Raw genomic sequence first — 57,075 nt, forward strand, 5'->3', positions numbered from 1 at the left:
TCACCGCGATCACGGCGGTCGTCCTATCGGGCGCCCCGGAGCTCATCCTGCGCGTCACGTCGGGCAGCCTCTTCGCGCAGTAGCAGGAGCCCCGTCACCCGTGCGGAGCAGCGCACCCCGCGGCCCCGCCGCCCCTCCCGCAGGGGCGGCGGCGGGCGGCCGCTCCACCGTGCCCTGGGAACCTGACGCCCTCACCTCGCGTTGACCAGGGAGGGAGGGTCCACTGGACCGTAGACCCTCACATCCATGACGGGCTTCCCTGCCGCACCACCTGGAGGGCGTACCGTGCACCGCCGGCACAACGGGCTGAAGACCGCCGTACTCCTCGGCGGGCTGTCCGCACTCATCATCCTCATCGGCAGCTTCTTCGGACGGGGCGGCCTGATCATCGCCGTCCTCGTCGCCCTCGGGACGAACGCCTACGCGTACTGGAACAGCGACAAGCTGGCTCTACGCGCGATGCGCGCCCGCCCCGTGAGCGAATTCGAGGCTCCGCAGCTCTACCGCATGGTGCGGGAACTCTCCACATCCGCCCGCCAGCCCATGCCACGCCTCTACATCTCGCCCACCGAGGCACCCAACGCCTTCGCCACCGGCCGCAACCCGCGCAACGCGGCCGTCTGCTGCACCGAGGGCATCCTGCGCATCCTCGACGAGCGCGAGCTGCGCGGCGTCATCGGCCACGAGCTCAGCCACGTCTACAACCGCGACATCCTGATCTCCTCGGTCGCCGGCGCACTCGCCTCGGTGATCATGTTCCTGGTCAATTTCGCCTGGCTCATCCCGATCGGTCGGTCGAACGACGACGAGGGCCCCGGCCTGCTGGGCATGCTGCTCATCATGATCCTGGGCCCCCTGGCCGCCTCCGTGATCCAGCTGGCCATCAGCCGCTCGCGCGAGTACGAGGCCGACGCCTCCGGCGCCCAGCTCACCGGGGACCCGCTCGCCCTGGCCAGCGCCCTGCGCAAGCTCGACGCGGGCACCAAGCAGCTTCCGCTGCCGCCGGAGCCCCGCCTGGAAACGGCGAGTCATATGATGATCGCCAACCCGTTCCGGCCAGGTGCGGGCCTTACCAAGATGTTCTCCACCCACCCTCCGATGGCCGAGCGCATCGCCCGGCTCGAACAGATGGCAGGCCGCCGCCAGTGAAGACAATCCTCAACATCATTTGGCTCATCCTCAGCGGCATCTGGCTGTTCCTGGGCTACGTCCTCGCGGGTGCGATCCTCTGCATCACGATCATCGGCATCCCCTTCGGCATCGCCGCCTTCCGCATTGCCGTCTACGCCCTCTGGCCCTTCGGCTACACCACCGTCGAGCGCCACGACGCGGGCGCGGGCTCCGCCATCGGCAACGTCCTGTGGCTGGTCCTGGCGGGCTGGTGGCTGGCCCTGGGCCACATCTTCACGGGCATCGCGCTGTGCGTGACGCTCATCGGCATCCCCTTCGGCATCGCCAACTTCAAGATGGTCCCGCTCGCCCTGCTCCCGCTGGGCCGCGAGATCGTCCCGACGGACGCCCCGTTCGCCTCTCGGTGACACAGTCCGTCCGGACCGCCCTGCGGGCGTCGTGCGAGGCGGCGGAGACCTTTCTCCGCCACCGCGCCGGCGCCCGCAGGCGTCCGGCGCCGAGGTTGTCCACAGGCCGGGCGGGTTGTCGGTGGTGTGCGTCACCATGAACGCATGAACGAGACCGAGCAGTTGCTGGAGCAAGTCGCAGAGCGCGTACGCAACTCCGCGCAGGGGCACGGAAAGCCCCTGCCGGGGCCGCTGGCCTCCGGTGAGGCCGCCCGGGCCGAGGGCATAGTCGGCTTCGCCCTGCCCCCGCTGCTCACCCGTCTCTACACCCACGTCGGCGACGGCGGCTTCGGCCCCGAACACGGCCTGCTGCCCCTGCGCCAGGCCGTCGCCGCCTACGAGGCGCAGCGCGTCTCCGGATGGCGCTGGCCCGAGGGAGTGCTGCCCGTGGCCGACCTCGGTTGCGCCATGTACGCCTGCGTGGACTGCCGCTCCGACACCGCCCAGGTCCTGCTGTTCGACCCGAATCCGGGGGAGCCGGACCTGGCCTGGTCCCTCGACAGCCCGAGCCTGGCGGGCTGGCTGCGCGGCTGGCTCGACGGCACCGCCTGGTTCTGCGAGGAATCCGGCCTGGGGGAGGAGTACGACCTGGAGCTGGCGCCCTGGGCCGAGTTCAGATCCCGGATCTGAGCCGCCCCCGCAGCCCGTAGGCCAGTGCGCCCACCGCCAGCACCGCCGCCCCCGTGACCGCCGAATCCGGGGGCAGCGCACAAGCCAGCACCACACAGCCGGACAGCCCGACCGCTGCCACGGCCCGACCCTTGACAGCTGAATCGAGAGTCCACGCAGAGGCGTTCGCGATCGCGTAGTAGACGAGCACTCCGAAGGAGGAGAAACCGATCGCGCCCCGCAGATCGGCGGAGGCCGCCAGCACCGCCACGACCGCACCCACCGCGAGCTCCGCATGGTGCGGCACCCGGTGCCGGGGGTGTACGGCAGCCAGCGCGCGCGGGAGATGCCCGTCCCGCGCCATCGCCAGCACGGTCCGCGACACCCCGAGCACGAGCGCCAGCAACGAGCCCAGCGCGGCCAGGGCCGCGCCCACCCGGACGACCGGCGCCAGTTCCGGCGCGCCCGCCGCCCGGACCGCGTCGGCCAGCGGAGCCGCCGACCGGGCCAGCCCCTCGACGCCGAGCACCGACAGCGCCGCCACCGCCACCGCGGCGTACACCAGCAGTGCGATCCCCAGCGCGACCGGCACCGCCCGCGGGATCGTCCGTTCCGGGTCCCGCACCTCCTCGCCGAGGGTGGTGATCCGGGCGTAGCCCGCGAAGGCGAAGAACAGCAGGCCGGCGCCCTGCAACAGCCCGAAAGGGGTCCAGTGCGCCCCGGCGAGCCGCTCCGGTCCTGCCGGATCCGAGGACAGGCACACCACGACCACCCCTGCCAGCACCGCCAGGACCGCCGCCACGATCAGCCGGGCGATCCGGGCGGACTTCTGGACACCGCCGTAGCTCGCCGCGGTGATCGCCACCACCCCCGCCACGGCCACGGCGTGCTCGCGCCCCGGCCACACGTAGGCACCCACCGTCAGTGCCATCGCCGCACAGGACGCGGTCTTGCCGATCACGAAGCCCCAGCCGGCCAGATACCCCCAGAAGGGTCCGAGCCGCTCGCGCCCGTAGACGTACGTGCCGCCGGAAGCCGGATACCGGGCAGCAAGCCGAGCCGAGGAGTGCGCGTTGCAGTAGGCCACCAGGGCCGCCAGGGCGAGAGCGGCCAGCAGCGCGCCGCCCGCCGCCCGCGCCGCGGGCGCGAGAGCGGCGAAAATACCGGCGCCCACCATCGCGCCGAGCCCGATGACGACGGCGTCGAACACCCCGAGGGTGCGCTTCAGTTCGGCTTCCACGGGCGGAGGGTAACCCCGCTAGATGACGCCCTCCCGGCCGGGGAGCGGCGCCCGGGTGCGTTCCCAGCCCTCCAGGGCGGTCAGACAGGCGTGATCCAGGTGGCGCAGCCCGCTCAGGTCCAGCCGCACCGGCTGCCCGTGCGGCAGCGCGTCCAGGGCGTCGAGCAGCTTGGGCAGCCTCAGGAAGCTGGCGTTCCCCACGACCCGCACGCACAGCTCCTCGTCCTCCCACACCTCCTCGATGTGCACGTGGGAGGTCTCCCAGGCCGCCTTCGCGACGGCCAGGCCCAGCCCGATCAGCACCCCCTCGAAGAGATTGGTGACCAGGATCGCCGAGGCCGTCACCACGAGCACCACCGCCTCGCCCCGGTGCGTCCGCCACAGCGCCGCCACCGCCCTGGCCGGCAGCAGCTTCCAGCCCGCGTGCAGCAGCACCCCGGCCAGCGCGGCCAGCGGCACGCTCTCCAGAACCCGGGGGAACGCCACGGCGAAGAGCAGCAGCCAGCCGCCGTGCATCACCCGGGCCGCGCGGGTGCGCGCCCCGGCCTCCACATTGGCGGCGCTGCGCACGATGACCGCGGTCATCGGCAGTGCGCCGAGCAGCCCGCACACGCTGTTGCCCACACCCTGGGCGATGAGTTCCTTGTCGTACTCCGTCCTGGGCCCGTCGTGCATGCGGTCCACGGCGGCTGCGCTGAACAGCGTCTCGGCGGAGGCGATCAGCGCCAGCGCGACCACGGTCCCGGCCGCGCCGACCGAGGCCAGCACCTCGAAGTCGCCCCAGGCGGGCGGGGACACGGCCGCCAGTGCGCCGGTCACCCGTACCTTCTCGACGGGCAGCCGCAGCAAGGCGGCCGCGGCGGTCGCGGCGGCCACGCCGACGAGCGCCCCGGGCACGATCCGCAGCCTGGCGGGCATCCGGCGCCAGGCGACCATGAGGGCGATCGTCCCGACCCCCAGCAGGACGGCGGCCAAGTCGGCCTGCGCGCCGAGCTCGTGGACCCCGGCCAGCTTCGCGAGGGTCTGCCCCGGAGCCGGCACACCGCCCAGGGCGTACAACTGCCCGGAGATCAGGACCAGCCCGATCCCGGCCAGCATCCCGTGCACGACGGCGACGGAGATCGCCCGGAACCACCGCCCGAGCCGCAGCACCCCCATGCCCAGCTGCACCACCCCGGCGGCCAGCACCAGTACTCCGAGCGCGGGGAGACCGTAGGCCTGCACCGCCTCGTAGACGAGCACGGTGAGCCCGGCGGCGGGCCCGCTCACCTGCAGGGAGCTCCCGCGGAACCAGCCGGTGACCAGCCCGCCGATCACCCCGGTGACGATCCCCAGCTCGGCCGGCACCCCGGAGGCGACCGCCACCCCCACGCACAGGGGTAATGCGACCAGCGCGACGACGACGGACGCCCCGAAGTCATCACGAAACGAGCCGGCCCCAGGCATGCGAGAACCCCCTGCCACGCGGTGATGTGATGCCACCCAGCGTGCTGGGCGCACTCATCACCGCCCAAGTGCCCACAGGAGTCCGCGGTGGCGCGTGCGCCGCACACGCCCCGCTCACACCCCCCGCGCAACCGCCGCGGCCCAGCGGTCGGTGAGGACCGCCGGGCCGGCGTGGGGCAGAACCGCGCAAACGGGTCAGCGGTAGTTCACGAACTGGATCGCGAAGTCCAGGTCCTTGCCCTTGAGCAGCGCCTGGACCTCCTGGAGGTCGTCACGGCTCTTCGAGCTGACGCGCAGCTCCTCGCCCTGGACCTGGGCCTTGACGCCCTTGGGACCCTCGTCCCGGATGATCTTCGCGACCTTCTTGGCGTTCTCCTGGGAGATGCCCTCCTCGATGGTGGCGAAGATCTTGTACTCCTTGCCGGACAGCTGCGGCTCCCCGGCGTCCAGCGCCTTCAGCGAGATCCCGCGCTTGACCAGCTTGGTCTCGAAGACGTCGAGGACGGCCTTCACGCGCTCCTCGGAGTTCGCCTCCATCAGGATCTTCTCGCCGGACCAGGCGATCGTGGCGCCGGTGCCCTTGAAGTCGTAGCGCTGCGAGAGCTCCTTGGCGGACTGGTTGAGGGCGTTGTCGACCTCCTGCCGCTCGACCTTCGAGACGATGTCGAAACTGGAGTCGGCCATGTGCTGTGGCTCCTTGAAGTCGGTTGCGATCACCCCGGAGGGTGCGGCCGGACATGCCCGGACCGCTCGGCAAAGCCTAGCCACCGCGCCCACCCGCAGCGCTGATCAATCCGGTGGCGAAGCACCCCCGGTCATCGGGTATCGTTTACGTCGTTGCCAGGGAGCGCCGCCGCAAGGCGGAAAAAATGGCAGCGTCTCTTGGCGGTGTGCCCGAGTGGCCAAAGGGAGCAGACTGTAAATCTGCCGGCTCAGCCTACCCAGGTTCGAACCCTGGCGCCGCCACGCGAGTGGAACCCCCGTTCATCTGTGGAATCACAGTGAGCGGGGGTTCTTCCGTTATCGGCCTTCCGGAGCAACAAAAGGGTTGGGCGAGGACGGTGCGACTCCGGCATCCTGGTCCGGTGATCAGCATCAGCAGCCGAAAGGTCCATGCCGCGTAAGGCACCTTCGCAGGTCAGGACGGACCTGCCCGCCCGCACACCCGCACTCCCCGAGCGCGGGGTCGTCCCAGGGGTCTCCGCCGCCACCCTCGCCGCGATCGCCCGCGTCGAGCACCGCCGGTTCCGGCGCGGGGACACGTACCGGTCCCTGAGGCACTGGCACAGGACCGTGTACCAGCGGGGACCGTGGATCATCTACCCGGCGGCCGACGACGACCACGGCTGCTGCGACTCGGTGGGCTGGTGCCGCGGGACCCTGGAGAGCATCTGCCACCTCCTCCCGCCCCGGGCCCGGCGCCAGTTGCGCGCCGTCATCGACCCGCTCGACGAGCGCTTCCTCGCCCGCACCCTGAACGATCCGTACGCCGCCCCCGACGAACCCTGGTGGCGGCGGCGCCTGACCTACTGACCACGGCCGCAACGTCGGCGGCTCCGGTTCGTTCTCCGGGGGTGAAATGGACATCTGACACGCGCGGGAAGGTCGGCGGCGGGGTGCTCATGGCCCTGCTCGGAGCAGGGATTCCGGCTCTGGTGGGAGCAGCGCTCCACACGGACGTGGGAGCGCCCTACCAGGAGACCCGGCTGTACTTCGGAACCCAACGGACCGACGGAACGAATCCGGTCGAGGAACGCGAGTTCATGCGGTTCCTGGACCGGGAGATCACCCCCGCCTTCCCCGAGGGGCTGACCCTCCACGACGGGTACGGCCAGTGGCGCGGGCAGGACGGCAAGATCGTCCGGGAGACCTCGTACGAGGTGGTCCTGCTGTACCCGGAGAAGGAGGCGGGCGAGCGAAGCACACGCATCGAGCGGATCCGGCAGGCCTACGAGGACCGGTACCAGCAGGACTCGGTCGGCCGGTCCGACGACAAGGTGAACGCCGGCTTCTGAACCGCCGGACGGGCGACGCTGCGGACTCAGTTGCCCGCCACGTCCTTCACGGCCACCTGGACCGGAGTCGAACCGGAGACCAGCTCCAGGGTCAGACCCGCCGTCGCCGGGGTCTCGACCAACTCCGCCAGGACCGCCGCCACGTCGTCGCGCGGGACGGCTCCCCGGCCCGTCTGCACCTCCAGACGGACCAGGCCCGTCCCGGCGTCGTCGATCAGTGAACCGGGGCGCAGGACGGTCCACTCCAGGCCCAGCCGGGTCCGTACGTGGTCATCGGCCTCGCCCTTGGCCCGCAGGTACGCGTCGAAGACCTCGTCGCCCCCGTGGTGCGCGTCCGCGCCCATCGAAGAGACCATCAGGAAGCGCCCTACGCCGGCCCGTTCGGCGGCGTCGGCGAACAGCACGGCCGCGCCACGGTCCACTGTGTCCTTCCTCCCGATCCCGCTGCCGGGGCCCGCACCGGCAGCGAACACCGCCACGTCCGCGCCCTGCAGAATCCCCGCCACATGCTCCACCGAGGCCGATTCCAGATCGCAGAGCACCGGCTCGGCGCCGGCCTGCCTCAGGTCGTCGCCCTGCGCCGGATCGCGGACGATGCCCGCGACCTCGTACCCGCGCGCGGCGAGCAGGCGCTCCAGCCGCAGCGCGATCTGACCGTGTCCACCCGCGATGACGATGCGCATGACCCGACCGTACGACGAGCCGGGCGCCCACGCCCGCGAACGGACGGCGAACTTCAGGGGCCGGGCTCCGTACGGCCCTGCCGGGGCAGGTCCAGGGCCACCGCGACGGCGGAGTCGCAGTACTCGCGTACGGCACTCGTACGGGCTACGACGCGCCCGCGGTGGATGACGATCCGGCTGTAGGCGAGGGACAGCACACCCGCGATCCGGTCCCCGCGCACGGCGAGCAGCTCCGCCGGGAAACCGGCCTCCACCCGGACCTCCGGCAGGCCCATGGCCTCGCGGGCGCAGGCGCTGACGGAGTCGTAGGCCTCGCCCGCCCGGAGGCCGCCCTGAGAGGCCAGCAGGTACGCGGCCTCCAGCGGGTCCCCGCGGCCGACGGGGTTCCCGGCGTCCCGCAGCGCTCCGCTGCCGGCCGCGACGCGCACCCCGGAGGCCCGCAGCAGCCGTACGGGCGCGGTGCGCAGGCCGCGGCGCTCCAGGGCCGCGCAGTCGCCCTGGGGCAGGCAGGTCACCCGTACGCCGGCTGCGGCCAGCTGGTCGGCGGCGCGGGCCGCCGCGTCGAGCGGGAGCCGGGACAGGCCGCCGCAGGGGCCGATGGTCACCCCGGGGCGGAGCCCGCCGGCCATCGCCGCGAGGCGGGAGAGGCGGGCCGGGTCGTCACCGTCCGTGTGCAGATCGACGGGGCAGCCGTGCTCGGCGGCGAGTTCCAGAACGGCTTCGAGGAAGCCCGTCGGGTCCGGGTCCAGGTCCGGGCAGCCGCCGATCACGGAGGCGCCCATCTTGACCGCGTCCCGCAGCATGGCGAGCCCGTCCGCGCCCGCCACCCCGGTCAGCAGCCGGGGGACGGCCACGGCGGTGAGGTCGGCGAGCCCGCGCAGGGAGCGGCGGGCCTGGAGGACGGCCTCCATGGGGCCGAGGCCGTGCACGTCGCCGATGCGGACGTGGGAGCGGACCGCGGTGGCGCCGTGGCCGAGCTGGAGCAGGGCGGATTCGGTGGCCCGGCGCTGGACCTCGTCGGGCGTGTAGGAGACGGGCCCCTCGCCGTCGGCGGTCAGTGCGGTGTCCCCGTGGGCGTGCGGCTCGGCGGGGGCGGGCAGCAACAGGTAGCCGGTCAGGTCCACCCGGGACAGCGCGGGGGAGGTGAGGCTGCCCGCGGTGCCGACGGCCTGGATCCGACCGCCGCCGAGGCGCACGTCGACGGTGCGGCCGTCGGTGAGGCGGGCCCCGGCGAGCAGCAGGGTGGTGGCCTCGGCTGCGGCCGCGTTGCCATGGCCGCCACCGCTGCGGGGCGACTGGAACGGCTGCTGCGGCTGGCTGTCGGACATCGCGCTCCTGCGGTGGCTCGGGCGGTTCCTGGAGCCGTGGCCGTGGCCGTCCCTGCAGCCCGCGGCCCGCAGCCCAAGATCACGCAGCGTGCTCAGAGCCTAGGGCGCAGCGCCCGCCGCTTCGCGGAAGAGCGCAATAGTCGTACCGGTGTGGTGCCCGCGCGCCGAGCGCCCGCGCGTGCGCCCCACCGGCCGGCGCGGCTCCGTTCGGCGGGCGCCGGAGTGTGACCCCGCCCACAATCCGACCGAAAAGTGGGTCGGGAGTGATCCGTGGGCTGATCGGGAAGAGCCGGCGAACCCCCTCGGAGCCCTGTCCCCGCAAAGGATTTGGGCGATCGGCAGGCAACCGTGTAATGTCTTCATCGCTCGCCCCAATAGCTCAGTCGGTAGAGCGTCTCCATGGTAAGGAGAAGGTCTGCGGTTCGATTCCGCATTGGGGCTCTGGTGAGAGAGGTTCCCCACCCTCGGGTGGGGAGCTGATCACATCAAAGCGGCGTAGCTCAGTCGGTAGAGCAAGCGGCTCATAATCGCTGTGTCACCGGTTCAAGTCCGGTCGCCGCTACACACAGTAGCCGATTGCGGGGTCGGTCTCCCGGTCGGCTACTCTTGTATGCGTTCATCCGTCCCAATTTCCGTCAAGGAGCACTCACGTGGCTGCCACCGACGTCCGCCCGAAGATCACGCTGGCCTGCGTGGAGTGCAAGGAGCGGAACTACATCACCAAGAAGAACCGGCGTAACAACCCGGACCGTCTTGAGATGAAGAAGCACTGCCCGCGCTGCAACTCGCACACCGCGCACCGCGAGACCCGCTGACCCCAGCGAAGTCTCGAATAACAGGCACCGTCATGAGGTCGTCCCCTTCATTGGGGGGCGGCCTCGTGTCGTTTCCGTGCTCGTTCCTGTCTTTGTTCTTGTGTCATTCGTGTCCCTTCATCAGGAGGTAGTGAGTCATGGCTCTCGACCAGTCCTTCGTGGGGCGGAGCTACCCGCCCACCGATCCGTACGAGGTCGGCCGGGAGAAGATCCGCGAATTCGCGGTTGCGGTGGGTGACACCAATCCCGTCTACACCGATCCCGAAGCCGCGAAGTCGTACGGCTACCCCGATGTGATCGCTCCGCCGACTTTTGTGTTTGCGATCACTTTCAAGGCGGCCGGTCAGGTCGTAGAGGACCCGCAGCTGGGACTGGACTACAGCCGCGTCGTGCACGGTGACCAGAAGTTCGCGTACTCCCGCCCGGTGCGGGCCGGCGACCGGCTGTCGGTGGTCTCCACCATCGAGTCCGTGAAGTCGCTCGCGGGCAATGACGTCATCGACATCCGCGGCGAGGTCCACGACGAGAGCGGCGAACACGTGGTGACGGCGTGGACGAAGCTCGTCTCCCGCGCTCCCGAGGAGGCCTGACATGGCTGCACAGATCCAGTACGCCGACGTCGAGGTCGGCACCGAGCTGCCGGCGGCGTCCTTCCCCGTGACGCGCGCCACGCTCGTCCAGTACGCGGGCGCCTCGGGCGACTTCAACCCGATCCACTGGAACGAGAAGTTCGCCAAGGAGGTCGGACTGCCGGACGTCATCGCGCACGGCATGTTCACCATGGCCGAGGCGATCCGCGTGGTGACCGACTGGGTCGGCGACGCGGGTGCGGTGGTCGAGTACGGCGTGCGCTTCACCAAGCCGGTCGTGGTCCCGAACGACGACCGGGGCGGCCTGATCGAGGTCACCGCGAAGGTCGCCGCGAAGATGGACGACAACCGCGTCCGGGTCGACCTGACGGCCATGAGCGCGGGCCAGAAGGTCCTGGGCATGTCCCGCGCGGTGGTCGAACTCGCCTGAGATCGGATGACGGGTTGACGGGTTGAGAGGTTGTAGGGGCGGGGGCGGCCGGGTGGCGCCTCCGCCCTTTTGTGTGGGTGGGGGCGGGTCGGGGGCGGCTGAGTTTGGTCGGGCGGGGGATTGAGGGGCGCGGGGTGGCCGGGGCGGCGGGAGCCGCTCGGGCGGCGGTCAGGGATGTGTATGGGGGTTTCCCGTCAGTCTCATCGTCTCTCCGTGTCGGGCCGGCCCCTCAAGGGCGCTCCTTCGTCGCGTCGCTGCGCGATGGCCTGCGGCCACCCTTGACCGCCCGTCCCGCCCCGGACATACGAAGACTGTCGGGAAGCCCCCAAAAGAACGAGCCGGGCTATCAAGACAGGGACGGGGTGGTCGGAGAAGCCCTGCCCGGTCGGGCGCGAAAGGGCACCTTCCCGAGGCGGGGCCCATGCCGCACGCCGGCCGGGACGGGGGAAGCGCGTCCAATCGCTACGCGCTCCTGACGTCTCAGCGTCTCCAGCCCGTCCTGGGCCGGGCATAGGCCGCCCACGGTCCCGGCCCTTCTCGCGAGATGCGTCCGACGACCGCCTGTGGCCGGTCATAAGCTGCCTCGGATCGCTATGCGCTTCTCCTGGACCGCGACCGACGGCCGGCAGGGCCTGATGCCTCGGCTATTCCGTCGTGGATCCGGGTCAGTGCGCAAGTGACACCACAAACCCGCCCCCAAACAGGAGTAATTGGGGCAAACGGTCGGCGATTCGAGCGGTCCGCTCTCGCTGACCCGGCTCCACGACGATATGGCCGCTGTCAGGCGTTTTTCCACCCCGGACAGCCTTCAGGCGCCCTCCATGAGGGGCACTGGGGCGTCTTGGGCGGCTTATGACCAGCCGCAGACGGTCGCCGGACGCATCTAGTGAGACGAACCGAGGGCGTGGGCGGCCTATGTTCAGCCCCGGACGGTCGTCGGACGCTGAGGGATGAGGAGCGCGTAGCGATTGGACGCGCCCACCGACCCGGCCGGTGCGCGGCATGGGCCCCGCCTCGGGAAGGTGCCCTTTCACCCCCGACCGGGCAGGGCATCTCCGACCACCCCGTCCCTGTCTTGATAGCCCGGCTCGTTCTTTTGGGGGCTTCCCGACAGTCTTCGTATGTCCGGGGCGGGACGGGCGGTCAAGGGTGGAGCGCAGCGACATCGCGCAGCGACGCGACGACGAAGGAGGAGCGCCCTTGAGGGGCCGGCCCGACACGGAGAGACGATGAGACTGACGGGAAACCCCCATACACGTCACTGACTCCCGAGCGCTCGGCTCCCACCATCCCCCAGCCACCCCGCGCCGCTCAGGCCCCCGCCCCACCACCTCCGCCCCACCCCACCCCACCCCTTGACGTGGTTAGTGATTGCGCACTAACTTTGCCTCATGGTCAGGATGAGCGCAGATGAGCGACGTGAGAGCGTCATTCGGGCGGCGATGCACGAGTTTGCCCGGGGTGGCTACTACGGCACCTCCACCGAGGCGATCGCCAAGCGGGTGGGTGTCTCGCAGCCGTATCTGTTCCGCCTCTTCCCCAACAAGCAGGCGATCTTCCTGGCCGCCTCCGAGCGCTGCCTGAGTGACACGCGGGACGTCTTCATTGCCGCCGCCGAAGGATTGAGCGGCGAAGAGGCCCTGCAGGCCATGGCCAACGCGTACACCCGGCTGATCGCCGAGGACCCGGACAAGCTGCAGATGCAGCTCCAGGTGTACGTCACGGTGGCCGCGGCCGAGGCGGCCGGTGATCACGTCTTCGGTGAGACCGTCCGGGCCGGCTGGATGGACCTCTGGGACGCCGTCCACCTGCCGCTGGGGGGTGATGCGCACGAGACCACGACCTTCATGGCTCTCGGGATGCTGATCAACACCCTCGCCGCCATGGGCTTCCCGCCCGAGCACCGGGTCTGGGAGGGGCTCTACCCGTCGGCGCGCGCCACGGGTCGCCTGGAGGCGTGAGTGTCCGCGCGATCCGCTCGCGCGCATTTTCATGACCAAGAAAGTTAGTCAGCAATAACTAACAAACCGCAGGGGGAAGCGTGCACACGCAAGAGTCGGACACCAAGCTCCGCGGGCCCGCCGTCTGGGCCCTCATCCTCACCGGCGTGGCCAGCTTCATGGCCGCACTCGACAACCTGGTCGTCACCACCGCCCTCCCCGCCATCCGCGAGGACCTCGGCGGCAAACTGGAGGACCTGGAGTGGACGGTGAACGCGTACACGCTCACCTTCGCGGTCCTCCTCATGTTCGGCGCCGCCCTCGGGGACCGTTTCGGCCGCCGCCGGCTGTTCATCGTCGGCCTCGGCGTCTTCACCGCCGCCTCCGCCGCGGCCGCCCTCTCGCCCGGCATCGACTCGCTCATCGCCGCCCGCGCCGTGCAGGGCGTCGGCGCCGCGATCATGATGCCGCTCACCCTCACCCTGCTCACCGCCGCCGTTCCCGCCGCCCGCCGCGGTATGGCCCTCGGCATCTACGGCGCCGTCACCGGCCTCGCCGTCGCCAGCGGTCCCCTCATCGGCGGCAGCCTCACCGAGCACATCTCCTGGCAGTGGATCTTCTGGATCAACGTGCCGATAGGCCTCGCCCTGATCCCGCTCGCCCGCCTGCGCCTCGCCGAGTCCACCGCCCCCGGCGCGCGCCTCGACATCCCGGGCACCCTGCTCATCAGCGGCGGCCTCTTCGGCATCGTCTACGCCCTGGTCAACGCCAACGCCGAGGGCTGGACCAGCGCCCCCGTCCTGACCGGCCTGCTCGTCGGCTCCGCGCTCGTCGGCGGGTTCATCCACCACGGCTTCAACAACGCCAACCCCATGCTCCCCATGCGGCTCTTCCGTGACCGCGGCTTCCTCGGCATCAACCTCGCCAGCCTGCTGATGTTCCTCGGCATGTTCGGCTCGATCTTCCTGCTCAGCCAGTTCCTCCAGGGCGTCGTCGGCTACTCGCCCACCGAGGCGGGCCTGCGCATGCTCCCCTGGACCGGTATGCCGATGATCGTCGCCCCGCTGGCCGGGATCCTCTCCGACCGCATCGGCGGCCGCCCGGTCGTCGCCGCCGGGCTCGCGTTCCAGGCCCTCGGCCTCGGCTGGTTCGCCGCGATCCTGAGCGCGGACGTCTCGTACGCCGCCCAGCTCCCGCCGCTGATCCTCAGCGGGATCGGCATGGCCCTCTACTTCGCCCCCGCCGCCAACGTCCTGATGTCCACCGTCGCCCCGGCCGACCAGGGCAAGGCCTCCGGCACCAACAACGCCCTGCGCGAGGTCGGCGGCGCCCTCGGTGTGGCGGTCCTCGCCTCCGTCTTCTCCGCCCAGGGCGGCTACGAGTCCCCGCAGACCTTCGTCGACGGCACCGTCCCCGCCCTGTGGATCGGCGCCGCCGCGGTCGCCCTCGCCGCCGCGCTGGCCCTGCTGGTGCCCCGTAAGGCCAAGGCCGCGGCCCAGGTCCCCGCGGACCGGAGCGCCACCGTCCCCGAGAAGGTCCCGGCCGCGGGCTGACCCGCCGGCGCCACCGCCCCGTACACCCCGCCCGACAGCCGAGGAGCGCTCGCCATGCCCGACATTCCCTGGTCCACGCCCCACCGGGCCGCCCCCGACGCCGAGGTCTACGTCATGGCCTCGCGCTTCGAGACCGCCACCCTCGCCGGCGCCGTCAGGTTCTTCCTCAAGGCGCCCGGCATCATCCAGCAGATCCGCAAGGCCCCCGGCGCCCACGGCGTCGCCCTGCGCGCCCGGGTCCTCGGCCGCACCTTCCTGACCCTCTCCGCATGGGAGGACCGGGACGCCCTCTACCGCTTCGCCCGCAGCGAGCCCCACCGCTCCAGTTCCCGGGCCGCCTCCGCCTACATGAAGGAATCGGCCTTCACCTTCTGGACCGTGCCGGCCCGCGAGCTCCCCCTCGACTGGGCCGAGGCCGAGCGCCGCCTGGCCGAGCAGAAGACGGGCCACTGACCCCGCCGGTACGGGGGACGAGCGAGTACGGTCCGTGGCCCCGCAGGGATGCGAGGGGCACGGACCGTACTCTTGTCCACGTGCAGGAACTCCACGATGCCCCCCTCGCCCCGCTGACCACCTTCCGTCTCGGTGGTCCCGCCGCCCGCCTGGTCACCGCGACCACCGACGCCGAGGTCGTCGCCACCGTGCGCGCCGCGGACGAGAGCGGCACCCCACTCCTGGTCATCGGCGGCGGCAGCAATCTGGTCATCGGCGACGGCGGCTTCGACGGCACCGCCCTGCGCATCGCGACCACCGGCTTCACCCTGGACGGCACCACCCTGGAGCTCGCCGCGGGCGAGAACTGGAGCGATGCCGTCGCCCGCACCGTCGAGGCAGGCCTCGCCGGTGTCGAGTGCCTCGCCGGAATCCCCGGCTCGGCCGGCGCCACCCCGATCCAGAACGTCGGGGCGTACGGCCAGGAGGTCTGCGACACCATCACCGAGGTCGTGGCCTACGACCGCACCACCGGTGAGACGGTCACCCTCAGCGCCGCCGAGTGCGCCTTCCGGTACCGCAACAGCACCTTCAAGGACCAGCCCGACCGCTACGTCGTCCTGCGCGTGCGCTTCGCCCTGGAGGACGCCGGCAGTCTGTCGGCGCCGATCAAGTACCCCGAGACCGCCCGCGCCCTCGGCGTCGAGGCCGGCGACCGGGTCCCCGCCGCCACCGCCCGCGAGACCGTGCTGCGGCTGCGCGCAGGCAAGGGCATGGTCCTCGACCCCGCCGACCACGACACCTGGTCGGCCGGCTCCTTCTTCCACAACCCGATCCTGACCGACGAGGCCTACGCCGCCTTCCTCGCCCGCGTCCAGGACCGCCTCGGCCCCGACACCGCACCGCCCGCCTACCCCGCGGGCGACGGCCGTACGAAGACCAGCGCGGCCTGGCTGATCGACAGGGCCGGATTCACCAAGGGCTACGGCACCGGCCCCGCCCGCATCTCCACCAAGCACACCCTCGCCCTCACCAACCGCGGCGAGGCCACCACCGAGGACCTCCTCACCCTGGCCCGCGAGGTCGTCGCGGGCGTCCACGCGGCCTTCGGCGTCACCCTGGTCAACGAGCCGGTGACGGTCGGCGTCAGCATCTGAGGAGCCCCGGCCGCCCATGCTCTGTCCCCTTCACGGGGCCGGTACGGACCCCACCCGTCTCGTGGGGCGCACGCTCAGCCGAGTCGTCGCGTCCTGGCACGTCAGCGACGGCGAACGCTCCGAGGCGCCCCTCGACGTCTGGCTGATCGACAGCATCGGCGACACCATCCGGATCACCACCGGATCCGACCAGTGCCTCATCGTCGAGTCCGCCACGCCGCACGCCCCCTACGACATGGGGGAGTGGGGCCGCATCGAGGTCGGCGAGGACCTCGGGGACCACCCCTTCCTGCGGCACGTCGGCGAGACCGTCGCCTCGGTCGCCGAGTTCGCGCTGCCCGAGCAGGGCCGCACCCACCTGGAGATCGGCTTTCTGGACGGCGGCCGGGTGCGCGCCGACTGCTACGAGGGGGACCTGCGGCTCACCCGGTGAGCCAGTGGTCGATCCCCGCCAGCAGCTTGGCCTGTACGTCGTCGGGCGCCGCGCTCCCGCGCACGGACTGGCGGGCCAGCTCGGCGAGCTCCGCGTCCGTGAAGGCGTGGTGGCGGCGGGCGATCTCGTACTGGGCCGCGAGCCGGGACCCGAAGAGCAGCGGGTCGTCGGCGCCCAGCGCCATGGGGACCCCGGCCTCGAAGAGGGTGCGCAGCGGGACGTCCTCGGGCCGCTCGTAGACCCCGAGGGCGACGTTCGAGGCCGGGCACACCTCGCAGGTGATCTGCCGGTCGGCGAGCCGCTTGAGCAGCCGGGGATCCTCGGCGGCGCGGACTCCGTGCCCGATCCGGGAGGCGTGCAGGTCGTCGAGGCAGTCGCGGACGGAGGACGGGCCGGTGAGCTCGCCGCCGTGCGGGGCGGCGAGGAGCCCGCCCTCGCGGGCGATGGCGAAGGCGCGGTCGAAGTCGCGGGCCATGCCGCGGCGTTCGTCGTTGGAGAGGCCGAAGCCCACGATGCCGCGGTCGGCGTACCGGACGGCGAGGCGGGCGAGGGTGCGGGCGTCGAGGGGGTGCTTCATGCGGTTGGCGGCGATGAGGACCCGCATGCCGAGGCCGGTCTCGCGGGAGGCGGAGTCGACGGCGTCGAGGATGATCTCGACGGCCGGGATCATGCCGCCGAGGAGGGGGGCGTAGGAGGTGGGATCCACCTGGATCTCCAGCCAGCCGCTGCCGTCCCGTACGTCCTCCTCCGCGGCCTCGCGGACCAGGCGCCGGATGTCGTCGGGCTCGCGCAGGCAGGAGCGGGCGGCGTCGTAGAGCCGCTGGAAGCGGAACCAGCCGCGCTCGTCAGTGGCGCGGAGCTTGGGCGGCTCGCCGGCGGTGAGGGCGTCGGGCAGGCGCACGCCGTACTTGTCGGCGAGCTCCAGCAGGGTCGATGGCCTCATCGACCCGGTGAAGTGCAGGTGGAGGTGGGCCTTGGGCAGAAGCGTGAGATCGCGTGCGTGCTCCATCTGGTGATCCTGCCGTACCGCTGCGCTCGGCGGGAGGGGGTTTTACCGATCGGGGGCTTGCGCGAACGGGTGAACGGGGTGCGGATCCGCTGCGCGGGGGCCTTCCGGGCGCCGCCCGGACCCGCGCCTCAATCGCCGGCGGGGCTGGAAGTGGCCCGGCGGGGCTGGAAGTGGCCCGGCGGGGCCGAAACGCCTGGGCGGCGGCACCCTCAGGGGTGCCGCCGCCCAGGTCGTGCCGCCGGCCGCGTCAGGCCTAGGCCTTGGCCTCGGCCAGGAGCTTCTGGACGCGGGACACGCCCTCCACCAGGTCCTCGTCGCCCAGGGCGTAGGACAGGCGCAGGTAGCCGGGGGTGCCGAAGGCCTCGCCCGGGACGACCGCGACCTCGACCTCGTCCAGGATCAGGGCGGCGAGCTCGACGGAGGTCTGCGGGCGCTTGCCGCGGATCTCCTTGCCGAGCAGCTCCTTGACCGACGGGTACGCGTAGAACGCGCCCTCGGGGGTGGGGCAGAAGACGCCATCGATCTCGTTCAGCATCTTGACCATGGTCTGGCGGCGGCGGTCGAAGGCCTTCCGCATCTCCGCGACCGCGTCCAGGTTGCCGGAGACGGCGGCCAGTGCCGCGACCTGCGCCACGTTGGAGACGTTGGAGGTGGCGTGCGACTGGAGGTTGGTCGCGGCCTTGATGACGTCCTGCGGGGCGATGATCCAGCCCACGCGCCAGCCGGTCATGGCGTACGTCTTGGCGACGCCGTTGACGACGATGCACTTGTCGCGCAGGGCGGGGACGAGGACGGGCAGCGAGGTGAACTTCGCGTCGCCGTAGACCAGGTGCTCGTAGATCTCGTCGGTCATCACCCACAGGCCGTGCTCGGCGGCCCACTCGCCGATCGCGCGGGCGTCGGCCTCGCTGTAGACGGCGCCGGTCGGGTTGGACGGGGAGACGAACAGGACGACCTTGGTGCGCTCGGTGCGCGCGGCCTCCAGCTGCTCGACGGAGACCCGGTAGCCGGTGGTCTCGTCGGCGACGACCTCGACCGGGACACCGCCGGCGAGACGGATCGACTCCGGGTAGGTGGTCCAGTACGGAGCCGGGACGATGACCTCGTCACCCGGGTCCAGGATGGCCGCGAAGGCCTCGTAGATGGCCTGCTTGCCGCCGTTGGTCACCAGGATCTGCGAGGCCTCGACCTCGTAGCCGGAGTCGCGCAGCGTCTTGGCGGCGATCGCGGCCTTGAGCTCGGGCAGACCGCCGGCCGGGGTGTAGCGGTGGTACTTGGGGTTGCGGCAGGCCTCGACCGCGGCCTCGACGATGTAGTCCGGGGTCGGGAAGTCGGGCTCGCCGGCACCGAAGCCGATCACCGGGCGCCCGGCGGCCTTGAGGGCCTTGGCCTTGGCGTCCACGGCGAGGGTGGCGGACTCGGAAATGGCGCCGATACGGGCGGACACCCGGCGCTCGGAGGAAGGCGTTGCAGAGGTCATACGAGCAATCGTCCCAGACGGCAAAGAAGCCCCGCACACCGTTTCAGTCAACGGACGGCCGTATGTCAGGAAGGGCGCTGTTCGACGTCAGGGCCCGGTTCACGTACACTCACCTGTCGTTGGACCTCAGCAGCCGCTGCAGAGCGCGAGCACTCCGTGCACTCGCTCGGATGCGGTAGGTTGGGGGACGCAAAGGGTCGTAGCTCAATTGGTAGAGCACTGGTCTCCAAAACCAGCGGTTGGGGGTTCGAGTCCCTCCGGCCCTGCTCCACACTCCATCTCGGACGTGTGTGCGCAGGTACGTACTTAGATGCAACGCCGTGCGGCGCAACCGGGCGCGGTACGGCCACGACCCGGATTCAGGTGAGAGACGTGACGGACGCCCTGGGCTCCATCGACATGCCTGACGCCGAGGACGAGACGCGCGAGAAGAAGGCCCGCAAGGGCGGCAAGCGCGGCAAGAAGGGTCCTCTGGGCCGGCTCGCGCTTTTCTACCGCCAGATTGTCGCGGAACTCCGCAAGGTTGTCTGGCCGACTCGCAACCAGCTCACGACGTACACCACCGTGGTGATTGTCTTCGTGGTCATCATGATCGGTCTGGTGACCGTGATTGACTTTGGGTTCGAAAAAGCCATCAAGTTCGTCTTCGGCTGATCCCGCGGGGGGCGGCGCCTTGATGGTGTCGCCCGTTTTCGCATGTTCCACCACCTTTTGTATCCAGGAAGAAGCAGCCACCGTGTCTGACCCGAACCTGAACGCGAGCCCCGACTCCGTCGAGTCCGTCGAGGACGCGCTCGACATCGTCGAGGCGGCGGACGCGGACCGCGACGAAGTCGAGCTCGCCGACGAAGCCGAGGCGGGTGTCGCCGCCGAAGAGGCCGCGCTGCACGTCGAGTCCGACGAGGACGAGGCTGACGCCGAGATCGAGGACGACGCAGAGGTCGAAGAGGCTGCTGACGACGCCGAGGCCGACGAGGAAGAGGCCGAAGAGGCCGCCCCGGCCGAGCCCGTCGACCCCATCCAGGCCCTGCGCGAGGAGCTGCGCCTCCTCCCCGGCGAGTGGTACGTGATCCACACCTACGCTGGCTACGAGAAGCGCGTGAAGGCGAACCTGGAGCAGCGTGCCGTCTCGCTGAACGTCGAGGAGTTCATCTACCAGGCCGAGGTGCCCGAGGAAGAGATCGTCCAGATCAAGAACGGCGAGCGCAAGAACGTCCGGCAGAACAAGCTGCCCGGTTACGTTCTCGTCCGCATGGATCTGACGAACGAGTCCTGGGGCGTCGTCCGCAACACGCCCGGCGTCACCGGCTTCGTCGGCAACGCGTACGACCCGTACCCGCTGACCCTGGACGAGATCGTCAAGATGCTCGCCCCGGAGGCGCAGGAGAAGGCCGCCAAGGCTGCCGCGGAAGAGGCCGGTCTGCCCGCGCCCGCCGTCAAGCGCACCATCGAGGTCCTGGACTTCGAGGTCGGCGACTCGGTCACCGTCACCGACGGCCCGTTCGCGACGCTGCAGGCGACCATCAACGAGATCAACCCCGACTCGAAGAAGGTCAAGGGCCTCGTCGAGATCTTCGGCCGCGAGACCCCGGTCGAGCTCAGCTTCGACCAGATCCAGAAGAACTGAATCTTCTGAGCGACAGCTTCCGGACAGGTCAGATCGCCCAGTGAAGGGCGGTCTGACCTGCTCGGTTTTTGGCCCCGCACCGATACCCGTTATCGTGGTGCGGTATGCCTCCATCCGGATGACCGGATCGGCGGCTGAAAACTCTCACTAGGACCCGGAGAGAGCAATGCCTCCCAAGAAGAAGAAGATCACGGGGCTTATCAAGCTCCAGATCAAGGCCGGTGCGGCCAACCCGGCTCCGCCGGTCGGCCCCGCGCTCGGTCAGCACGGCGTCAACATCATGGAGTTCTGCAAGGCCTACAACGCCGCGACCGAGTCGCAGCGTGGCATGGTCGTGCCGGTGGAGATCACGGTCTACGACGACCGTTCCTTCACCTTCATCACCAAGACTCCGCCGGCCGCGCGCCTCATCCTGAAGCACGCGGGCATCGAGAAGGGCTCCGGCGAGCCCCACAAGACCAAGGTCGCCAAGCTCACGGCTGCCCAGGTCAAGGAGATCGCCGAGCTGAAGATGCCCGACCTGAACGCCAACGACATCGACGCCGCCGTCAAGATCATTGCCGGCACCGCGCGTTCGATGGGCGTCACCGTCGAAGGCTGATCCAGCCACCCCCAGCACCATCAGTGGTAGGACCAAGCGCTGGTCCGCACCACGACTCCATGCCTGAAGCCAAAACACAGGAGCAGAAGTGAAGCGCAGCAAGACTCTCCGCGCTGCGGACGCCAAGGTCGACCGGGAGAAGCTGTACGCCCCGCTCGAGGCCGTCCGTCTCGCCAAGGAGACCTCCACGACCAAGTTCGACAGCACCGTCGAGATCGCCTTCCGCCTGGGTGTCGACCCGCGCAAGGCCGACCAGATGGTCCGCGGCACCGTGAACCTCCCGCACGGCACCGGCAAGACCGCCCGGGTCCTGGTCTTCGCGACCGGTGACCGTGCTGCGGCCGCGGAAGCCGCCGGCGCCGACATCGTCGGCGATGACGAGCTGATCAACGAGATCGCCAAGGGCAACCGCCTGAACGAGTTCGACGCCGTTGTGGCCACCCCGGACCTCATGGGCAAGGTCGGCCGCCTCGGCCGCGTGCTCGGTCCCCGTGGCCTCATGCCGAACCCGAAGACCGGCACCGTCACGATGGACGTCGCGAAGGCTGTCACCGAGATCAAGGGTGGCAAGATCGAGTTCCGCGTCGACAAGCACTCGAACCTGCACTTCATCATCGGCAAGGTCTCCTTCTCCGATGAGCAGCTGGTCGAGAACTACGGCGCGGCGCTGGACGAGATCCTTCGTCTGAAGCCGTCCGCCGCGAAGGGCCGCTACATCAAGAAGGCCGCCCTGAGCACCACGATGGGCCCCGGCATCCAGCTGGACTCCAACCGCACCCGGAACCTCCTCGTCGAGGAAGACCCGGCTGCTGTCTGATCGGGGTGAGCCCGACGGCTCACTGATCGGCTGAACGGGCCCCTCGCCCCCTTCACAGGGTGGCGGGGGGCCCGTTTCCGTGTCGAGGGCCACATATCCCTTGACCGGGGCGATAAGGGCGCGCGTCGCGGCCGGTGGGGAACGTAGGGTCGCCCCTGGACCAAGTGATCTATCAAGGGGTGGGGATGCGCGTGTCCGCGTACCGGAGGAAGACCATCGGCGCCGCGCTGGCCGCCGTACTGCTCGTGGGCGGAGCCACGGCGTGCGAGAACGGCGGGAAGGACGGCGGGGGCAAGGCCGCGGCCCCGGGGGCGTCCGCGCAGCCGGAGCGGCCCGTGGCGGGCGGATCCGCCGCCGAGGCGCTCACGGCCGCGTACAAGAAGACCTCCGCGGCCAAGTCGGCCAAGATCCGCATGACCATGTCGATGCCCGCATCGGCGGGCGCCGGCGGAACCATGGAGATGACCGGCACCCAGGGCTGGAACCCGCAGGTCATGGACATCACCGTGAAGGGCGCGCCGACCCTGGGGGCCGGCAGCGAGTCCATGCGCATGATCATGTCGAACAACGTCATGTTCATGGAGGTGCCGAAGGACTCCCCGATGGCCGACGGCCTGGACGGCAAGCGCTGGATGAAGCTCGACATCACCGCCGCGGCGCAGGCTTCCGGCGACGCCGAGGCGATGAAGAAGCTCAGCGGCATGAACGCCATGGACGGCAACCAGGACCCGGCCAAGCAGCTCGCCCTGCTGCTCAGCTCGCCGAACGTGAAGCACCTCGGGGCCGAGAAGGTCGAGGGCACGGACGCCGAGCACTACAAGGGCACCTTGTCCTTCGAGGAGATGCTCGCTGCGAACGAGCCCTCCAAGGTGCTCTCGGAGGCCGAGCGCGCCGCGCTCGTGGAGGCCACGAAGAAGGCCGGCATCAAGGGCTACGACATGGACGTCTGGGTCAACAAGGACGGCTACCCGGTCCGGATGAAGGTCGCCATCGGGACGCCCCAGGGGACCATGAACATGGACGCCCACTACTCGGACTACGGCTCCGCGGCCACCGTCGCGACCCCGCCGGAGAACGAGACCTTCGACCTCTTCGCGATGCTCAAGGAGCTGGGCAAGACCGGCGCGGGGGCCTGACCGTCCCGCGCGCCCGGAGCCGTACGCAGTGCGGCACCCGCACGTCAGCAACACAGATCCACCCATGGGGGAGAACCGGATGCACAACGCTGTCCTGACCCGAGCCGGTATCGCGGCGGCGGGCACCGCACTGCTCGTGGGGGGCCTGACGGCCTGCGGCGGCGACAAGGCAGGCGAGGGCGCCGCACAGGCCGAGGGGGGCAGGACCGCGGACGCGAAGGCGCATTCCCCCGTGGAGGCGGTGAAGGCGGCCTACCTGAAGACGGTGGCCGCCAAGTTCGCCAAGGCGGAGCTGTCCATCGTCGGGTCCGACGGCAGGACCACGGGCCAGTCCGGCTCGAAGGGCTGGTACCCGGCCGGCCACGACCTGATCCTCAAGAGCGAGAAGCCCGACACCCGGTCGGTCATGATCGGCGACGTGATCTACAGCCAGCTGCGCGAGCCGGTCGAGGGCAAGAGCTGGATGAGCATGGACCTGGCCAAGGACGGCAAGCCGGGGGTCCGGCTCAACGACGACCCTGCCGAGTACCTCGCCATGCTGCTGGGCCAGGAGAAGCTCACGCACGTCGGCCCGGAGAAGACCGCCGACGGCATCGACGCCGAGCACTACAGGGGCAGCCTCACCAACGAGGACCTGATCAAGGCGGACGAGTCCACCAAGGCCATGTCGGAGGCGAACCGCCAGTACCTCCGCGAGGCCGTGAAGCACATCACGGCCTTCGAGGTGGACCTGTGGATCGGCAAGGACGGCTACCCCGTGCGCGCGGACACCGTGAGCACGGACGCCAAGGGCACGACGAGGACCACGGCGAAGTTCTCCGACTTCGGCGCGGTGGCCCCGGTCCAGGCCCCGCCGGCCGATCAGGTCATCTCCTTCGACGACCTGATGAAGGAGACCGACCGGAAGCTCAAGGAGGCCGACAAGACGCTCCGGGACGCCGGACTGGGCGGCCTGGACCTCGACTCCTGAGGCGATTTGCCTCGGCTGCACCCCTTCACGTAGTCTTCCCCAGAAGCCAAAGACCGCTGGTCGTTGCCGTGCCTGCAAGGGTGCGGTGGCCGAAGGATCCGCTGAATGCGGACGACCCGCGTAGGTGACTGTGGAAGGTTCCCGGAATTCGTTCCGGTTGAGCCACGCCCTGGCGCCTGCGCCGGGGCGTTTCTTATTTCAGCCCCTTCTGAGCGGTCCTCATCACCCGGAAGGAGGCGAACGCACCATGCCGACGCCCAACAAGGCTGCATCGGTAGCCGAGCTCAAGGACGCGTTCCAGAGCTCGAACGCCGCCGTGCTGACCGAGTACCGGGGTCTCACCGTCGCGCAGCTCAAGACGCTGCGTCGCTCCCTTGGTGAGAACGCCCAGTACGCCGTGGTGAAGAACACGCTGACCAAGATTGCGGCCAACCAGGCCGGGATCACCGCGCTGGACGAGCACTTCGCTGGTCCGACCGCGGTCGCCTTCATCACCGGTGACCCGGTGGAGTCGGCGAAGAGCCTGCGTGACTTCGCCAAGGAAAACCCCAACCTCATCATCAAGGCGGGTGTCCTTGATGGTAAGGCGCTCACCGCCGATGAGATCAAGAAGCTTGCGGACCTCGAGTCCCGCGAGGTTCTGCTCAGCAAGCTGGCCGGCGCGTTCAAGGGCAAGCAGTCTCAGGCTGCCTCGCTCTTCCAGGCGCTGCCGTCGAAGTTCGTCCGCACCGCGGAAGCGCTTCGCGTCAAGCTCGCCGAGCAGGGCGGTGCCGAGTAATTCGGCTCGCGCACTGATCCACGCCGCCTAGTGCGTGGGTCGTAGCGGGCCGTTACGCCCGCCTCTATATACATCCGGCACCTGCCGAATTAGTGGAAGGATCGCCCATCATGGCGAAGCTCTCTCAGGACGACCTCCTCGCCCAGTTCGAGGAGATGACCCTCATCGAGCTCTCCGAGTTCGTTAAGGCCTTCGAGGAGAAGTTCGACGTCACCGCCGCCGCGGCCGTCGCCGTTGCCGGCCCCGCCGCCGGTGGCGCTGCCCCCGAGGCCGCCGAGGAGCAGGACGAGTTCGACGTCATCCTCACCGGTGCCGGCGACAAGAAGATCCAGGTCATCAAGGTCGTGCGTGAGCTGACCTCCCTGGGCCTGAAGGAGGCCAAGGACCTCGTGGACGGCGCTCCGAAGCCGGTCCTCGAGAAGGTCGCCAAGGAGGCCGCCGAGAAGGCTGCCGAGTCCCTCAAGGCTGCCGGCGCGGCTGTCGAGGTCAAGTAACACCTCTGGGGCCTCTCTGAGGCCCCTTCCAAGGGCGATCACCCGTAAGGGTGGTCGCCCTTTGGCGTACCCGCAGTGCCTGACTTGCCCTGGTCTCGTTGGGGAGTAGGGTGATCATCGTTGCTTCGAAGCAGGGTCCCAAGATGATCCGCTCGGAGCAGGGGGCCTTGACGAACGGCACGCGGCGCGCAATTCTCAGACCCGTCGGGAGCTCGACCGCCTCGATCCGAGATCTGAGGCATGGATCGACTACGAAGAGGGCAGTACTGATACGCGCTCTGTGTACGAGGGCCGCAGCGTTGGACGCAGTGTTGAACGACATGGGGAAGGCCTGTTGCCGGTTTCCGGAGACCTGGTCTGGACATCAGTGAGCCGAGTGGCTACACTGACCCTTTGCGCTGCCTGTTAGCTGTCCCCTGCCCGTCGCCAGGGACATGCCCACGCTTGAGCACACTTGATTGATCCACCCTGACCTGGCCTTTTCGGTTGGATTTGGGGGGCTTGTCTTCTGTGTCTGCTGGGACCGGTACGCGCGTAGTGAGTCCGAGCCCTCGGAAGGACCCCCTCTTGGCCGCCTCGCGCAACGCCTCGACCAATACGAACAACGGTGCCAGCACCGCCCCGCTGCGCATCTCCTTTGCAAAGATCAAGGAGCCCCTCGAGGTTCCGAACCTCCTGGCGCTGCAGACCGAGAGCTTTGACTGGCTTCTCGGCAATGCCGCCTGGAAGTCTCGCGTCGAGTCGGCGCTTGAGAGTGGACAGGACGTCCCCACCAAGTCCGGTCTGGAAGAGATCTTCGAGGAGATCTCGCCGATCGAGGACTTCTCCGGGTCGATGTCGCTGACCTTCCGCGACCACCGTTTCGAGCCGGCGAAGAACTCTGTCGACGAGTGCAAGGAGCGCGACTTCACGTACGCGGCTCCGCTGTTCGTTACCGCCGAGTTCACGAACAACGAGACCGGAGAGATCAAGTCTCAGACGGTCTTCATGGGCGACTTCCCGCTCATGACCAACAAGGGCACCTTCGTCATCAACGGCACCGAGCGTGTCGTCGTGTCGCAGCTTGTCCGTTCCCCCGGTGTCTACTTCGACTCCTCCATCGACAAGACGTCCGACAAGGACATCTTCTCCGCCAAGATCATCCCTTCCCGGGGTGCCTGGCTGGAGATGGAGATCGACAAGCGCGACATGGTCGGCGTTCGCATCGACCGCAAGCGCAAGCAGTCCGTCACCGTCCTCCTGAAGGCTCTCGGCTGGACCACCGAGCAGATCCTCGAGGAGTTCGGCGAGTACGAGTCCATGCGCGCCACCCTGGAGAAGGACCACACCCAGGGCCAGGACGACGCGCTGCTCGACATCTACCGCAAGCTGCGCCCGGGCGAGCCGCCGACCCGCGAGGCCGCTCAGACGCTGCTCGAGAACCTCTACTTCAACCCGAAGCGCTACGACCTCGCCAAGGTCGGCCGCTACAAGGTGAACAAGAAGCTCGGCGCCGATGAGCCGCTCGACGCCGGTGTGCTCACCACCGACGACGTGATCGCGACCATCAAGTACCTGGTCAAGCTGCACGCCGGCGAGACCGAGACCACCGGTGAGTCCGGCCGTTCGATCGTCGTCGAGACCGACGACATCGACCACTTCGGCAACCGTCGTCTGCGCAACGTCGGCGAGCTCATCCAGAACCAGGTCCGCACGGGTCTGGCTCGTATGGAGCGCGTCGTCCGCGAGCGCATGACGACTCAGGACGTCGAGGCCATCACGCCGCAGACCCTGATCAACATCCGGCCGGTCGTCGCCTCCATCAAGGAGTTCTTCGGCACCAGCCAGCTGTCGCAGTTCATGGACCAGAACAACCCGCTCTCGGGCCTGACCCACAAGCGCCGCCTGTCGGCGCTGGGCCCCGGCGGTCTGTCCCGTGAGCGGGCCGGCTTCGAGGTCCGTGACGTTCACCCGTCGCACTACGGCCGCATGTGCCCGATCGAGACCCCTGAAGGCCCGAACATCGGTCTGATCGGCTCGCTCGCGTCCTACGGCCGCGTCAACGCGTTCGGTTTCGTCGAGACCCCGTACCGCAAGGTCATCGACGGTGTCGTCACCGACGAGGTCGACTACCTCACGGCCGACGAGGAAGACCGCTTCGTCATCGCCCAGGCCAACGCCGGCCTGTCCGACGACATGCGCTTCACCGAGAACCGCGTGCTGGTGCGCCGTCGTGGCGGCGAGATCGACTACATCGCCGGCGACGACGTCGACTACATGGACGTCTCCCCGCGCCAGATGGTGTCCGTCGCGACCGCGATGATCCCCTTCCTGGAGCACGACGACGCCAACCGTGCCCTCATGGGCGCGAACATGATGCGCCAGGCCGTTCCGCTCATCAAGGCGGAGGCCCCGCTGGTGGGCACCGGCATGGAGTACCGCTGTGCGGTCGACGCCGGTGACTCGATCCGTGCGGAGAAGGACGGTGTCGTCCAGGAGGTCTCGGCCGACTACATCACCGTCGCCAACGACGACGGCACGTACACCACGTACCGCGTCGCCAAGTTCTCCCGCTCGAACCAGGGCACCTCGGTCAACCAGAAGGTCATCGTCAACGAGGGTGACCGGATCATCGAGTCCCAGGTCCTCGCCGACGGTCCCGCGACCGAAGAGGGCGAAATGGCCCTCGGCAAGAACCTGCTCGTCGCGTTCATGCCCTGGGAAGGTCACAACTACGAGGACGCGATCATCCTGTCGCAGCGCCTCGTGCAGGACGACGTCCTCTCCTCGATCCACATCGAGGAGCACGAGGTCGACGCCCGTGACACCAAGCTGGGCCCCGAGGAGATCACCCGGGACATCCCGAACGTCTCCGAGGAGGTCCTGGCGGACCTCGACGAGCGCGGCATCATCCGCATCGGTGCGGACGTCGTCGCCGGCGACATCTTGGTCGGCAAGGTCACGCCCAAGGGTGAGACCGAGCTGACCCCGGAGGAGCGCCTGCTCCGCGCGATCTTCGGTGAGAAGGCCCGCGAGGTGCGTGACACCTCGCTCAAGGTCCCTCACGGTGAGATCGGCAAGGTCATCGGTGTCCGCGTCTTCGACCGCGAGGAGGGCGACGAGCTTCCTCCGGGCGTGAACCAGCTGGTCCGCGTCTACGTCGCCCAGAAGCGCAAGATCACCGACGGCGACAAGCTCGCCGGCCGCCACGGCAACAAGGGCGTCATCTCCAAGATCCTTCCGATCGAGGACATGCCCTTCCTGGAAGACGGCACGCCGGTCGACATCATCCTCAACCCGCTGGGTGTCCCGTCCCGAATGAACCCGGGACAGGTCCTGGAGATCCACCTCGGCTGGCTCGCCAGCCGCGGCTGGGACGTCTCCGGGCTCGGCGAGGAGTGGGCCGAGCGTCTGAAGGTCATCGGGGCCGACCGTGTCGAGCCCGGTACCAACGTCGCCACCCCCGTGTTCGACGGTGCCCGCGAGGATGAGCTCGCAGGCCTCTTCGAGCACACCATCCCGAACCGCGACGGTGACCGCCTGGTCCTCCCGTCCGGCAAGGCGCGTCTGTTCGACGGCCGCTCCGGCGAGCCGTTCCCGGACCCGATCTCGATCGGGTACATGTACATCCTCAAGCTCCACCACCTGGTCGACGACAAGCTCCACGCTCGGTCGACCGGTCCGTACTCGATGATCACGCAGCAGCCGCTGGGTGGTAAGGCGCAGTTCGGTGGCCAGCGCTTCGGTGAGATGGAGGTGTGGGCGCTCGAGGCTTATGGCGCCGCTTACGCCCTCCAGGAGCTGCTGACCATCAAGTCCGACGACGTCACCGGCCGCGTGAAGGTCTACGAGGCCATCGTCAAGGGCGAGAACATCCCCGAGCCGGGCATTCCCGAGTCCTTCAAGGTGCTCATCAAGGAAATGCAGTCGCTCTGCCTCAACGTGGAGGTGCTGTCCTCGGACGGCATGTCCATCGAGATGCGCGACACCGACGAGGACGTCTTCCGCGCGGCGGAGGAGCTCGGTATCGACCTGTCCCGGCGCGAGCCGAGCAGCGTCGAAGAGGTCTGACGGGCCTGACGGGGGGCTCGCTCAAGAGCCCCCCGTCATCCCCGGGACCGTTCAGACCATGATTGAGACTCGACCCCGAAAGAGGGATTGACGCACAGTGCTCGACGTCAACTTCTTCGACGAGCTGCGGATCGGCCTTGCCACCGCGGACGACATCCGAACCTGGTCGCACGGCGAGGTCAAGAAGCCGGAGACCATCAACTACCGCACCCTCAAGCCCGAGAAGGACGGACTCTTCTGCGAGAAGATCTTCGGTCCTACCCGGGACTGGGAGTGCTACTGCGGTAAGTACAAGCGTGTCCGCTTCAAGGGCATCATCTGTGAGCGTTGTGGCGTCGAGGTCACGCGCGCCAAGGTGCGCCGTGAGCGGATGGGCCACATCGAGCTTGCCGCTCCCGTCACCCACATCTGGTACTTCAAGGGCGTCCCGTCGCGCCTCGGATACCTGCTGGACCTCGCGCCGAAGGACCTCGAGAAGGTCATCTACTTCGCCGCGTACATGATCACGTTCGTCGACGACGAGCGCCGCACCCGCGACCTCCCGTCGCTGGAGGCGCACGTCTCCGTCGAGCGCCAGCAGATCGAGAACCGCCGTGACGCGGACCTCGAAGGCCGGGCCAAGAAGCTCGAGACCGACCTGGGCGAGCTCGAGGCCGAGGGCGCGAAGGCCGACGTACGCCGCAAGGTGCGCGAAGGTGCCGAGCGCGAGATGAAGCAGCTCCGTGACCGCGCCCAGCGCGAGATCGACCGCCTCGACGAGGTGTGGGCCCGCTTCAAGAACCTCAAGGTCCAGGACCTGGAGGGCGACGAGCTCCTGTACCGCGAGCTGCGTGACCGCTTCGGCACGTACTTCGACGGCTGCATGGGCGCCGCCGCGCTGCAGAAGCGCCTGGAGTCCTTCGACCTCGAGGAGGAGGCCGAGCGCCTCCGCGAGATCATCCGTACCGGCAAGGGCCAGAAGAAGACCCGTGCGCTCAAGCGCCTCAAGGTCGTCTCCGCGTTCCTGCAGACCAGCAACAAGCCCAAGGGCATGGTTCTGGACTGCGTGCCGGTGATCCCGCCGGACCTGCGTCCGATGGTGCAGCTGGACGGTGGCCGCTTCGCGACCTCCGACCTGAACGACCTGTACCGCCGCGTGATCAACCGCAACAACCGTCTGAAGCGTCTCCTCGACCTCGGTGCCCCCGAGATCATCGTGAACAACGAGAAGCGCATGCTTCAGGAGGCCGTGGACGCCCTCTTCGACAACGGTCGTCGTGGTCGTCCGGTGACCGGTCCCGGCAACCGTCCCCTGAAGTCCCTCAGCGACATGCTGAAGGGCAAGCAGGGTCGATTCCGCCAGAACCTTCTCGGTAAGCGTGTGGACTACTCCGCGCGTTCCGTGATCGTCGTCGGTCCGCAGCTGAAGCTGCACCAGTGCGGCCTGCCCAAGGCCATGGCACTGGAGCTCTTCAAGCCGTTCGTGATGAAGCGCCTGGTCGACCTGAACCACGCGCAGAACATCAAGAGCGCCAAGCGGATGGTCGAGCGCGGCCGCACGGTCGTCTACGACGTCCTCGAAGAGGTCATCGCCGAGCACCCGGTTCTGCTGAACCGTGCGCCCACGCTGCACCGCCTCGGCATCCAGGCCTTCGAGCCCCAGCTGGTCGAAGGCAAGGCCATCCAGATCCACCCGCTCGTCTGCACCGCGTTCAACGCGGACTTCGACGGTGACCAGATGGCCGTGCACCTGCCGCTCTCCGCGGAGGCGCAGGCCGAGGCCCGCATCCTGATGCTGTCCTCGAACAACATCCTCAAGCCGGCCGACGGCCGTCCGGTCACGATGCCGACCCAGGACATGGTCCTCGGTCTGTTCTTCCTGACCACCGACGGTGAGCTCCGTGACACCAAGGGCGAGGGCCGCGCGTTCGGCTCCACGGCCGAGGCGACCATGGCGTTCGACAACGGCGAGCTCGCGCTGCAGTCGTCCGTCGACATCCGCTTCCCGGTGGGCACCATCCCGCCGCGCGGCTGGGTGCCGCCGGTCGCCGAAGAGGGCGAGCAGGAGTTCCAGCCGGGCGACAGCTTCCGTCTGAAGACGACCCTGGGTCGCGCGCTCTTCAACGAGCTGCTGCCCGAGGACTACCCGTTCGTCGACTACTCGGTGGGCAAGAAGCAGCTCTCCGAGATCGTCAACGACCTGGCGGAGCGCTACCCCAAGGTCATCGTGGCGGCGACGCTCGACAACCTGAAGGCGGCCGGCTTCCACTGGGCGACCCGTTCGGGCGTCACCGTGGCCATCTCCGACGTCGTCGTGCCCGAGGCCAAGAAGGCCATCGTCGCGGGCTACGAGGCGATGGACGAGAAGGTCCAGAAGCAGTACGAGCGCGGTCTGATCACCAAGGACGAGCGCACGCAGGAGCTCATCGCGATCTGGACCAAGGCGACCAACGAGGTTGCCGAGGCGATGAACGCGAACTTCCCCAAGACGAACCCCATCTTCATGATGGTTGACTCGGGTGCCCGAGGAAACATGATGCAGATGCGACAGATCGCCGGTATGCGTGGTCTGGTGTCGAACGCGAAGAACGAGACCATCCCGCGTCCGATCAAGGCGTCCTTCCGTGAGGGCCTCACCGTTCTGGAGTACTTCATCTCCACGCACGGTGCCCGTAAGGGTCTGGCGGACACCGCCCTGCGTACCGCCGACTCGGGTTACCTGACCCGTCGTCTGGTGGACGTCTCGCAGGACGTGATCATCCGCGAGGAGGACTGTGGCACCGAGCGCGGTCTGAAGCTGAAGATCGCCGTTCGCGGCGAGGACGGCGTGCTGCGCAAGGCCGACGACGTCGAGACCTCGATCTACGCCCGCATGCTGGCCGAGGACGTCGTCATCGACGGCAAGGTCATCGCGCCGGCCAACGTCGACCTCGGTGACGTGCTCATCGACGCCCTGGTCGCCAACGGCGTCGAGGAGGTCAAGACCCGTTCGGTCCTGACCTGTGAGTCCGCGGTCGGCACCTGTGCCTTCTGCTACGGACGCTCGCTCGCCACCGGCAAGCTGGTCGACATCGGTGAGGCGGTCGGCATCATCGCCGCCCAGTCCATCGGTGAGCCCGGTACCCAGCTGACGATGCGTACCTTCCACACCGGTGGTGTGGCCGGTGACGACATCACGCAGGGTCTGCCGCGTGTCGTCGAGCTCTTCGAGGCCCGTACCCCGAAGGGTGTCGCCCCGATCTCCGAGGCCGCCGGCCGCGTGCGGATCGAGGAGACCGAGAAGACGAAGAAGATCGTCATCACGCCCGACGACGGCAGCGACGAGACGGCGTTCCCGATCTCGAAGCGCGCCAAGGTCATCGTGCACGAGGGCGACCACGTCGAGGTGGGCCAGAAGCTCACCATGGGTGCCACCAACCCGCACGACGTGCTGCGCATCCTCGGTCAGCGTGCCGTCCAGGTCCACCTGGTCGGCGAAGTCCAGAAGGTCTACAACTCGCAGGGCGTGTCGATCCACGACAAGCACATCGAGATCATCATCCGGCAGATGCTGCGCCGCGTGACGATCATCGAGTCCGGCGACGCGGAGCTCCTGCCGGGCGAGCTGGTCGAGCGGTCGAAGTTCGAGACCGAGAACCGTCGTGTGGTCACCGAGGGCGGTCACCCCGCCTCCGGCCGTCCGCAGCTGATGGGTATCACCAAGGCCTCGCTGGCGACGGAATCCTGGCTGTCGGCCGCCTCCTTCCAGGAGACGACCCGAGTCCTGACGGATGCGGCGATCAACGCCAAGTCCGACAGCCTCATCGGCCTCAAGGAGAACGTCATCATCGGTAAGCTCATCCCGGCCGGTACGGGCCTCGCCCGCTACCGCAACATCCGGGTGGAGCCCACCGAGGAAGCCAAGGCAGCGATGTACTCGGCCGTCGGTTACGACGACATCGACTACTCGCCCTTCGGCTCCGGCTCCGGCCAGGCGGTCCCGCTGGAGGACTACGACTACGGCCCGTACAACGGCTAAGAGCTCGTAAGAAGAAGCCCCCCGCTGCTCCGAGAGGAGCGGCGGGGGGCTTCTTCGTTCCTGCGGGGTCGCGGCGGGGGTTCAGACGCGGTGGCTGCGGCGGAGGGTTGTGGATTTGACGCCGATCAGGAGCATCAGGGCCAGGGTGGCGCCCGCGAGGCCCGGGGTGAGGCCCTTCGGGGTGAAGGTGCAGGAGAAGGCGTCCGTGCCCGCGGGGAGGTCCACGGCCAGGAGGCCGTGGAAGGGCTTCAGGGGGGCCGAGCAGTGCCAGCCCGGGATGGCGGTGGTCGCGATGACGGCCGTCCCGCCGGCGGGCGTGGGGAGGGTGGCTCCGATCGTGTGGCTGCCCGGGCGGACCGAGGTGGCGCCGGTGGTGGTGAGGTGGCGGACGACGGTGTCGAGCGCCGGGCGGTCCAGGCAGCCGAGCGGGTGCTCGCCCGCGTACGCGTCCTTCGTACGGGTCTGCACGGTGACGTCGACCCGGCCCGAGGCGGGGACCGGGCCCAGCGGGGTCACGCCGGTCGTCCGGGACTGCACCGGCTCCCGCGTACCGCCGGCGCGGACCGTGCCGTAGAGGGCGGGGGAGTACCAGTAGGCCTCGGAGCCGGGGGTGCACCGGGCGGCGTACGTCGGCCGGGTGGCGGTGCCGCCGCGGGTGACCGGCGGGACCTGGTAGACGGTGGCGCCCAGGACGTTCTCCTGGCGGGCGTAGACGCTGTCCGCCGGGTTGGGAGAGGTGTACGGGCCGGTGCGGACGGTGACCAGCGGGGGCGCGGGGAACTTCGAGGCCGTCCAGCTGCCCGGGGCGGTCCCGGGGCGGACCCGGGCGCCGATGGAGAAGATCGCGTCCAGTACCGGGTTGGCGGCGCCGAAGAAGGTCCGGCCGTCGTTCTTGAAGCCGTATCCGAGGGGCTCCAGGGCCCGGTAGGTGGCCTCGGGGAGGTAGCTGCTGTAGTACTGCGGGCCCTCCGCCCGCAGCGCCAGGGCGTCGTTGTGAGAGCTCTGGGGGGCGCCCGAGTCGGTCCGGTACGCGGGCCAGCCCGCCACCTTGCGGACGGCCTCGAAGTGGTTGCCGATCGACCGGCTGGAGGTGGTGACGGGCTTGGCCCAGCGCTCGCGGGCCCGGCGGGCGTCCGCGCCCGCCGCGGCGACCGTGGACTCGGCGAACACGACGCCGATCATCAGGGCGGCGGCCACCGGGATCAGGAACCGGCGCTTCTCGCCGAGCCGCAGCAGGACCAGGGCCAGCAGGGAGACCGAGCCGCCGCCGAGCACGGCCGGCCAGGTCCAGCCGCCGAAGTCGTCGGTGCGCCTCAGTACGCAGGTGGCCGCCACCAGCAGGGCCAGGGCCAGGGCCAGGTGCCGCGGGCGCGGCCGGTTGGCCAGCGCCAGCCAGGCCACGATCACCACCATCGCGCTGAAGACGAAGGTCTCGCGGTACGGGTTTCCGTTCGGCACCGCCAGCCCGTGCCAGACGAACTGCGTGGGCGGGAACTGGAACGAGGCGGCCACGAGCACGATCGCGGCCGCCCACACCAGTCGGGTCCGCCTCGCCACGCCGGTGTTGAGCACGAAGGCGCCGGCCAGGATCAGCCCCAGCGAGGCGACGTAGAGCCGCGGGCGGCCGCCCCACAGGTGCGTGGCCGGGAGCATGCCGGAGAGGAAGACCTCGATCCGTACGGGGTCGAAGGCGGCGGCCCTCGTCGGCTGCGCGGCCCCGCTGGACAGGAACGACGGCAGGAGGAGGGGCAGGGTGAGCAGGATCCCGGTGGCGGCGCCCGTCGCGGCACGCCACAGCGCGCGCAGCTTTCCCCGGACTCCGTCCGGGGGGACCCCCAGCCGGCCCGTCATGTCGCGGGTGATCATGCGGATGGCCAGCAGGATGCAGGCGGCCATCGTGGCCATCATTGCGGTGTAGAAGTTCCCGAGCCAGGCGAGCGCGACCAGCAGGGCCACGCCCGGCCAGCGGCGCTCCTGCAGGCACCACTCGACGGCGATGCCGAGCATCGGCAGCGCCACCAGGCCCCACAGCCACATGGGGACGTACGAGGCGTCGCTGAGCGCCCACCCGCACAGGCCGTACGTCGCTCCGAGCACGCCCCGCTGCCACCACGGGCCGGGATTCAGCATTCCGAGGTACACGGTCATCACGGCGGCGGCGGTGCCCATGGTGACCGGGGTGATCGCGAACACGGCGAGGTCCACGTGCTCGCGCGGGACGAGGACGGCCGTCCAGGAGAAGGGATTGCCGAGGTAGGTGTGGTAGTCGGACAGGAACTGCTGGCCGAAGCCGCCCCGCCAGGTGAAGAGCAGGTCCCCGGCGGCCCGCCCGTGGACGAGGTCCCACAGCGCCCGGTGGAAGGGCACGTACTGGTTGGCCTGGTCGTTCAGGGCCCGGCCGGTGTCGCCGAAGGGGTAGGTGCCACGTGCCACCCAGGCCGCGCACAAGGCGCCCGAGGTGAGAAGGAAGGCCAGCAGGGGACCGCGGGAACGGGCGGCCCGGCGGGTGGCCGGGCGGCGCGGGACCGGCCGGCCGGGGGCCGGAGGGCGGGCGTCGACTGTGGTCGGCTCGGGTGCCACGGTCCCCAATGTCCTGCTCCCTGCTGATCGACTGGCGAGCGTCCCGCGAGCGGGCAATGCGTCAGCTTAGGGCGCCGGGCCTGGGGGGACGGGCGATCGGGCCGCTCCCCACTTGCGCGCGGCGGGTTTTCGTGCTGGGCATTTGTTTTGACCTACCTCTGTGAGGTAGGTACGCTCTGACCTTGTGCCTGGGGTGTGCCCTGGGCTCCCGCGTGTGCGTAAGACCCCGCGGAGAGCCGAGAAGACCACACCGCAATCTGCGCCTGCCTCACTTCGGTGAGAGCGTTGCAGTGTTCGACACACCCGACCGCGTGGGTCGGGGAAGTTCCAGGTTAGTTTCACTACACGGCACACAGAAACCGGAGAAGTAGTGCCTACGATCCAGCAGCTGGTCCGTAAGGGCCGGCAGGACAAGGTCGAGAAGACAAAGACCCCCGCGCTCGAGGCTTCGCCCCAGCGTCGCGGCGTCTGCACGCGTGTGTTCACGACCACCCCGAAGAAGCCGAACTCGGCGCTCCGTAAGGTCGCGCGTGTGCGTCTGACCTCCGGCATCGAGGTCACCGCTTACATTCCGGGTGAGGGACACAACCTGCAGGAGCACTCGATCGTGCTCGTGCGTGGTGGCCGTGTGAAGGACCTGCCGGGTGTTCGTTACAAGATCATCCGCGGTGCGCTTGACACCCAGGCTGTCAAGAACCGCAAGCAGGCCCGCAGCCGCTACGGCGCCAAGAAGGAGAAGTAAGAATGCCTCGTAAGGGCCCCGCCCCGAAGCGCCCGGTCATCATCGACCCGGTCTACGCATCTCCTCTGGTGACGTCGCTCATCAACAAGATCCTCCTGAACGGCAAGCGCTCCACCGCCGAGCGCATCGTTTACGGCGCCATGGAAGGCCTCCGCGAGAAGACCGGCAACGACCCGGTCATCACGCTGAAGCGCGCGCTGGAGAACGTCAAGCCGTCCCTCGAGGTCAAGTCCCGCCGTGTCGGTGGCGCGACCTACCAGGTCCCCGTCGAGGTCAAGCCGGGTCGCCAGTCGACCCTGGCCCTCCGCTGGCTCGTGGGTTACTCCCGCGCCCGTCGTGAGAAGACCATGACCGAGCGCCTCATGAACGAGCTGCTCGACGCCTCCAACGGTCTTGGCGCTGCCGTCAAGAAGCGCGAGGACACGCACAAGATGGCCGAGTCCAACAAGGCCTTCGCGCACTACCGCTGGTAGTCCCACCCCACATCGAGACCGAGAGAAGACCGAAGCCTTATGGCTACCACTTCGCTTGACCTGGCCAAGGTCCGCAACATCGGGATCATGGCCCACATCGACGCGGGCAAGACGACCACCACCGAGCGCATCCTGTTCTACACCGGTGTGTCGTACAAGATCGGTGAGGTCCACGACGGCGCCGCCACGATGGACTGGATGGAGCAGGAGCAGGAGCGTGGTATCACCATCACGTCTGCCGCGACGACCTGCCACTGGCCCCTCGAAGACGTTGACCACACGATCAACATCATCGACACCCCGGGTCACGTCGACTTCACCGTCGAGGTGGAGCGTTCGCTCCGCGTCCTCGACGGCGCCGTCACCGTCTTCGACGGTGTCGCCGGCGTCGAGCCGCAGTCCGAGACCGTTTGGCGTCAGGCGGACCGCTACGGCGTGCCGCGCATCTGCTTCGTCAACAAGCTCGACCGCACCGGCGCCGAGTTCCACCGCTGCGTCGACATGATCAAGGACCGCCTCGGTGCGGTTCCGATCGTCATGCAGCTCCCCATCGGTGCCGAGGCCGACTTCCAGGGTGTCGTCGACCTCGTCACGATGAAGGCGTTCGTCTGGTCCGCCGAGGCGACCAAGGGCGAGATGTACGACATCGTCGACATCCCGGCCACGCACGCCGAGGCCGCTGAAGAGTGGCGCGGCAAGCTGGTCGAGACCGTCGCCGAGAACGACGACGAGGTCATGGAGCTCTTCCTGAACGGCGACGAGCCGTCCGTGGAGCAGCTGCACGCCGCCGTCCGTCGCATCATCCTCGGCTCCGGCAAGGGCAAGGGCGAGCCCACGATCACCGCGGTGTTCTGTGGCACGGCGTTCAAGAACAAGGGCGTTCAGCCCCTGCTCGACGCTGTCGTCCGCTACCTGCCGTCGCCGCTGGACATCGAGGCCATCGAGGGCCACGACGTCCGCGACGCCGAGACGGTCGTGAAGCGCAAGCCGTCCGACGAGGAGCCCCTCGCCGCGCTCGCGTTCAAGATCATGCGCGACCCGCACCTCGGCAAGCTCACCTTCGTCCGGGTTTACTCGGGCCGCCTGGAGGCCGGCACTGCGGTGCTGAACTCCGTCAAGGGCAAGAAGGAGCGCATCGGCAAGATCTACCGCATGCACGCGAACAAGCGTGAGGAGATCGCCGCGGTGGGCGCCGGTGACATCGTCGCCGTCATGGGCCTGAAGCAGACCACCACCGGTGAGACGCTGTGTGACGACAAGGCACCCGTGATCCTGGAGTCCATGGACTTCCCGGCTCCGGTCATCCAGGTCGCCATCGAGCCCAAGTCCAAGGGTGACCAGGAGAAGCTGGGTGTCGCCATCCAGTCTCTCGCGGAGGAGGACCCCTCCTTCCACGTTCACTCGGACGAGGAGACCGGCCAGACCATCCTCGGCGGTATGGGCGAGCTGCACCTCGAGGTGCTGGTCGACCGTATGAAGCGCGAGTTCAAGGTCGAGGCCAACGTCGGCAAGCCGCAGGTCGCGTACCGCGAGACGATCCGCAAGACCGTCGAGCGTCACGACTACACCCACAAGAAGCAGACCGGTGGTACCGGTCAGTTCGCCAAGGTGCAGATCGCGATCGAGCCGATCACCGAGTCGGACGGCCCGGCGTACGAGTTCGTGAACAAGGTCACCGGTGGCCGCATCCCGAGGGAGTACATCCCCTCGGTCGACGCCGGTGCGCAGGAAGCCATGCAGTTCGGCATCCTGGCCGGCTACGAGATGACCGGCGTCCGCGTCATTCTTCTCGACGGTGGCTACCACGAGGTCGACTCCTCGGAGCTCGCCTTCAAGATCGCCGGTTCGCAGGCCTTCAAGGAGGCCGCGCGCAAGGCTTCCCCCGTACTGCTCGAGCCGATGATGTCCGTTGAGGTCACCACGCCCGAGGAGTCCATGGGCGACGTCATCGGTGACATCAACTCCCGCCGTGGCCAGATCCAGGCCATGGAGGAGCGTCACGGCGCGCGTCTCGTGAAGGGCCTCGTGCCGCTTTCGGAGATGTTCGGCTACGTCGGAGACCTCCGCAGCAAGACCTCGGGTCGCGCCAGCTACTCGATGCAGTTCGACTCCTACGCCGAGGTTCCCCGGAACGTCGCCGAGGAGATCATCGCGAAGGCCAAGGGCGAGTAACTCTTCCGAGTACACGCTTTAGGCTTGTCACCGGAGCCTCTGGGGCAACAGGAGCAACCCTCCGTTGCCCCGGGGGAACCGGCTTTCCAGCAAAGATCACCTGGCGCCGATGAGTAAGGCGTACAGAACCACTCTCCAGGAGGACCCCGTGGCGAAGGCGAAGTTCGAGCGGACTAAGCCGCACGTCAACATCGGCACCATCGGTCACATTGACCACGGTAAGACGACCCTCACGGCCGCCATTACCAAGGTGCTGCACGACGCGTACCCGGACCTGAACGAGGCCTCGGCCTTCGACCAGATCGACAAGGCTCCTGAGGAGCGCCAGCGCGGTATCACCATCTCGATCGCGCACGTCGAGTACCAGACCGAGGCGCGTCACTACGCCCACGTCGACTGCCCGGGTCACGCCGACTACATCAAGAACATGATCACCGGTGCCGCGCAGATGGACGGCGCGATCCTCGTGGTCGCCGCCACCGACGGCCCGATGCCGCAGACCAAGGAGCACGTGCTCCTGGCCCGCCAGGTCGGCGTCCCCTACATCGTTGTCGCCCTGAACAAGGCCGACATGGTGGACGACGAGGAGATCCTGGAGCTCGTCGAGCTCGAGGTCCGTGAGCTGCTCTCCGAGTACGAGTTCCCGGGCGACGACCTTCCGGTCGTCCGCGTCTCCGCGCTGAAGGCGCTCGAGGGCGACAAGGAGTGGGGCGAGAAGCTTCTCGGCCTCATGTCCGCCGTCGACGAGGCCATCCCGACCCCGCCGCGTGACACCGAGATGCCGTTCCTCATGCCCGTCGAGGACGTCTTCACGATCACCGGTCGCGGTACCGTCGTCACCGGCCGTATCGAGCGTGGTGTCCTGAAGGTCAACGAGACCGTCGACATCATCGGTATCAAGGAGACCAAGACCACCACCACGGTCACCGGTATCGAGATGTTCCGCAAGCTCCTCGACGAGGGCCAGGCGGGCGAGAACGTCGGTCTGCTCCTCCGTGGCATCAAGCGCGAGGACGTCGAGCGCGGCCAGGTCATCATCAAGCCCGGTTCGGTCACCCCGCACACCGAGTTCGAGGCCCAGGCCTACATCCTGTCGAAGGACGAGGGTGGCCGTCACACCCCGTTCTTCAACAACTACCGTCCGCAGTTCTACTTCCGTACCACGGACGTCACGGGTGTCGTCACCCTGCCGGCCGGCACGGAGATGGTCATGCCGGGCGACAACACCGAGATGACGGTCGCGCTGATCCAGCCGGTCGCCATGGAGGAGGGCCTGAAGTTCGCCATCCGTGAGGGTGGTCGTACCGTGGGCGCCGGCCAGGTCACCAAGATCACGAAGTAATTTCGTGCTCTGACCTGGTAGCTCGTTCTGCGAGCACCAAGTTGCACTGAAGGGCCCCGGCCCATCGCCTCGGCGGTGGGACGGGGCCCTTCGGCTTGTCCGGGCCGAATGTCGGAGCCGCATGTCCGGGCCCTCCGTACGTCCGTACCGGCGGGGGCGCGGGAACGCGTGAGGGCCGCACCCCGTCCGGGGTGCGGCCCTCACGCGTGTCAGGCGGTGGGTCAGTTCACGCGCAGGGACTCGGTGAACTCCACGCACGCGGCGTGGTCGGGCAGCAGACCGGTCGCGAGGGCGTCGGCCAGCGAGGGGGCGGCCTCGTCGCGGGCGGACAGCAGCGGGATGTCGGCCGGCCACTCGATGCCCAGGTCGGGGTCGAGCGGGTGCACCGAGTGCTCACCCGTCGGGTTGTACGTCTCCGAGCAGAGGTACGACAGCGTCGCGTCGTCGCTCAGGGCGCAGAAGCCGTGGCCGAGGCCCTCGGGGATGTAGACCGCGCGGCGGTCCACGTCGTCGAGGCGGACACCTTCCCACTGGCCGAAGGTGGGGGAGCCGACCCGAAGGTCGACGATGACGTCGAGCACGGCGCCGCGTACGCAGGTCACGTACTTGGCCTGGCCGCGCGGTACGTCGGCGAAGTGGATGCCGCGGACCACGCCCGCGGAGGAGACCGAGAGGTTCGCCTGCGCCAGGTTCAGCGGGTGGCCGACGACCTCGGCGAGGCGGTCGAAGCGGTACCACTCGGTGAACAGGCCGCGCGGGTCACCGTGGAGCTGCGGGGTGACCTCGAAGGCGCCGGATATGGAGAGCTCGCGGAACTTCATCGCGCGTCCTCCTCGGCGAGCAGCATCAGCAGGTAGTCGCCGTAGCCGCTCTTGGTGAGCGGCTCCGCGAGCGCGCGCAGCTGGGCGGAGTCGATCAGGCCGGCCCGCCAGGCCGCCTCCTCGATGCACCCGATCTTGAAGCCCTGGCGCTCCTCGATCACGCGGACGAACTCGGAGGCCTGCACCATCGACACGAAGGTGCCGGTGTCCAGCCATGCGGTACCGCGGTCGAGGATGGTGACATTGAGCTCACCGGCCTGCAGGTACGCGTCGTTGACGGCCGTGATCTCCAGCTCGCCGCGGGCGCTGGGCTTCAGGCCGCGGGCTATCTCCACGACCTGGTTGTCGTAGAAGTACAGACCCGGCACCGCGTAGCGGGACTTGGGCTTCTCCGGCTTCTCCTCGATGGAGATGGCCTGGCCGTTCTCGTCGAACTCGACCACGCCGTACGCGGTGGGGTCCGCCACCGGGTACGCGAACACGCGGCCGCCCTTGGCGTCCGTGTGCTGGGCGAGGCGGGTGCCGAGGCCACTGCCGTGGAAGATGTTGTCGCCGAGGATCAGGGCGACGGACTCGTCACCGATGAAGTCGGCGCCGAGGACGAACGCCTGGGCGATGCCCTCGGGGCGCTCCTGGACGGCGTACTCCAGCCGCAGGCCGAACTGCGAACCGTCGCCGAGCAGCCGCTCGAACTGTTCGCGGTCGTCCGGGGTGGTGATGATCAGGATCTCGCTGATACCCGCCATCACGAGGGTGGAGAGGGGGTAGTAGATCATCGGCTTGTCGAAGACGGGCAGCAGCTGCTTCGAGACTGCCCGGGTCAGCGGCCAGAGTCGAGATCCGGTGCCACCGGCCAAGAGGATTCCACGCATGGGGAGAACCCTATGCGAGAGGGCGTGGGGGAGCCGAGCTCAGCGCATGTGACGTTCGGCGGACCGCTAGACTCTTCGTATTATGCGCATCCTCGTGACCGGCGGCGCCGGCTTCATCGGTTCAGAATTCGTCCGCCAGCAGCTCGGTGCAGATGCCACGGCGCAGATCACTGTCTTCGACAAGCTGACCTACTCGGGCGTCGAGGCCAACCTCGCTCCGGTCGCGGACCACCCCGGATACACCTTCGTCAAGGGCGACATCTGCGACGCAGAGGCCGTCGACCAGGTCATGCCCGGCCACGATGTCGTCGTGCACTTCGCGGCCGAGTCCCACGTGGACCGCTCGATCGCCGGCGCGGGCCCGTTCGTGATGACGAACGTCGTCGGCACCCAGGTGCTGCTCGACTCCGCCCGCAAGCACGGTGTCGGCCGCTTCGTCCACATCTCCACCGACGAGGTCTACGGCTCGATCAGCGAGGGCTCCTGGACCGAGGAGTGGCCGCTGGTGCCGAACTCCCCGTACTCCGCCTCCAAGGCGTCGTCCGACCTGCTGGCGCTGGCCTACCACCGCACCCACGGCATGGACGTGGTGGTCACCCGCTGCTCCAACAACTACGGGCACTACCAGTTCCCGGAGAAGGTCATCCCGCTGTTCGTCTCGAACCTGATGGACGGCCGGAAGGTCCCGCTCTACGGCAACGGCGGCAACGTCCGCGACTGGCTGCACGTCTCCGACCACTGCCGCGGCATCGACCTGGCCATGCGCAAGGGCCGGGCCGGCGAGGTCTACAACATCGGCGGCGGCACCGAGCTCACCAACAAGGAGCTCACCGGCGTCCTCCTGGAGGCCGCCGGCCTCGGCTGGGAGATGGTCGAGCAGGTCGAGGACCGCAAGGGCCACGACCTCCGCTACTCCATCGACATCAGCAAGATCGGTGCCGAGCTGGGCTACGCCCCGCAGATCACCTTCGAGGACGGCATCAAGGCCACCATCGACTGGTACCGCGAGAACCGCGCCTGGTGGGAGCCGCTGAAGGCGAAGGCGGCCCTGCAGAAGTGAGCGCGAACCCGCGAGCCGGACGCTGGCTCGTCACCGGTGCCGCCGGAATGCTCGGCCAGGACGTCCTGGCCGTGCTGAAGGACGCCGGCATCGAGGCCGCGGGCCTGCGCCGCGCCGACCTCGACATCACCGACCCGGCCGCGGTCCGGGCCGCCGTCGAGGGTGTCGCCGTCGTCGTCAACTGCGCCGCCTGGACCGACGTGGACGGCGCCGAGACCGCCGAGGAGGCCGCCACCGCCGTCAACGGCACCGGAGTCCGCGTCCTCGCCGCGGCCTGCGCCGACTCCGGTGCGCGCCTGCTCCAGATCTCCACCGACTACGTGCTGCCCGGCAACGCCACGCAGCCGTACCGCGAGGACGCCGAGACCGGCCCGGTCAACGCCTACGGCCGCTCCAAGCTGGCCGGCGAACGGGCCGTCGCCGAACTGCTGCCGCAGGACGGCTACATCGTGCGGACCGCCTGGCTGTACGGCGAGCACGGGGCGAACTTCGTCGCCACCATGCTGAAGCTGGCCGCCCAGCGGGACACCCTCGACGTGGTCGACGACCAGCACGGCCAGCCCACTTGGTCCTACGCGCTGGCCCGCCACCTCGTCGACCTGGGCCTCGCCGCTCTGGCGGGCACGGCCCCGGCCGGCGTCTACCACGGCACCGCGAGCGGCCGGACCACCTGGATGGGACTGGCCCGCGAGGCCTACCGGCTGAGCGGACTCGACCCCGAGCGGATCAGGCCGACCACCTCCGAGGCCTTCGTACGCCCCGCCGTGCGCCCCGCATACAGTGTCCTTGCTCACGACGGCTGGTCGGCCGCCGGGCTGCGGCCGCTGCCCGACTGGCAGGTCCAGCTCGCCGAGGCGATCACCCGCCCGGCCTTCGCTGATCTGCTGCGACTCCCCTCCACGAGGTGAGCCGCACAGGCTGATCGCCTTCACGCGCACGACGCCGACGGGGCCCGGTATGCAACCTTCCGGGCCCCCTTGGCGTCATGTGCCGTGCCATATGCTTCTCCTATAAAGATGTTGGCCCCTTCGCGCGAAAGGCGCCGTCCGCTGTGCGACTCTCCGTTCTGACCTCCATCACCGGTCTTCTGGTGCTGGGGTACATCCTCGAGCTGCTGCGCCGCCAGCAACTGCGGGAGAAGTACGCGGCGATATGGCTCGCGATCGGATTGCTGGTCGCCCCGCTCGGGTTCGTACCCGACCTGCTGGACCCGGTGGCCCGGAGCCTCGGCGTGGCATCCGGTGTGAGCCTGGTGCTCTTCGTCGGCTTCGTACTGGTCCTGCTGGTGAGCCTGCACCTCAGCTGGGAGACCAGCCGGCTGGAGGCGGAGACCCGCACCCTGGCGGAGGACGTCGCGCTGATCCGCGCGCATCTCGTCCAGCAGGGCGGTTACCCCAGTACGTCGCCGCGCACGGAGGATTCCGGCGCCATCGAGGCACAGGTGAAGTCGTGAACGACGGTCGTCGCGTTCTGATCATTCTTCCCGCCTGGAACGAGCAGGACGGCCTGCCCTCGGTCCTGCGCGAGATCCAGCAGCAACTGCCCCACGTCGACACCCTCGTGGTCGACGACGGTTCGGCGGACAACACCGCCGAGGTGGCCCGGGCGGCCGGTTCGGCCGTCGCGCAGCTGCCCTTCAACCTCGGTGTCGGCGGCGCGATGCGGCTGGGCTACCGGTACGCGCAGCAGCACGGCTACGACGTGGCGATCCAGGTGGACGCCGACGGCCAGCACGACCCGGCGTACGTGCCGGCGCTGCTCGAGCGCCTCGCCGTCGGCGACGCCGACCTCGTCATAGGCGCCCGGTTCGCCGGCGACGGCGACTACACGGTCCGCGGTCCCCGCAAGTGGGCGATGTCCCTGCTGTCCGTGGTGCTGTCGCGGATCACCCGGACCAAGCTCACCGACACCACCTCGGGCTTCCGTGCCTGCAACCGCCCGCTCATAGAGTTCTTCGCCCGCTGGTACCCGGTGGAGTACCTCGGCGACACCATCGAGTCCATGGTGGGCGCCGCCCGCTCCGGCTTCACGGTGCGCCAGATCCCCGTGGCGATGCGCGAGCGGACCACCGGCCGCCCGAGCGCGTCGCCGCTCAAGGCGATGGTCTACCTCACCCGGGCCGGCCTCGTGCTGCTGCTCGCGATGATCCGCCGCATGCCCAAGGAACTGAAGACCTTCACGCCCGGCACCCCGGCGTACGCCGCTTTCCAGCAGCGCACCGCCGAGCTGGTCCGCCGCGAGCTGACCAAGGCCTAGGCGGAGAACATGTCGCGTTTCGAGATCCTCCTGCCGTACTACGGCGACGTCGCGCTGATGCAGGACGCCGTCCGCAGCGTCCTGGCCCAGGACGGCGACGACTGGCGGCTCACCGTGGTCGACGACGGCCGCGAGCCGGGCGTCCCCGAGTGGTTCGAGCAGCTCGCGGACCCCCGCGTCCGCTACCTGCGCAACGACCGCAACCTCGGCGTGACCGGCAACTTCAACCGCTGCGTCGAGCTCGCCGAGTACGAGTACCTCGTACTCATGGGCTGCGACGACCTCATGCACCCGAACTACCTCCAGGTCGTCCGGGCGGCGGCCGACCGCGAGCCGGCCGCGGCGATGATCCAGCCCGGCGTCCAGGTCATCGGCACCGACGGCCTGCCCTTCGACACCCTCGGCGACCGGACCAAGCGCAAGCTCTACGCGCCCAAGGGCCCGGGCCGGGCCCTGCTCGGCGGCGAGGAGCTGGCCACCAGCCTGCTGCGCGGCAACTGGCTGTACTTCCCGTCGATCTGCTGGCGCACCGAAGCGGTCAAGCGCTTCGGCTTCCGCACCGACCTGGGCGTGATCCAGGACCTCGCGCTGGTCGTGGACCTGCTGGTGGCGGGGGAGACCCTGGCCACGACGCCGGAGGTCTGCTTCAGCTACCGCCGGCACGCCGAGTCCGAGTCCTCGGCCAAGGCCTACACCGGCCACCGCTTCGAGGAGGCCAAGCGCTTCTTCGTGGAGACCGCCGACCGCCTGGACCGGCACGGCTGGCCGCGCGCCGCAAAGGTCTCCCGGCTGCACCTCTCCTCCCGGCTGCACGCACTCACCCTGCTGCCCGGCGCCGCCAGGAAGGCCGGCCGGCCCGGTGTCAGCGCCATGCTCCGCCACGCCACGCGCTGAGCGTGCGGCCGATGAAAGCTCCTGGATGAACCCGATAGCGAAACTGCTCAAGGCCCTGCCCCCCGGGACCGCCATGGTCGCGGGGGGCACCGCTGTGCTCGGCGCCGCCTCCTACATCCACCTCGCGGTGGCCGGCCACAGCCTCACCAAGGCCGACATGGCCGGGGTCTCGGTGCTGTGGACGCTGGTGATGTCCGTCGGGATCGGCCTGTTCTTCCCGATCGAGCAGGAGCTCACCCGGATCGTCGCCGCCCGCGTGGTGCGCGGTGAGGGCGCCGCCCCGGTGCTCCGCAGGGCGGGGCTGCTGACCGCCGGCATCCTCGCCGTCGTACTCGGCGCGCTCGCCCTCTTCGCCGGGCCGATCGCCGACCGGCTGTTCCGGGGGGACCGCGAGCTGGTCGCCGTACTCGGCGCCGCCTTCGCCGGAATGGCCCTGTGCTACCTCACCCGGGGCATCCTGGCCGGCACCGGCCGCTTCACCGCCTTCGGCACCCAGCTCGCCGTCGACGGCGGCCTGCGGATCGTCCTGGCCTTCGCCTGCGCCGCCGCAGGGCTGCACTCGGCGCTCGCCTTCAGCCTGATCCTCGTCGTGGCTCCGTTCATCGCCCTGCTCGTCACGCTGGCCCCGACCCGGGCCGCGGCGCGCCCCGGCGGTCCGATCGCCACCCGGGACCTGGTCCGCGGCCTCGGCCCGTTGACCGCCTCCACCCTGCTCGCCCAGGTGGTCGTCAACGCGGCCGTCATGAGCACCCAGCTGCTGGAGCCGACCCGCACCGAACTGATCGCCGGCCTGCTCAGCGCCCTGGTGCTGGCCCGTGTGCCGCTCTTCGTCTTCGGCTCGCTGCAGGCCTCGCTGCTCTCCGGACTCTCCACCGTGGTGGCCGGCGGGGACCACCAGGGCTTCGCCCGGATGCTCCGCAAGGCCTGCCTGGTGGTCGCCGGCCTCGGCGTCGTCGGCGGTGTCCCCGCCGTGCTGCTCGGACCCTGGCTGATCGAGGTCCTCTTCGGTGCCGAGCCCGGGCAGCTCGGCCGCGTCGACTTCCTGTGGTTCGCCGTCGGAACGACCTGCTACATGCTGGCGATGGTGCTCGGCCAGGCGCAGATGGTGCTGCACAAGCACCGCGCCCAGCTCGCCTGCTGGGTGTTCGGCACCGCGGTGCTGCTCGGCATCACGCTGATGCCCGGTGACATCGCGCTGCGCGTGGGACTCGCGTACGCGGTCGGCTCGCTGGCCACCGCCGCCGCGATGCTGCTGAGCCTGCGCGGCGCCGTGCCCCGCCGCACCACCACACCGGTACTCAACGGACATCTCACGGAAGTCTGACCTGTCATGACGCGACTGGCGCCCCTCTCTCCCGCCGACCCGGAGAGCGACCGGACCGCCGGGGACTCCCCGGCGGACAGCCGTACCCCGGCGGGCTGGTGGCACGCCCGATGGGTGGTGCCGTCGGCGCTGGCCCTCGGCTACGTGCTCAACGTGCTGTTCCGGCTGTCGCTGGTCACCAGGCAGAACTACCCGGTGGTCAGCCCGGACGAGTCGATGTACCTGGTGATGGCCAGGATCCTGGCGGGCCGGCCGACCACCGAGATCCCCGGCGACCAGGTCATCCCCGCCGGCTACTCGTTCCTCATCTCGCCCGCCCTGCGCATCACCGAGGACGCGGTGTACGGCTACCACCTGATCATGGGAATCAACGCCCTGATCAGCTGCCTGGTGCTGCCGATGGCGTACTGGGGTCTGCGCCGGCTGAACGTCTCCAAGGCGGTGTCGTACATCGCGGCCACCGTCGCGGTACTGGTCCCGCCGGTCGTCTTCTACTCCCAGTTCGCGATGGCGGACACCCCGCTGCCCGTCCTGGTGCTGGCCTGGCTGATCGGCATGCACGGCCTCTTCTCGGAGGGCACGAAGAAGAGCCGGATCCGGTTCGGCCTGCTGGGCGCCTTCGCCGCCGGCTACTGCCTGCTCACCCACGACCGCGGCGGCGTGATCATCGCGCTGACCGGTCTGGTGCTGCTCGTGGGCCTGGTCTTCAAGTGGGCACCGCGGATCGCCACCGCGTCGGCGCTGGGCGTGCTCGCCGTGATGTTCGTCGGCAAGCAGCTGATGACCACCTGGATGATCTCCCGGATCGACGGCGCAGCCCCGAGCGAGGTCGGCAACGCCGTCTTCCAGACGCTCGAGAACACCCGCCTGATGCGCCGCACCATCATGCGGATGATCGGCCACCTCTGGTACTTCATGACCTCCACCTGGGGCCTGGGCGCCCTGGCCCTGGTGGTCTGCGTGTGCGCGGTCCTCAGCTCGCGCTTCACCCTGGCCAACCGTGTCGTGGCCTTCCTGATGGTCGCGCTGCTGGGCGGCATCGCCCTGGCGGCGGCCGCCGGTCTGCCCAACGACCACCGGATCGACACCATCGTCTACGCCCGCTACCTGTCCCTGCTGGTCCCGGTGTACCTGCTCGTCGCGGTGGCGACGCTGTACCACGTCCGCGGCTGGAAGAAGATCGTCGCACTCGGTGCGGCGGCGAGCGTGGTGACGCTGGGGCTCACGGCGGCCCTGCTCCACATGGCCAGCCAGCAGTGGAGCAAGTCCTGGTTCATCCTGTGGGGCCTGCCCGACAGCACCTTCCTCTCCAGCCTGTCCGGGGAGAACTGGGCGAGCTTCCACGCGACGCGCACCACCGCCGTCGCCCTGATCGCACTCGCCGTCGTCCTGCTGCTGCGCCTGCTCGGCGGCAGCCGCCGCGCCGGGCTCGCCACCGGGGCCGTCGGGGTCGCACTGGCGGTGTTCGCCGGCTGCGCCACCGTCGCGATCACCGAGAACGTCACCGAGCCCTACGCGAACGAGCGCGTGAGCGACGGCACCGGCTTCATCGAGAAGGCCGGCATCCGGCCCGGGGACCAGCTGGTGATGGACAAGGACGTCCGCTGGGAGGTCCGCATGACGATGGCCTACCAGGTGCTCGACGGCCGGGTCTGGACCCGCTCCCTGATCAAGAACGACGCCCCTCCGGCCGAGGCCAACGTCGCCGTGGTCGCCCTCTTCGCGGAGAACGCCGCGGCCACCGAGAGCTGGCGCAACGCCCCGGCCGGCTGGCACGTCGACCGGCACGTGCGCGAGGACAAGTACGTGATCTGGCGCCGGGGCTGATCCAGGCGACCGGGAGGGTGTGAGGGGCGGACCGCACGGTCCCGGTTCCCCTCGCCGCCCGCAGGAGACGAAGAAACGGGTGGACCCCGGCCTGATCGGCCGGGGTCCACCCGTTCTCGGTTCCGGTCCGGCGGACTACTTGGTGAAGTAGCCGGTGATGTCGGCGATGAGGTCGACGGTGCCGGAGTGGTTGTAGAAGCTGACCTTGCCGTCGACCACGGGGACGATCACCAGGTTGGGGATGGTCTGGCCGGCGGTGAAGTTCAGGTTGGAGGCGCTGGAGCGGGTGGTGCCGCTGGGGTAGACCGACACGAAGCTGGACTGCGTCGGGTTGGTCGCGGTCACGTTGAGGACGACCGCCTTGACGCCGGTGGCCGGGATTCCCTCGATGCCCGCGACGGGGAGGGTGACGGAGGTGCCGCCGGCGACCTTGGCCTGCGGTACTCCGAGTCCCTCACGGGTGTCCATCAGCCGCGTCGGGCCGATGTTGGTGTGCGTGGCACCCGAGGTGCTGTCCGAAAAATAGCCGGTGATGTCGGCGATGAGGTCGACGGTGCCGGAGTGGTTGTAGAAGCTGACCTTGCCGTCGACCACGGGGACGATCACCAGGTTGGGGATGGTCTGGCCGGCGGTGAAGTTCAGGTTGGAGGCGCTGGAGCGGGTGGTGCCGCTGGGGTAGACCGACACGAAGCTGGACTGCGTCGGGTTGGTCGCGGTCACGTTGAGGACGACCGCCTTGACGCCGGTGGCCGGGATTCCCTCGATGCCCGCGACGGGGAGGGTGACGGAGGTGCCGCCGGCGACCTTGGCCTGCGGTACTCCGAGTCCCTCACGGGTGTCCATCAGCCGCGTCGGGCCGATGTTGGTGTGCGTGGCACCCTCGCCGCTCCAGGTGAAGTACCCGGTGATGTCGGCTATGAGGTGGACCGCTCCCGAGTGGTTGTAGAAGCTGACCTTGCCGTCGACCACGGGGACGACCACCAGGTTGGGGATCGTCTGGCCGGCGGTGAAGTTCAGGTTCGACGCGCTGGAGCGGGCCGTTCCGTTCGGGTAGACCGACACGAAGCTGGACTGGGTGGGCTCCGTCGCCGTCACGTTCAGGACGGCCGCGGTGACACCGCTCGCCGGGATGCCGGTGGAGCCGCCCGCGACCTGCAGGGTGACGGAGGTGCCGCCGGCCACCTTGGCCTGCGGTACGCCCAGGCCCTCACGGGTGTCCATCAGCCGCTTGGGAGCGACCGGGACGAACTTGATGTCCTTGACCTCGGCGAGGACGGTGACCGGGAGGCTGGTGGCCACCTTGCCGTTCGTCGTGGTCGCCCGGACCTGGACCTGGTGGCTGCCCAGCGCCAGCGAGGCCGACGCCGAACGGGCGGTGCCCGCGACGGTGGCGACCGGCTTGTCGTCGACCAGCAGCTCGAACTTGCTCACCTGGGCGCTCGCCGTGCTGGTGTCGAAGCCGACGGAGACGGGACCGGGGGTCTGGAACGAGGAGCCCGGCTGGGCCGCTTCCCCGTTCACGGAGGTGACCTTCAGCCTGGCCGCGGGACCGGAGGTGCGGAGCGCGTCCAGCTGGGGGTAGAGCGCGTGGCCCGGGCATTGGGTGTTGAAGCCGTCCCGGTGTCCCGAGAGCGTCTTGAACTCGTACGACTGCCCCGCGGTGTAGCTCTTGCCGAAGTAGTTCTTCTGGTCGGCGCCCGCGGTCAGCATCGTCGTGCCGCTCATGTCGCCGTCGTACTGGCCGAGCTTGTAGGCCGCGACCTTGGAGATGGCGTCGAGCGCGGCCTGCGAGGCCCCGGCCTGCGTGTAGTCGCCGAGGACGGAGACGCTCGTCGACTCGGAGTTCCAGCCGTAGGCGTGCGCGCCCTGCACGGGCTGGTCGACACCGCCCTGGCGGCCCTCGAAGATCGTGCCGCACTTGTCGACGAGGAAGTTGTAGCCGAGGTCACGCCACTTGTTCTCGTTCACGTGGTACACGTGCAGGCCGCGGACGATGGCCGCGGACTCGGAGCACTCGTACGGCGCGGAGGCCGCGGTGTGGTGGACGAAGGCCGCCTTGATCTTCGCTCCGGGGAGGTAGACCGGGCCCTCGTTGTTCAGGCTCTCGTCCGCTCCCCACTGGACGCGCGAGACGATCTCGGGCTTCGGCGCCGTGGAGGCGGGGCCCGGAGTGGTCGGCGGCTGTGCGGGCGTCGGCGGAACGGGGTCCTCCGCCGGGGCGGCGAACGCCGCCGGCTCGGCCTTCAGGTCTCCGGACTTCTTGGCGGCAGCGGTGGAACCCGGGTCGACGAGCGCCAGCTCCAGTCCGGCGGGCAGCGCGGCAGTGCCCGCGTCCGCGCCCACGCGGACCTCGGCGCCGTCCGACAGACCGACCCAGACGGGCTCCGTGGAGCCGCGCATCCCGGGGCGCTTGCCGTCGAGGTTCGCCTGCGCCTTCTCCAGGGTGATCCACTTCGACCACTCACCGGTCTTCGCATTGCGCGTGCGCGCCTCGATCGGGCCCTTCACCTCGGCCGCGGGGTCCGACCACGTGACGCCCAGGAGGCCGAAGGGCTTCGTGTCCTGCTGTGCGAGGACGGCCTTGCCGGTCCCCTTGTTCTTCAGGCGGAGCTTGTGGACCTTGCCCGCCACCGGCCCCCGTGCCTTGCCGGGGGCGCTGTAGCGCGGCAGTCCCTCATCGTCCAGGGAGTCGGTGCCGAAGCCGTTGGCCGCCCCCTGGAAACCGAGTACCGCTACGACACCGAGCGCGGCGGCCAGAGCCGTACCGCGCGCACGACCTAGTCTCAAGTTGTTTCCCCAACCCCTTTTGTGAACCGGCCATGTGACAGGCCCGGTTGGCCGGATGCTACTGGCACGCAGTTGCCGCAGGACCGGCGGGGTCGGGCCGGACGGAGGGGAATGAGAGGCTCCTGGGGCAAGCACGCAGAACGTCTCGGGGCGGGTTCATGAGGAACACCAACAACACCAACAACAACGACAACGACGGCAGACGGGGCTTCCCGGACGAGCCGCCGGGATGGCGCACCGGGCCCGCCTGGCAGGAGCAGCGCAGCCGCCCGGGGCCGCTGAAGGCCACCCTCGCCGTGGCGCTCATCGCCGGGCTCGCGCTCGTCGCCCTGCGGCCCGAGCTGGTGATCGACAGGCTCACCGGCAAGGCCGGGGCCCGGCAGGACGCCCGGAGCGCGGCGCCGCTGGCGGCGGAGTCCGTACGCCCCACCGCGCCGCCGCCCGCGCTGCCGCCCGATCAGCCGACGCTGCAGGAACCCTTCCGCGGCTCCCCGGCCCTCCAGTGGGCCGACGGCGCCGCCGGGATCGAGGTCCCCGAGGCCACCGCCCTGGGCGGGATGTCGAAGGAGAAGGTCGCCGACGCACTGCAGAAGACGAAGCAGTTCCTCGTCGCGGCGAACCTGGACCCGGCGACCCTGCGCGGGGAGCGGCCCGCCGGCGCCCTGGCGATCCTGGACCCGCGGCAACCGGAGATCCCGCAGCTGCTGGAGCGGTACCTGACGAAGCCCACGGCGCAGGACACCCCGGTGACGGTCTTCACCCGCTTCGACCCGGCCGAGGCGGGGCCGGTCGGCGACGTCGTCAAGGTGCGCGGCAGCATGCGCGTGGAGAAGGGGGACCCGGGGGAGGTCCTCGTGGTGACGGACTACACCTTCGTCCACCCGCTGACCAAGGCGAAGGGCGGCACGAGCGTGCAGCGCACGATCGTGCGCCGGCAGATCACCCTCGCCCTGCTCGACCCGGCGCGCTGGGAGACCACGCGGGGCCGGCTGCAGCTGCGCGCGTACCAGGCGGAGTGGTCGAACGTGGAGTGCGAGGCGGCCGACGGCTTCCTGCACCCGCAGTTCCCGCTGGACGCGCCGACCGGGCCTGCGGCCACCGGGCCCGCCGAGGATCCGTACGACCGCAGTACGGACATCCAGGGCGAAGGGTGCAGGACCATCACCCGCTCCTGACCGGGGGAGGAGCCCCGCCGGGTGCAGCGCGTGGTGCGGTTTGACCACTCAGCGTGGCGGGGTATTCTCTTCCGCCCGATTGGCCAGGTACGTGCCTCGTATGGCAGACTACTCAAGTTGCTCGGCTGAGTGCCGATGCTGCGCGCCTCCCGCCGGGAGGACCGGAAGCGAGTCCCACAGTACTCGTCGTCCTTAATCTGCCTCTCGGGGCAGCAATGGGGACGGACGTACGGGAATCTTCTGGGAAGTGTCAGCACGGTGCACACCAGGCACTCGGTGGGTGTTTCTCCCCCGAATCGCGGTCACAGGGACCGCACCCCCTTGGACGAGGGAATTTCCGTATGGGAATTTTCTGTAGAGGGAGTGCGACACGCCCGACCGCGTGGGTCGGAGGAGAGGCAGTGGGATCCGTCCCGCAGCCGACCGGGAGCCAGAGCGTTTCCACATACAGACAGGACTACGGAGTAGCCATGGCGGGACAGAAGATCCGCATCCGGCTCAAGGCCTACGACCACGAGGTCATCGATTCCTCGGCGAAGAAGATCGTCGAGACGGTGACGCGCACTGGTGCGTCGGTCGCGGGCCCGGTGCCGCTGCCCACTGAGAAGAACGTGTACTGCGTCATCAAGTCGCCGCACAAGTACAAGGACTCGCGCGAGCACTTCGAGATGCGCACGCACAAGCGCCTGATCGACATCCTCGACCCGACCCCCAAGACCGTTGACTCGCTGATGCGCCTGGACCTTCCGGCCGGCGTTGACATCGAGATCAAGCTCTGAGAGGCGTCGAGAAGATGGCAAAGCAGATCAAGGGCGTCCTGGGCGAGAAGCTCGGCATGACCCAGGTCTGGGACGAGAACAACCGTGTCGTCCCGGTGACCGTGGTCAAGGCCGGACCCTGCGTCGTTACCCAGGTCCGTACGAACGACATCGACGGCTACGAGTCGGTCCAGATCGCCTTCGGCGAGATCGACCCGCGCAAGGTGAACAAGCCCCTCAAGGGCCACTTCGCCAAGGCCGACGTGACCCCCCGCCGCCACCTGGTGGAGCTCCGCACCTCCGACGCCAGCGAGTACACGCTCGGCCAGGAGATCACTGCTGAGGTGTTCGAGTCCGGCGTCAAGGTTGACGTCACGGGCAACAGCAAGGGCAAGGGCTTCGCCGGTGTCATGAAGCGGCACAACTTCCGGGGCCTCGGCGCCGGTCACGGTGTGCAGCGCAAGCACCGCTCCCCCGGTTCGATCGGTGGCTGTGCCACCCCTGGGCGTGTCTTCAAGGGCATGCGCATGGCCGGTCGCATGGGTAACGAGCGTGTCACCACCCAGAACCTGACCATCCACGCGGTTGACGCGGAGAAGGGTCTGCTCCTCATCAAGGGCGCAGTCCCCGGTCCGAACGGCGGCCTCGTCCTGGTCCGTACCGCGGCCAAGGGGGCTTGAGGTAATGAGCACCATTGACATCCTTTCGCCGGCAGGCGACAAGGCCGGTACCGTCGAGCTCCCCTCGGAGATCTTCGACGCGAAGACCAGCGTTCCGCTGATCCACCAGGTCGTTGTCGCTCAGCTGGCAGCTGCCCGTCAGGGCACGCACAAGACCAAGCGTCGCGGCGAAGTCCGTGGTGGTGGCCGCAAGCCGTACCGCCAGAAGGGCACCGGCCGCGCGCGCCAGGGTTCGACCCGTGCGCCGCAGTTCGTCGGCGGTGGCGTCGTCCACGGCCCGCAGCCGCGTGACTACTCCCAGCGGACCCCGAAGAAGATGAAGGCCGCCGCCCTCCGCGGTGCCCTCTCGGACCGTGCGCGTCACTCCCGCATCCACGTCGTCACCGGCGTGGTCGAGGGTGCTGCCTCCACGAAGGCCGCCAAGACGCTGTTCGGCAAGATCTCGGAGCGCAAGAACCTGCTCCTGGTCGTCGAGCGCGCCGACGAGGCCGCGTGGCTGTCCGCCCGCAACCTGCCCCAGGTTCACATCCTGGAGCCGGGCCAGCTGAACACGTACGACGTGATCGTCTCTGACGACGTGGTCTTCACTCAGGCCGCTTTCGAGTCCTTCGTGTCTGGCCCCAAGGCCGATGAGACCGAAGGGAGCGACGCGTAATGTCTGACGCGACCGTTACCAGCAAGACCTTCACTGACCCGCGCGACCTGCTGATCAAGCCGGTTGTCTCGGAGAAGAGCTACGCGCTGCTCGACGAGAACAAGTACACGTTCATCGTCGCGCCCGGCTCGAACAAGACCCAGATCAAGCAGGCTGTGGAAGCGGTCTTCTCGGTCAAGGTCACCGGGGTCAACACGATCAACCGTCAGGGTAAGCGCAAGCGCACCAAGACCGGTTTCGGCAAGCGCGCTGACACGAAGCGCGCCATCGTGACCCTCGCTGAGGGCGACCGAATCGACATCTTCGGCGGCCAGGCCTCCTAACGGAGGTCTAGTCGTCCGGAATCGGACGAGGACTGAGAAATGGGTATCCGCAAGTACAAGCCGACGACCCCGGGCCGTCGTGGCTCCAGCGTCGCCGACTTTGTCGAGATCACGCGGTCCACGCCGGAGAAGTCGCTGGTTCGCCCCCTGCACAGCAAGGGCGGCCGTAACAACACCGGTCGGATCACCGTTCGCCACCAGGGTGGTGGACACAAGCGCGCCTACCGCGTGATCGACTTCCGTCGTCACGACAAGGACGGCGTGCCGGCGAAGGTCGCGCACATCGAGTACGACCCCAACCGCACCGCGCGCATCGCGCTCCTGCACTACGCGGACGGCGAGAAGCGCTACATCATCGCGCCGAAGGCTCTGAAGCAGGGCGACCGGATTGAGAACGGCCCCACGGCCGACATCAAGCCCGGTAACAACCTCGCGCTCCGCAACATCCCGGTCGGTACCACGATCCACGCGATCGAGCTCCGTCCCGGTGGTGGCGCCAAGTTCGCCCGCTCCGCGGGTGCCTCCGTGCAGCTGCTGGCGAAGGAGGGCACGATGGCCCACCTTCGTATGCCTTCCGGTGAGATCCGCCTGGTCGACGCGCGCTGCCGCGCCACCGTCGGCGAGGTCGGCAACGCCGAGCAGTCGAACATCAACTGGGGCAAGGCCGGCCGTATGCGCTGGAAGGGCGTTCGCCCGTCCGTCCGCGGTGTCGCGATGAACCCGGTTGACCACCCGCACGGTGGTGGTGAGGGCAAGACCAGTGGTGGTCGCCACCCGGTCTCCCCGTGGGGTCAGAAGGAGGGTCGTACTCGCTCGCCGAAGAAGGCTTCGAGCAAGTACATCGTCCGCCGCCGCAAGACGAACAAGAAGCGCTAGGAGCGGGTTTAGATGCCGCGCAGTCTCAAGAAGGGGCCCTTCGTCGACGACCACCTCGTAAAGAAGGTGGACGTCCAGAACGAAGCCGGCACCAAGAACGTCATCAAGACCTGGTCCCGTCGCTCGATGATCATCCCCAGCATGCTGGGTCACACCATCGCGGTGCACAACGGCAAGACCCACGTCCCGGTGTTCGTCACCGAGTCGATGGTCGGCCACAAGCTCGGCGAGTTCTCGCCGACTCGCACCTT

At 69.1% G+C, this 57,075-nt stretch carries 53 protein-coding genes and 4 tRNA genes (2 of these 57 running past the window's edge); 46 read left to right on the plus strand and 11 right to left on the minus strand.

The features are described from left to right. The 4 genes from OG753_RS25055 to OG753_RS25070 form a co-directional block, all read left to right on the plus strand. Positions 1 to 83: the 3' end of an NADH-quinone oxidoreductase subunit N gene (locus OG753_RS25055; RefSeq protein WP_405790216.1), read on the plus strand. The gene continues 1,450 nt to the left of window position 1, outside the view; only the last 83 of its 1,533 coding nucleotides appear in the window; its start codon lies beyond the left edge, outside the window; its stop codon occupies positions 81 to 83. Positions 84 to 285: 202 nt separating this feature from the next. Next, positions 286 to 1,149 (plus strand): zinc metalloprotease HtpX, encoded by an 864-nt coding sequence (htpX, locus tag OG753_RS25060; protein WP_327266892.1) that lies wholly within the window; start codon positions 286 to 288, stop codon positions 1,147 to 1,149. Continuing rightward, positions 1,146 to 1,538 carry a YccF domain-containing protein gene (locus OG753_RS25065; RefSeq protein ID WP_327263933.1) on the plus strand — a complete coding sequence of 131 codons (393 nt, stop codon included), beginning with the start codon at positions 1,146 to 1,148 and terminating at the stop codon, positions 1,536 to 1,538. The genes htpX and OG753_RS25065 overlap by 4 nt, the downstream gene beginning before the upstream one ends. A 144-nt stretch (positions 1,539 to 1,682) precedes the next feature. Next, positions 1,683 to 2,207 carry an SMI1/KNR4 family protein gene (locus tag OG753_RS25070; protein WP_405790218.1) on the plus strand — a complete coding sequence of 175 codons (525 nt, stop codon included), beginning with the start codon at positions 1,683 to 1,685 and terminating at the stop codon, positions 2,205 to 2,207. Here the strand turns inward: OG753_RS25070 and OG753_RS25075 are convergent. The 3 genes from OG753_RS25075 to OG753_RS25085 all read right to left on the minus strand — a co-directional run bounded on the left by OG753_RS25075 (position 2,191) and on the right by OG753_RS25085 (position 5,556). Continuing rightward, positions 2,191 to 3,426 carry an amino acid permease gene (locus OG753_RS25075; protein ID WP_327263935.1) on the minus strand — a complete coding sequence of 412 codons (1,236 nt, stop codon included), beginning with the start codon at positions 3,424 to 3,426 and terminating at the stop codon, positions 2,191 to 2,193. The genes OG753_RS25070 and OG753_RS25075 overlap by 17 nt on opposite strands. Positions 3,427 to 3,444: 18 nt before the next feature. Next, positions 3,445 to 4,872: a SulP family inorganic anion transporter gene (locus OG753_RS25080; protein ID WP_327263936.1), complete on the minus strand. Its 1,428-nt coding sequence runs from the start codon at positions 4,870 to 4,872 to the stop codon at positions 3,445 to 3,447. A gap of 195 nt (positions 4,873 to 5,067) precedes the next feature. Then, positions 5,068 to 5,556 (minus strand): YajQ family cyclic di-GMP-binding protein, encoded by a 489-nt coding sequence (locus OG753_RS25085; protein WP_243333311.1) that lies wholly within the window; start codon positions 5,554 to 5,556, stop codon positions 5,068 to 5,070. 200 nt (positions 5,557 to 5,756) lie between these two features. Between OG753_RS25085 and OG753_RS25090 the strand changes: the two genes are divergently transcribed. The 3 genes from OG753_RS25090 to OG753_RS25100 all read left to right on the plus strand — a co-directional run bounded on the left by OG753_RS25090 (position 5,757) and on the right by OG753_RS25100 (position 6,887). Next, positions 5,757 to 5,838 (plus strand) — tRNA-Tyr (locus OG753_RS25090). A 147-nt stretch (positions 5,839 to 5,985) separates the two neighbouring features. Further along, positions 5,986 to 6,405: a hypothetical protein gene (locus OG753_RS25095; RefSeq protein WP_327263959.1), complete on the plus strand. Its 420-nt coding sequence runs from the start codon at positions 5,986 to 5,988 to the stop codon at positions 6,403 to 6,405. A gap of 41 nt (positions 6,406 to 6,446) precedes the next feature. Next, positions 6,447 to 6,887: a DUF3574 domain-containing protein gene (locus OG753_RS25100; protein ID WP_327263960.1), complete on the plus strand. Its 441-nt coding sequence runs from the start codon at positions 6,447 to 6,449 to the stop codon at positions 6,885 to 6,887. Positions 6,888 to 6,913: 26 nt separating this feature from the next. Here OG753_RS25100 and OG753_RS25105 read toward each other — a convergent pair whose 3' ends face one another. Then, positions 6,914 to 7,570: an SDR family oxidoreductase gene (locus OG753_RS25105; RefSeq protein ID WP_327263961.1), complete on the minus strand. Its 657-nt coding sequence runs from the start codon at positions 7,568 to 7,570 to the stop codon at positions 6,914 to 6,916. A gap of 53 nt (positions 7,571 to 7,623) precedes the next feature. Beyond that, positions 7,624 to 8,898, minus strand: coding sequence for an amidohydrolase family protein (locus OG753_RS25110; RefSeq protein ID WP_327263962.1), 1,275 nt, complete (start codon positions 8,896 to 8,898; stop codon positions 7,624 to 7,626). 368 nt (positions 8,899 to 9,266) lie between these two features. Here OG753_RS25110 and OG753_RS25115 point away from each other — a divergent pair. The 10 genes from OG753_RS25115 to OG753_RS25160 all read left to right on the plus strand — a co-directional run bounded on the left by OG753_RS25115 (position 9,267) and on the right by OG753_RS25160 (position 16,248). Beyond that, positions 9,267 to 9,339, plus strand: a tRNA-Thr gene (locus tag OG753_RS25115). Between the two features lie 48 nt (positions 9,340 to 9,387). Next, positions 9,388 to 9,460 (plus strand) — tRNA-Met (locus OG753_RS25120). A gap of 88 nt (positions 9,461 to 9,548) precedes the next feature. Continuing rightward, complete coding sequence (gene rpmG, locus OG753_RS25125; RefSeq protein ID WP_003956487.1) at positions 9,549 to 9,713, plus strand: 50S ribosomal protein L33; 165 nt, start codon at positions 9,549 to 9,551, stop codon at positions 9,711 to 9,713. 137 nt (positions 9,714 to 9,850) lie between these two features. Beyond that, positions 9,851 to 10,303: a MaoC family dehydratase N-terminal domain-containing protein gene (locus tag OG753_RS25130; RefSeq protein ID WP_383198796.1), complete on the plus strand. Its 453-nt coding sequence runs from the start codon at positions 9,851 to 9,853 to the stop codon at positions 10,301 to 10,303. 1 nt (position 10,304) lies between these two features. Continuing rightward, positions 10,305 to 10,733 carry a MaoC family dehydratase gene (locus OG753_RS25135; RefSeq protein ID WP_327263964.1) on the plus strand — a complete coding sequence of 143 codons (429 nt, stop codon included), beginning with the start codon at positions 10,305 to 10,307 and terminating at the stop codon, positions 10,731 to 10,733. Positions 10,734 to 12,124: 1,391 nt separating this feature from the next. Continuing rightward, positions 12,125 to 12,694, plus strand: coding sequence for a helix-turn-helix domain-containing protein (locus OG753_RS25140; RefSeq protein ID WP_327263965.1), 570 nt, complete (start codon positions 12,125 to 12,127; stop codon positions 12,692 to 12,694). Positions 12,695 to 12,852: 158 nt separating this feature from the next. Next, positions 12,853 to 14,226 carry an MFS transporter gene (locus OG753_RS25145; RefSeq protein WP_405792798.1) on the plus strand — a complete coding sequence of 458 codons (1,374 nt, stop codon included), beginning with the start codon at positions 12,853 to 12,855 and terminating at the stop codon, positions 14,224 to 14,226. Positions 14,227 to 14,280: 54 nt separating this feature from the next. Further along, positions 14,281 to 14,679, plus strand: coding sequence for a DUF3291 domain-containing protein (locus OG753_RS25150; RefSeq protein ID WP_327263967.1), 399 nt, complete (start codon positions 14,281 to 14,283; stop codon positions 14,677 to 14,679). Continuing rightward, complete coding sequence (locus tag OG753_RS25155; RefSeq protein ID WP_405792800.1) at positions 14,676 to 15,815, plus strand: UDP-N-acetylmuramate dehydrogenase; 1,140 nt, start codon at positions 14,676 to 14,678, stop codon at positions 15,813 to 15,815. Before OG753_RS25150 ends, OG753_RS25155 begins: the two co-directional genes overlap by 4 nt. 16 nt (positions 15,816 to 15,831) lie before the next feature. Next, positions 15,832 to 16,248, plus strand: a complete 417-nt coding sequence (locus OG753_RS25160) for a hypothetical protein (protein WP_327263968.1) — start codon at positions 15,832 to 15,834, stop codon at positions 16,246 to 16,248. Here OG753_RS25160 and OG753_RS25165 read toward each other — a convergent pair. Next, a complete protein-coding gene (locus OG753_RS25165; protein WP_327263969.1) occupies positions 16,238 to 17,257 on the minus strand; it encodes an adenosine deaminase in 1,020 nt (339 codons plus the stop codon). The genes OG753_RS25160 and OG753_RS25165 overlap by 11 nt on opposite strands. Before the next feature lie 253 nt (positions 17,258 to 17,510). Further along, positions 17,511 to 18,737, minus strand: coding sequence for a pyridoxal phosphate-dependent aminotransferase (locus OG753_RS25170; protein WP_327263970.1), 1,227 nt, complete (start codon positions 18,735 to 18,737; stop codon positions 17,511 to 17,513). Positions 18,738 to 18,930: 193 nt separating this feature from the next. On the opposite strand from OG753_RS25170, the gene OG753_RS25175 reads away from it, so the two are divergent. From OG753_RS25175 to OG753_RS25225, 11 genes are all read left to right on the plus strand, one after another. Continuing rightward, positions 18,931 to 19,003, plus strand: a tRNA-Trp gene (locus OG753_RS25175). A 106-nt stretch (positions 19,004 to 19,109) separates the two neighbouring features. After that, positions 19,110 to 19,391, plus strand: coding sequence for a preprotein translocase subunit SecE (gene secE / locus OG753_RS25180; protein WP_030388883.1), 282 nt, complete (start codon positions 19,110 to 19,112; stop codon positions 19,389 to 19,391). Between the two features lie 82 nt (positions 19,392 to 19,473). Then, a complete protein-coding gene (gene nusG, locus OG753_RS25185; RefSeq protein ID WP_327263971.1) occupies positions 19,474 to 20,364 on the plus strand; it encodes a transcription termination/antitermination protein NusG in 891 nt (296 codons plus the stop codon). Positions 20,365 to 20,530: 166 nt separating this feature from the next. Next, positions 20,531 to 20,965: a 50S ribosomal protein L11 gene (gene rplK, locus OG753_RS25190; protein ID WP_327263972.1), complete on the plus strand. Its 435-nt coding sequence runs from the start codon at positions 20,531 to 20,533 to the stop codon at positions 20,963 to 20,965. A gap of 88 nt (positions 20,966 to 21,053) precedes the next feature. Next, a complete protein-coding gene (gene rplA, locus OG753_RS25195) occupies positions 21,054 to 21,782 on the plus strand; it encodes a 50S ribosomal protein L1 (RefSeq protein WP_031147455.1) in 729 nt (242 codons plus the stop codon). Positions 21,783 to 21,967: 185 nt separating this feature from the next. Continuing rightward, positions 21,968 to 22,918, plus strand: a complete 951-nt coding sequence (locus OG753_RS25200) for a hypothetical protein (RefSeq protein ID WP_327263973.1) — start codon at positions 21,968 to 21,970, stop codon at positions 22,916 to 22,918. 79 nt (positions 22,919 to 22,997) lie between these two features. Next, positions 22,998 to 23,888 (plus strand): hypothetical protein, encoded by an 891-nt coding sequence (locus OG753_RS25205; protein WP_405790225.1) that lies wholly within the window; start codon positions 22,998 to 23,000, stop codon positions 23,886 to 23,888. Between the two features lie 247 nt (positions 23,889 to 24,135). Next, complete coding sequence (gene rplJ, locus OG753_RS25210; RefSeq protein ID WP_099889951.1) at positions 24,136 to 24,666, plus strand: 50S ribosomal protein L10; 531 nt, start codon at positions 24,136 to 24,138, stop codon at positions 24,664 to 24,666. A gap of 110 nt (positions 24,667 to 24,776) precedes the next feature. Beyond that, complete coding sequence (gene rplL / locus OG753_RS25215) at positions 24,777 to 25,160, plus strand: 50S ribosomal protein L7/L12 (RefSeq protein ID WP_327263975.1); 384 nt, start codon at positions 24,777 to 24,779, stop codon at positions 25,158 to 25,160. 567 nt (positions 25,161 to 25,727) lie between these two features. Beyond that, a complete protein-coding gene (rpoB, locus tag OG753_RS25220; protein WP_405790228.1) occupies positions 25,728 to 29,210 on the plus strand; it encodes a DNA-directed RNA polymerase subunit beta in 3,483 nt (1,160 codons plus the stop codon). A 97-nt stretch (positions 29,211 to 29,307) separates the two neighbouring features. Beyond that, complete coding sequence (locus OG753_RS25225; protein WP_030388876.1) at positions 29,308 to 33,207, plus strand: DNA-directed RNA polymerase subunit beta'; 3,900 nt, start codon at positions 29,308 to 29,310, stop codon at positions 33,205 to 33,207. Positions 33,208 to 33,288: 81 nt separating this feature from the next. Here the strand turns inward: OG753_RS25225 and OG753_RS25230 are convergent, their stop codons facing one another. Continuing rightward, positions 33,289 to 35,787: a YfhO family protein gene (locus OG753_RS25230; protein ID WP_405790230.1), complete on the minus strand. Its 2,499-nt coding sequence runs from the start codon at positions 35,785 to 35,787 to the stop codon at positions 33,289 to 33,291. A gap of 370 nt (positions 35,788 to 36,157) precedes the next feature. Between OG753_RS25230 and rpsL the strand changes: the two genes are divergently transcribed. From rpsL to tuf, 4 genes are all read left to right on the plus strand, one after another. Next, a complete protein-coding gene (gene rpsL, locus OG753_RS25235; protein ID WP_007265893.1) occupies positions 36,158 to 36,529 on the plus strand; it encodes a 30S ribosomal protein S12 in 372 nt (123 codons plus the stop codon). 2 nt (positions 36,530 to 36,531) lie between these two features. Continuing rightward, the gene (gene rpsG / locus OG753_RS25240; protein WP_007265894.1) at positions 36,532 to 37,002 is read left to right on the plus strand and encodes a 30S ribosomal protein S7; all 471 of its coding nucleotides are present in this window, start codon (positions 36,532 to 36,534) and stop codon (positions 37,000 to 37,002) included. A gap of 39 nt (positions 37,003 to 37,041) precedes the next feature. Then, positions 37,042 to 39,174, plus strand: coding sequence for an elongation factor G (gene fusA, locus OG753_RS25245; RefSeq protein WP_327263978.1), 2,133 nt, complete (start codon positions 37,042 to 37,044; stop codon positions 39,172 to 39,174). Positions 39,175 to 39,322: 148 nt separating this feature from the next. Beyond that, positions 39,323 to 40,516, plus strand: coding sequence for an elongation factor Tu (gene tuf / locus OG753_RS25250; RefSeq protein ID WP_327263979.1), 1,194 nt, complete (start codon positions 39,323 to 39,325; stop codon positions 40,514 to 40,516). A 221-nt stretch (positions 40,517 to 40,737) separates the two neighbouring features. Here the strand turns inward: tuf and rfbC are convergent, their stop codons facing one another. Next, positions 40,738 to 41,337, minus strand: coding sequence for a dTDP-4-dehydrorhamnose 3,5-epimerase (gene rfbC / locus OG753_RS25255; protein ID WP_327263980.1), 600 nt, complete (start codon positions 41,335 to 41,337; stop codon positions 40,738 to 40,740). Further along, positions 41,334 to 42,209: a glucose-1-phosphate thymidylyltransferase RfbA gene (rfbA, locus tag OG753_RS25260; protein WP_052876416.1), complete on the minus strand. Its 876-nt coding sequence runs from the start codon at positions 42,207 to 42,209 to the stop codon at positions 41,334 to 41,336. Before rfbA ends, rfbC begins: the two co-directional genes overlap by 4 nt. 82 nt (positions 42,210 to 42,291) lie before the next feature. On the opposite strand from rfbA, the gene rfbB reads away from it, so the two are divergent. The 7 genes from rfbB (at position 42,292) to OG753_RS25295 (ending at position 49,570) form a co-directional block, all read left to right on the plus strand. Further along, the gene (gene rfbB, locus OG753_RS25265) at positions 42,292 to 43,269 is read left to right on the plus strand and encodes a dTDP-glucose 4,6-dehydratase (protein ID WP_327263981.1); all 978 of its coding nucleotides are present in this window, start codon (positions 42,292 to 42,294) and stop codon (positions 43,267 to 43,269) included. Next, the gene (gene rfbD, locus OG753_RS25270) at positions 43,266 to 44,177 is read left to right on the plus strand and encodes a dTDP-4-dehydrorhamnose reductase (RefSeq protein WP_327263982.1); all 912 of its coding nucleotides are present in this window, start codon (positions 43,266 to 43,268) and stop codon (positions 44,175 to 44,177) included. The genes rfbB and rfbD overlap by 4 nt, the downstream gene beginning before the upstream one ends. Before the next feature lie 143 nt (positions 44,178 to 44,320). Beyond that, on the plus strand, positions 44,321 to 44,722 hold the full coding sequence (locus OG753_RS25275; RefSeq protein ID WP_327263983.1) for a DUF2304 domain-containing protein: 402 nt from the start codon (positions 44,321 to 44,323) through the stop codon (positions 44,720 to 44,722). Further along, positions 44,719 to 45,525 carry a glycosyltransferase family 2 protein gene (locus tag OG753_RS25280; protein WP_405790235.1) on the plus strand — a complete coding sequence of 269 codons (807 nt, stop codon included), beginning with the start codon at positions 44,719 to 44,721 and terminating at the stop codon, positions 45,523 to 45,525. The genes OG753_RS25275 and OG753_RS25280 overlap by 4 nt, the downstream gene beginning before the upstream one ends. A 9-nt stretch (positions 45,526 to 45,534) precedes the next feature. Next, positions 45,535 to 46,419: a glycosyltransferase gene (locus OG753_RS25285; RefSeq protein ID WP_327263985.1), complete on the plus strand. Its 885-nt coding sequence runs from the start codon at positions 45,535 to 45,537 to the stop codon at positions 46,417 to 46,419. A gap of 25 nt (positions 46,420 to 46,444) precedes the next feature. Next, on the plus strand, positions 46,445 to 47,743 hold the full coding sequence (locus OG753_RS25290; protein WP_327263986.1) for a hypothetical protein: 1,299 nt from the start codon (positions 46,445 to 46,447) through the stop codon (positions 47,741 to 47,743). Between the two features lie 6 nt (positions 47,744 to 47,749). Further along, positions 47,750 to 49,570, plus strand: a complete 1,821-nt coding sequence (locus tag OG753_RS25295) for a phospholipid carrier-dependent glycosyltransferase (protein ID WP_327263987.1) — start codon at positions 47,750 to 47,752, stop codon at positions 49,568 to 49,570. A 135-nt stretch (positions 49,571 to 49,705) separates the two neighbouring features. On the opposite strand, the gene OG753_RS25300 is transcribed toward OG753_RS25295, so the two are convergent. Continuing rightward, positions 49,706 to 52,357, minus strand: a complete 2,652-nt coding sequence (locus tag OG753_RS25300; protein ID WP_405790238.1) for a peptidoglycan recognition protein — start codon at positions 52,355 to 52,357, stop codon at positions 49,706 to 49,708. Positions 52,358 to 52,515: 158 nt separating this feature from the next. On the opposite strand from OG753_RS25300, the gene OG753_RS25305 reads away from it, so the two are divergent. The 7 genes from OG753_RS25305 to rpsS all read left to right on the plus strand — a co-directional run. After that, positions 52,516 to 53,532: a hypothetical protein gene (locus OG753_RS25305; RefSeq protein WP_405790240.1), complete on the plus strand. Its 1,017-nt coding sequence runs from the start codon at positions 52,516 to 52,518 to the stop codon at positions 53,530 to 53,532. 470 nt (positions 53,533 to 54,002) lie between these two features. Further along, a complete protein-coding gene (gene rpsJ, locus OG753_RS25310; RefSeq protein WP_003948644.1) occupies positions 54,003 to 54,311 on the plus strand; it encodes a 30S ribosomal protein S10 in 309 nt (102 codons plus the stop codon). 14 nt (positions 54,312 to 54,325) lie between these two features. Further along, the gene (gene rplC, locus OG753_RS25315; RefSeq protein ID WP_007265899.1) at positions 54,326 to 54,970 is read left to right on the plus strand and encodes a 50S ribosomal protein L3; all 645 of its coding nucleotides are present in this window, start codon (positions 54,326 to 54,328) and stop codon (positions 54,968 to 54,970) included. 4 nt (positions 54,971 to 54,974) lie between these two features. Next, on the plus strand, positions 54,975 to 55,625 hold the full coding sequence (gene rplD, locus OG753_RS25320; protein ID WP_030767300.1) for a 50S ribosomal protein L4: 651 nt from the start codon (positions 54,975 to 54,977) through the stop codon (positions 55,623 to 55,625). Next, the gene (gene rplW / locus OG753_RS25325) at positions 55,625 to 55,948 is read left to right on the plus strand and encodes a 50S ribosomal protein L23 (RefSeq protein ID WP_215023440.1); all 324 of its coding nucleotides are present in this window, start codon (positions 55,625 to 55,627) and stop codon (positions 55,946 to 55,948) included. Before rplD ends, rplW begins: the two co-directional genes overlap by 1 nt. A 39-nt stretch (positions 55,949 to 55,987) precedes the next feature. Then, entirely contained in the window at positions 55,988 to 56,824 is an 837-nt protein-coding gene (gene rplB, locus OG753_RS25330; protein ID WP_008739715.1) for a 50S ribosomal protein L2, read from the plus strand. A gap of 12 nt (positions 56,825 to 56,836) precedes the next feature. After that, positions 56,837 to 57,075 carry the 5' portion of a 30S ribosomal protein S19 gene (rpsS, locus tag OG753_RS25335; protein WP_008739713.1) on the plus strand. Its footprint extends 43 nt past the window's final position, so the window shows 239 of its 282 coding nt (coding positions 1-239); it begins with the start codon at positions 56,837 to 56,839; the stop codon falls past the right edge of the window.

Origin of the sequence: Streptomyces sp. NBC_00029, assembly GCF_045160505.1 — a bacterium.
GTDB lineage: Bacteria > Actinomycetota > Actinomycetes > Streptomycetales > Streptomycetaceae > Streptomyces.

Excerpts from the sequence above, each read along its gene's own strand:
- OG753_RS25110 (WP_327263962.1), bottom strand. The coding sequence starts at position 8,898 with ATGTCCGACAGCCAGCCGCAGCAGCCGTTCCAGTCGCCCCGCAGCGGT.
- OG753_RS25170 (WP_327263970.1), bottom strand. The coding sequence starts at position 18,737 with ATGACCTCTGCAACGCCTTCCTCCGAGCGCCGGGTGTCCGCCCGTATC.
- OG753_RS25095 (WP_327263959.1), top strand. The coding sequence starts at position 5,986 with ATGCCGCGTAAGGCACCTTCGCAGGTCAGGACGGACCTGCCCGCCCGC.
- OG753_RS25145 (WP_405792798.1), top strand. The coding sequence starts at position 12,853 with ATGGCCGCACTCGACAACCTGGTCGTCACCACCGCCCTCCCCGCCATC.
- rplC (WP_007265899.1), top strand. The coding sequence starts at position 54,326 with ATGGCAAAGCAGATCAAGGGCGTCCTGGGCGAGAAGCTCGGCATGACC.
- rfbC (WP_327263980.1), bottom strand. The coding sequence starts at position 41,337 with ATGAAGTTCCGCGAGCTCTCCATATCCGGCGCCTTCGAGGTCACCCCG.
- rfbA (WP_052876416.1), bottom strand. The coding sequence starts at position 42,209 with ATGCGTGGAATCCTCTTGGCCGGTGGCACCGGATCTCGACTCTGGCCG.
- rplB (WP_008739715.1), top strand. The coding sequence starts at position 55,988 with ATGGGTATCCGCAAGTACAAGCCGACGACCCCGGGCCGTCGTGGCTCC.
- OG753_RS25165 (WP_327263969.1), bottom strand. The coding sequence starts at position 17,257 with ATGGAGCACGCACGCGATCTCACGCTTCTGCCCAAGGCCCACCTCCAC.
- OG753_RS25295 (WP_327263987.1), top strand. The coding sequence starts at position 47,750 with ATGACGCGACTGGCGCCCCTCTCTCCCGCCGACCCGGAGAGCGACCGG.
- OG753_RS25290 (WP_327263986.1), top strand. The coding sequence starts at position 46,445 with ATGAACCCGATAGCGAAACTGCTCAAGGCCCTGCCCCCCGGGACCGCC.
- rplK (WP_327263972.1), top strand. The coding sequence starts at position 20,531 with ATGCCTCCCAAGAAGAAGAAGATCACGGGGCTTATCAAGCTCCAGATC.
- OG753_RS25080 (WP_327263936.1), bottom strand. The coding sequence starts at position 4,872 with ATGCCTGGGGCCGGCTCGTTTCGTGATGACTTCGGGGCGTCCGTCGTC.
- OG753_RS25085 (WP_243333311.1), bottom strand. The coding sequence starts at position 5,556 with ATGGCCGACTCCAGTTTCGACATCGTCTCGAAGGTCGAGCGGCAGGAG.
- OG753_RS25130 (WP_383198796.1), top strand. The coding sequence starts at position 9,851 with ATGGCTCTCGACCAGTCCTTCGTGGGGCGGAGCTACCCGCCCACCGAT.
- OG753_RS25070 (WP_405790218.1), top strand. The coding sequence starts at position 1,683 with ATGAACGAGACCGAGCAGTTGCTGGAGCAAGTCGCAGAGCGCGTACGC.
- rpsG (WP_007265894.1), top strand. The coding sequence starts at position 36,532 with ATGCCTCGTAAGGGCCCCGCCCCGAAGCGCCCGGTCATCATCGACCCG.
- rplJ (WP_099889951.1), top strand. The coding sequence starts at position 24,136 with ATGCCGACGCCCAACAAGGCTGCATCGGTAGCCGAGCTCAAGGACGCG.
- OG753_RS25305 (WP_405790240.1), top strand. The coding sequence starts at position 52,516 with ATGAGGAACACCAACAACACCAACAACAACGACAACGACGGCAGACGG.
- OG753_RS25135 (WP_327263964.1), top strand. The coding sequence starts at position 10,305 with ATGGCTGCACAGATCCAGTACGCCGACGTCGAGGTCGGCACCGAGCTG.
- rfbB (WP_327263981.1), top strand. The coding sequence starts at position 42,292 with ATGCGCATCCTCGTGACCGGCGGCGCCGGCTTCATCGGTTCAGAATTC.
- rplW (WP_215023440.1), top strand. The coding sequence starts at position 55,625 with ATGTCTGACGCGACCGTTACCAGCAAGACCTTCACTGACCCGCGCGAC.
- rplD (WP_030767300.1), top strand. The coding sequence starts at position 54,975 with ATGAGCACCATTGACATCCTTTCGCCGGCAGGCGACAAGGCCGGTACC.
- OG753_RS25285 (WP_327263985.1), top strand. The coding sequence starts at position 45,535 with ATGTCGCGTTTCGAGATCCTCCTGCCGTACTACGGCGACGTCGCGCTG.
- OG753_RS25200 (WP_327263973.1), top strand. The coding sequence starts at position 21,968 with ATGCGCGTGTCCGCGTACCGGAGGAAGACCATCGGCGCCGCGCTGGCC.
- OG753_RS25150 (WP_327263967.1), top strand. The coding sequence starts at position 14,281 with ATGCCCGACATTCCCTGGTCCACGCCCCACCGGGCCGCCCCCGACGCC.
- rpsJ (WP_003948644.1), top strand. The coding sequence starts at position 54,003 with ATGGCGGGACAGAAGATCCGCATCCGGCTCAAGGCCTACGACCACGAG.
- rplL (WP_327263975.1), top strand. The coding sequence starts at position 24,777 with ATGGCGAAGCTCTCTCAGGACGACCTCCTCGCCCAGTTCGAGGAGATG.
- OG753_RS25140 (WP_327263965.1), top strand. The coding sequence starts at position 12,125 with ATGGTCAGGATGAGCGCAGATGAGCGACGTGAGAGCGTCATTCGGGCG.
- OG753_RS25160 (WP_327263968.1), top strand. The coding sequence starts at position 15,832 with ATGCTCTGTCCCCTTCACGGGGCCGGTACGGACCCCACCCGTCTCGTG.
- OG753_RS25205 (WP_405790225.1), top strand. The coding sequence starts at position 22,998 with ATGCACAACGCTGTCCTGACCCGAGCCGGTATCGCGGCGGCGGGCACC.
- OG753_RS25105 (WP_327263961.1), bottom strand. The coding sequence starts at position 7,570 with ATGCGCATCGTCATCGCGGGTGGACACGGTCAGATCGCGCTGCGGCTG.
- fusA (WP_327263978.1), top strand. The coding sequence starts at position 37,042 with ATGGCTACCACTTCGCTTGACCTGGCCAAGGTCCGCAACATCGGGATC.